Raw genomic sequence first — 57,377 nt, forward strand, 5'->3', positions numbered from 1 at the left:
GAAGCCGTCGACCGTGACCGGGTCGAGCGCTTTTATCAGGCGCTGGCCCAGGCGGGTAAAGAACTCCTGATTGTCCAGCGCGCGCTTCACACCTTGGGTTTCGCCGCCTTCAGGGAAGGCGAAGATCAGGTCGATGTCCGATGACAGGTTCAGCTCCACCGCGCCCAGCTTGCCCATGCCCAGCACCACCATGTGCTGGGCCTCGCCGCTGCGCGCGCCGACAGGCGTGCCGAATTGCTGGCAGTGGCGTGGGTACAGCCATTGGTAGGCTTGGTCGATGCAGGCGTCGGCCAGATCCGACAGGTCGCGGCAGGTTTCCTTGAGCTCGGCCTGGCGGGTCAAGTCGCGCCAGACGATGCGCACCTGCTGGCGGTTGCGCTCGCGGCGCAGCTGCCGCGCCAGTTCCTCTTCGCTGGCGGCGGCAGCGGCCGTCGCCGCGATGCGCGCGCGCAGCTCGCCCGGCGCCAGCGCCCGCTCCAGTTCGCCGCTGCCCAACAGCTCGCAGAATATCGCCGGCTCGCGCACCACCTGCTCCATGACGAAGTCGCTGGCCGCCGTGACCTGCTCGAACTGGCGACGCTGCATGGCGCTCCAGGTCGTAGGGTCGAGTGGCGGGTGGCTGGCGACGGCGTCCTGCAGAGCGTGTCGATTGCGGGCGACGACCGGTTGGAAGACAACGGGCAGATCGGGCGGCAAAGGCTGGCGCATGGGCTATCCTTGATCGGCGTTTGGCGGAGGGGCGTCTGCGGCCGTGAACAAGGCCTGACGAGAAGAAATTGTATACAAAAGCTTTAAATAGCTAATAAATGCTTAATGGCAGCAGAAATCATCAAATTACTGCCCTTCATCCTGCATATTTCACGCGCAGAAACGATTTTTCCTACACGCCAAGGTGCGACCGAATGTCGCTTATCTGTAGTTTTGCGACTACCCGTTCGCTGCAAAAGCATGAAATCAAAATGCATTTGTAGTAAAACTACACGCCGCCGGATCAGACCCCCGGCAATCCAAGAATTCACGACGTCTGCCCATAAGGCCAGTCGCAAACTCAGGCTCCCGATTCTGGTTGCCTTTCCGCCCTGGAGCAAGCCATGCAAGACCTCGATCCAATCGAAACCCAGGAATGGCTGGATGCCCTGGAGTCGGTCCTCGACAAAGAAGGCGAAGACCGCGCTCATTACCTGATGACCCGTATGGGCGAGCTGGCCACCCGTAGTGGCTCGCAGCTGCCGTATGCCATCACCACGCCGTACCGCAACACCATTCCCGTGACTCACGAAGCACGCATGCCTGGCGACCTGTTCATGGAACGCCGCATTCGCTCGCTGGTTCGCTGGAATGCGCTGGCCATGGTCGTGCGCACCAACCTGAAAGACTCGGACCTGGGCGGACACATCTCGAGCTTCGCCTCCAGCGCGACGCTGTACGACATCGGCTTCAACTACTTCTTCCAGGCCCCGACCGAAGAGCACGGCGGCGACCTGATCTTCTACCAAGGCCACGCCTCGCCTGGCGTCTACGCCCGCGCCTTCCTGGAAGGCCGCATCAGCGAAGACCAGATGAACAACTTCCGCCAGGAAGTCGATGGCAATGGTCTGTCGTCCTATCCGCACCCGTGGTTGATGCCGGACTTCTGGCAGTTCCCGACCGTGTCGATGGGTCTGGGCCCGATCCAGGCCATCTACCAGGCACGCTTCATGAAGTACCTGGAAGCGCGCGGCTACATCCCGGCCGGCAAGCAGAAGGTCTGGTGCTTCATGGGCGACGGCGAGTGCGACGAGCCCGAATCCCTGGGCGCAATCTCCCTGGCCGGCCGCGAGAAGCTGGACAACCTGATCTTCGTCATCAACTGCAACCTGCAGCGCCTCGACGGCCCGGTTCGCGGCAACGGCAAGATCATCCAGGAACTCGAAGGCGTGTTCCGCGGCGGTGGCTGGAACGTCAACAAAGTCGTGTGGGGCCGCTTCTGGGACCCACTGCTGGCCAAGGACACCGACGGTATCCTGCAGCGCCGCATGGACGAAGTCATCGACGGCGAGTACCAGAACTACAAGGCCAAAGACGGCGCCTTCGTGCGTGAGCACTTCTTCAATTCGCCAGAACTCAAGGCCATGGTCGAGCACCTGTCCGACGACGAGATCTGGAAGCTCAACCGTGGCGGCCACGACCCGTACAAGGTCTATGCGGCCTACCACCAGGCGGTGAACCACAAGGAACAGCCGACCGTCATCCTGGCCAAGACCATCAAGGGTTATGGCACCGGTGCCGGCGAAGCGAAGAACACCGCGCACAACACCAAGAAGGTCGACGTCGACAGCCTGCGCCACTTCCGCGACCGCTTCGACATCCCGGTCAAGGACGAAGAGCTGGAGAACCTGCCGTTCTTCAAACCCGAACCCGACAGCGCCGAAGCCAAGTACCTGGCCAAGCGCCGCCAAGCCCTGGGCGGCAGCGTGCCACAGCGCCGCGCCAAGAGCTTCAGCGTCCCGACGCCTTCCCTGGATACCCTCAAGGCTATCCTGGACGGTTCGGGCGACCGCGAAATCTCCACCACCATGGCTTTCGTGCGCATTCTGGCGCAGCTGGTCAAGGACAAGGAAATCGGCCCGCGCATCGTACCGATCATCCCGGACGAAGCCCGTACCTTCGGTATGGAAGGCATGTTCCGCCAGCTGGGCATCTACTCGTCGGTCGGCCAGCTCTACGAGCCCGTCGACAAAGACCAGGTGATGTTCTACCGCGAGGACAAGAAGGGCCAGATCCTCGAGGAAGGCATCAACGAAGCCGGCGCCATGTCGTCGTTCATCGCCGCCGGTACCTCGTACTCGAACCACAACCAGCCGATGTTGCCGTTCTACATCTTCTATTCGATGTTCGGCTTCCAGCGTATCGGCGACCTGGCCTGGGCCGCTGGCGACAGCCGTACCCGTGGTTTCCTGATCGGCGGTACCGCCGGCCGTACCACCCTGAACGGTGAAGGTCTGCAGCACGAAGACGGTCACAGCCACCTGCTGGCCGGGACCATCCCGAACTGCCGCACCTACGATCCGACCTACGGCTACGAGCTGGCGGTGATCATCCAGGACGGCATGAAGAAGATGACCGAAGAGCAACAGGACATCTTCTACTACATCACCGTGATGAACGAGTCGTACCAGCAGCCTGCCATGCCGGCCGGCGCCGAGGAAGGCATCGTCAAGGGCATGTACCTGCTCGAGGAAGACACTCGTGAAGCCGCGCACCACGTGCAGCTGATGGGTTCGGGCACCATCCTGCGCGAAGTTCGCGAAGCGGCGAAGATCCTGCGCGAGGACTACAACGTCGGCGCCGACGTGTGGAGCGTCACCAGCTTCAACGAACTGCGTCGCGACGGCCTGGCCGTGGAACGCGCCAACCGCCTCAAGCCTGGCCAGAAGCCACAGCAGACCTACGTCGAGCAGTGCCTGAGCGGTCGCAAAGGCCCGGTGGTGGCGTCTACCGACTACATGAAGATCTTTGCCGAGCAAATCCGTCAGTGGGTGCCGAGCAAGGAGTTCAAGGTCCTGGGTACCGATGGCTTCGGTCGCAGCGACAGCCGCAAGAAGCTGCGTCACTTCTTCGAAGTCGACCGCCACTTCGTGGTGCTGGCTGCCCTGGAAGCCCTGGCTGACCGTGGCGAGATCGAACCCAAAGTGGTGGCCGATGCCATCACCAAGTTCGGCATCGACCCGGACAAGCGCAACCCACTGGACTGCTGAGGAGTATCTATAAGTGAGCGAACTCATTCGCGTACCTGACATCGGCAGCGGTGAAGGTGAAATCATCGAGCTGTTCGTCAAGGTCGGCGACCGCATCGAGGCCGACCAGAGCCTGCTGACCCTGGAGTCCGACAAGGCCTCCATGGAGATCCCCGCGCCCAAGGCAGGTGTGGTCAAGGAGCTGAAGGTCAAGCTGGGCGACCGCCTGAAAGAAGGCGACGAACTGCTGGTGCTGGAAGCCGAGGGTGCCGATTCGGCGCCCGAGGCTGCGGCTGAAAAACCGGCTGCCGCCGAGAAACCGGCTGAGCAATCGGCTGAAAAGCCTGCGGAAAAAGCCGCCGAGCAAGCAGCCCCTGCCGCTGCCAGCGTGCAGGACATCCACGTGCCGGACATCGGCTCGTCGGGCAAGGCCAAGATCATCGAAGTGCTGGTCAAGGCCGGCGACACCGTCGAAGCCGACCAGTCGCTGATCACCCTGGAGTCCGACAAGGCCTCCATGGAGATTCCGTCGCCTGCCGCTGGTGTGGTCAAGGAAGTGATCTGCAAGCTGGACGACGAAGTCGGTACCGGCGATCTGATCCTCAAGCTGGAAGTGGCCGGCGCAGCGCCTGCCGCCGCGCCTGAAAAAGCTGCCAGCGAACCGGCCAAGGCCCAGGCTCCAGCCAAGGCCGACGGCGCCGCCGAGGCCAAGGCCCCTGCCGCCGAAGCGCCTGCCGCCACTGCCCCGGCAGCCGGCAGCAACGCCAAGGTCCACGCCGGCCCGGCCGTGCGCCAGCTGGCTCGCGAGTTCGGTGTCGACCTGGGCGCGGTCAGCGCCAGCGGCCCGCACGGTCGCATCCTCAAGGAAGACGTGCAGGTCTACGTCAAGGCCATGATGCAGAAGGCCAAGGAAGCGCCGGCCGCTGCCGCTGGCGCTACCGGCGGCGCAGGCATTCCGCCGATTCCGGCCGTGGACTTCAGCAAGTTCGGTGAAGTCGAGGAAGTCGCCCTCACCCGCCTGATGCAGGTCGGCGCCGCCAACCTGCACCGCAGCTGGCTGAACGTGCCGCACGTGACCCAGTTCGACTCGGCCGACATCACCGAGTTGGAAGCCTTCCGTGTGGCGCAGAAAGCCGTCGCCGAGAAAGCCGGCGTCAAGCTCACCGTGTTGCCGCTGCTGCTCAAGGCCTGCGCCTTCCTGCTCAAGGAAATGCCGGACTTCAACAGCTCGCTGGCACCAAGCGGCAAAGCGATCATCCGCAAGAAGTACGTCAACGTCGGTTTCGCCGTGGACACCCCGGATGGCCTGCTGGTCCCTGTGATCAAGAACGTCGACCAGAAGAGCTTGCTGCAACTGGCTGCCGAGGCTGCGGCCCTGGCCGAGAAAGCCCGCACCAAGAAGCTGTCGGCCGACGACATGCAGGGCGCGTGCTTCACCATCTCCAGCCTCGGCCATATTGGCGGCACCGGCTTCACGCCGATCGTCAACGCACCGGAAGTGGCGATCCTCGGCGTGTCCAAGGCCACCATGCAACCGGTCTGGGATGGCAAGGCCTTCCAGCCCAAGCTGATGCTGCCGCTGTCGCTGTCCTACGACCACCGTGTGATCAACGGTGCCGCCGCCGCCCGCTTCACCAAGCGTCTGGGCGACGTGCTGACCGACATCCGCACGCTGCTGCTGTAACGCTGCAACAGGGCGGCTGCCGGGACTTGCCCGACAGCTGCCCGAATCGCTTCATCGAGCTGCCACGCTCGTACCTCAACCCCGCCTCTTGGCGGGGATTTTTTTGTCGGCCGCCTCCCCTAGGCAATGGCGTACCACATGCCGACAGACAGCACGCCAAGCGACACCTGGCTGCTTGCCAGCTCATGGCACTATGATGCAACCTTGCCACATGCCCTGCCGCCAAGGCGTACCCTCCTGAAGTGAGTCTTCGATGAAAAGCCAACCCGATGCCGCCAGCCGTACGGTGGCCGAGGTCGTCACGCCACTGCCCGTGCCCTCGCGGCTGGGCATGCTGCGTTTCGAACGGCTCAACGAAGCGAACTGGGCCATGCTCTATCTGGACCCCGCCTGTGAACGCCTGCTGGGCCTGGTCGATGGCGAACTCGGCAGCATGATCGGCTCACCCTTCGCCAGCTTCATGGAGCCCGAAGCCCGCTACCGCCTGCATGACGAAATCCAGCTGCAACTGAGCAGCCGCGCCTACTACCGTGTGCGCTATACCCTGCACGGCCAGCCAGGGCCGTTGCGCGTGCTGGAGGTGGGCGAAGCGTTCAAGCAGCGCAACCGCCAGCTGCTGCGCGGTTACCTGACCGTGCTCGACGACCTGCAGGACGATGCCGATCTCGATGCCCAGGCGCTGGAAACGCGCAACAACCGTCTGCAATTGGCCCTGCAACTGAACCAGAGAGCGCAACAGGAACAGCTCGAACAGCTCGATCGGGTGCGTGCCCAACAAGACCTCATCCTGCGCCTGTCACGCCAGCGCTACAGCGTCGGCAACTCCCAGCTGGAGGCGGCCGAGCTGATCACCCGCAGCGCCTGCGAGATCTACCAGGTCGACTCGGCGAGCATCTGGTACCTCAACGAGCAACGCCTGGAGCCGATCAGCGCCTGGCATCAGGCCGAGGCGCAACACCGCGTGCTGGCACCCATCGACGCCAGCCGCTTCCCCGATTACCTCGACGCCTTGCACACTAGCCGCGCCATCGACGCGCACAATGCCAGCCACGACCCCCGCACCCGCGATCTGGTCGATACGCTGTACAGCGACAACAACGCCATGCTCGACGCCAGCATTCGCGTCGACGGGCAGGTGGTCGGTGTGCTGTGCCTGGAGCAGACCGGCAAGCCCAGGGTCTGGCAGGCCGACGAAATCGCCTTTGCCGGGGAGTTGGCCGACCAGTTCGCGCAGGTCATCACCAACCACAACCGGCGCACCGCCGCCAATGCCCTGCACCTGTTCCAGCGCGCCGTCGAGCAGAGCGCCAGCGCCTTCCTGCTGGTCAATCGCGAGGGCGTGGTGGAGTACGTCAACCCCAGCTTCACCGCCATCACCCAATACACCACCGAAGAAGTGCAGGGGCGCCATGTCAGCGAGCTGCCGGCCCTGGAGAACCTCAACGAGATCCTCTTCGCCTCGCCATCGAGCCTTGAGCTGGGCAACAGCTGGCAGGGCGAGTTCAGAAGCCGGCGCAAGAGCCTGGAACCCTACTGGGGGCAACTGTCGATCTCCAAGGTGTATGGCGACCACCGCGAGCTGACCCACTACATCGGCATCTACGAAGACATCACCGAGAGCAAGCTGGCGCAGCAACGCATCGAACGCCTGGCCTATACCGACAACCTCACCAGCCTGGGCAACCGTGCGGCCTTCATCCGCAGCCTGGAGCAGCGCCTGTCGCGCCAGGACGCCAGCCCCATCTGCCTGCTGCTGGTGGACATCGACAACTTCAAGCGCATCAACGACAGCCTCGGCCACCACACCGGCGACAAACTGCTGGTGAGCCTGGCACGGCGCCTGCGCAACAGCCTCGACGGCGCCAGCAGCCTGGCGCGCCTGGCCAGCAACGAGTTCGCCGTGCTGCTCGACGACACCAGCATCGCCGACGGGCAGAACCTGGCCCAGCGCCTGCTGCATACCCTCGACAAGCCGATGTTCGTCGACAACCAGCTGATCAACATCACCGCCTCCGTGGGCCTGGCCTGCGCGCCGCTGCACGGCAGCGACCCGCAGACCCTGATGAAGAACGCGGGCCTGGCGCTGCACAAGGCCAAGGCGGCCGGCAAGCACCAGTTGCAGGTGTTCACCGAGGTGCTCAACGCCGAGGCCAGCTACAAGCTGTTCGTCGAGAACAACCTGCGCCGCGCCTTGGCGCAGAACGAGTTGGAGGTGTTCTACCAGCCCAAGCTGTGCCTGCGCAGCGGGCGCCTGTTGGGGCTGGAGGCGCTGCTGCGCTGGAACCACCCGGAACGCGGTATGATCCGCCCCGACCAGTTCATCAGCGTGGCCGAAGAGACCGGGCTGATCATTCCCATCGGCAAATGGGTACTGCGCGAAGCCTGCCGCCTGACGCGCCATTTGCAAGGCGCGGGCCTGGGCGCCTTGCAGGTGGCGATCAACCTGTCGCCCAAGCAGTTCTCCGACCCGGAACTGGTCGCTTCAGTCGCCAGCATCCTCGAACAGGAAGCGGTACCGGCGCAGTTGCTGGAACTGGAGCTCACCGAGGGCCTGCTGCTCGAAGCCACCGAAGACACCCGCCGCCAGCTCGACGAGCTCAAACGGCTGGGCCTGACCCTGGCCATGGACGACTTCGGCACCGGCTACTCGTCGCTCAGCTACCTGAAGAAGTTTCCCATCGACATCCTCAAGATCGATCGCAGCTTCATCAACGACATTCCGGGCAACCAGGACGACATGGAAATCACCTCGGCGGTGATCGCCATGGCCCACAACCTCAAGCTCAAGGTGGTCGCCGAAGGCATCGAGACGCCTGAGCAACTGGCCTTCCTGCGCCGGCACCGCTGCGATGTCGGCCAGGGTTACCTGTTCGACCGGCCGATCCCCGGCCGCGAGCTCGAAGCGCGCCTCAAGCGCTACCCGCGCGGCCCGGTGACCTGACAGCGGCCCATCGACTGGGGCACACTCACGCAAACGCTTTTCGCCTGCACAGTGGCACGCTGCTGCGCTGCGGCCGACGAGCCTTTCCTTCCAGCACAACTTTCCAGAGGTATATCCATGGTCCTGCGTTCGGAAATCCTGGTGAACAAAAACGTCCTGCCCACCGCCGAGCAAGCCCTGCCAGGGCGCGAAACGCCGATGGCGCTGCCCGAGAAGCACTTCGTCTTCGAAGACACCCCGCTGCTCGGCCCCTTCTTCGACGATGTCGACTTCGCCATCTTCGGCCTGGGCTGCTTCTGGGGCGCCGAGCGGCGCTTCTGGCAGCGTGACGGCGTGGTCAGCACCGTAGTCGGCTATGCCGGCGGTATCACCCCCAACCCCACCTACGAAGAAGTCTGCTCCGGCCTGACCGGCCACACCGAAGTGGTGCTGGTGGTGTTCGACAAGGCCAAGGTCAGCTACCGCGAACTGCTGGCAATGTTCTGGGAGCTGCACAACCCGACCCAGGGCATGCGCCAGGGCAACGATGTCGGCACCCAGTACCGCTCGGCCATCTTCTGCACCAGCCCCGAACAACTGGAGCAGGCCCAGGCCAGCAAGGCGGCGTATCAGGCCGAGCTGGACAAAGCCGGCTTCGGCGCCATCACCACCGAGATCGAGCAGGCGCCGACCGTCTACTTCGCCGAGGCCTACCACCAGCAGTACCTGGCCAAGAACCCACAGGGCTATTGCGGCATCGGCGGCACCGGCGTGTGCCTGCCGCCCAGCCTGCAAGGCAACTGAGCCATGGCCGGCATGACGCTGTTCCACTCGCCGCTCTCGCCTTTCGTGCGCAAGGTCATGGTGGTGCTGCACGAAACCGGCCAGCTCGACCGCGTGACCTTGCACGGGGTGAACATCAGCCCCGTGCAGGGCGACCCGCAGCTCGAACAGGGCAACCCCATCGGCAAGATCCCGGCCCTGCGCCTGGCCGACGGCACGGTGCTGCATGACAGCCGGGTGATCTGCGAATACCTCGACCAGCAGCACGTCGGCCAGCCGCTGTTGCCCCGCGAGGGCTCGGCACGCTGGCGGCGCCTGACCTTGGCGTCGCAAGCCGACGCCATTCTCGATGCCGCCGTATCGAGCCGCTATGAGGTAGCCGTGCGCCCCGAAGACAAGTGCTGGGACGGTTGGCTCGACGCGCAAAGCGAGAAGATCCGCCGCAGCCTGGACAACCTGGAGCGCGAGCATCTCGCAGAGTTGGCCTCAGGCTTCGACCTGGCGGCCATCGGCCTGGCGTGCGCCCTGGGCTACCTCGACCTGCGCCAACCCGAGTTCGGCTGGCGCGAACGGCAACCGGGCCTGGCCGCCTGGTATGCCGAAGTCGCCCAGCGGCCTTCGATGCTGGCCACCGTGCCCCTGTAGGAGCGGCCCGTCTACAAGTGCTCACAGACCAGCAGCCGGCTCGGCTCTCCAATGCAGCTCACCTGTAGGAGCGGCTTTAGCAGCGATGGCCGGCAATGCCGGCCCAATGGCTGCAACGCCTTCACCTGATAGTCACGCATCGGCTGGATCAGGGCTGCTACGCAGCCCATCGCGGCTGAAGCCGCTCCCGCACGGAGGGATGAGCATTACTCGTTAAAGCGGCCGGTTCGGCGCTCCGATCGGCTGCGATGGTCGGCAACGCCGCGTTGGGGTCAGCAACATCGCCACCTTCACCGCCAACCATCGCCCTATCGCCCTGTCCTCCCTCATGCCGCCCTCCCCACCCGCGACCAGTCCAGCCGGCGAGTCAGCACCATGAACACGCCCAGCAGCGCGAAGCACAGGAGCGAGCCCATCAGCAGCGCGTAGTCTTCCGCGCCCAGCAGCCCGTACAGCAGCGCATACAGCAAGGCCAGCCCCGCCGCGAAGCCCACCCCGCGCCACAGGCTGCGCAGCACATGACTCAGGTAGAAGCCGATCAGCAGCACGCAGCCGCTGGCCGACAAGCCATAGGCGGCAGTGAAGCCCAGGTGCTCGGACAACGACAGCAACAGCAGGTAGAAGAACGCCAGCGCCACCCCGACCAGCGCGTACTGCATCGGGTGCACGCTCAGTTGCTTGAGCACTTCGAAAAGGAAGAAGGCGGCGAAGGTCAGGCCGATGAACAGCACCGCGTATTTGATCGCCCGCTCGCTCTTCATGTACTGGTCCACCGGGTCGATGAAGCTCACACCGAAGGTGCGGCCTTCGAAGCCGGCGCATTCCTGTTGCGCGGTGCAGCGGCGCAGCACGTCTTCCAGGTTGGTGGCGAAGAACGAGGTCTGCCACTGGGCGGTGAAGCCGTCGGCGCCCACCTCGCGGTGATTGGGCAGGTAGCTGCCGATGAAGCTCGGGTGCGGCCAGTCGGCCTGCATGGCGACCGTGCTGCTGCGCCCGACCGGCACCACCTGCAATTGGCCGGTGCCTTGCAGCGCCAGGTCCAAAGCGTAGTCGAACTCCCCACCGTGCTCGACGTCCACCGCCGGCAGCGGCGCGTGAATGCCCCCTTGCAACCAGTCCAACCCCGTACCGGCCTCGAACGGCACGCTGCGCTCGCCCACGCGCAGCACGGGCAGGTTGGCGATGCCACGGATGTCGCTGACTCCGACCACCAAGAACGGCGTGTCGAAGCGATAGTCGTCGCGGTCACCTTCCACGCCCCAGTTGGCCGGCAGCTTGAAGCGGCCGCTAAGCGTGCCTTTGGCATGGAACAGTCGCGCTTGATAGATGCCCCGCGAACGCAGCTCGGTGTCGACCTTCAGCGTGCTGTCGAAGGTTTCCGGCAACACGTACAACTGGCCGCTGACGGTCTGCACGTCGGGCACGCGCTGGCCGTCCTTCTCCACCCAGCGCCGTTCCAGCTTGCGGTAAGGCACCACGATCATGGGCCCGGCGACCTGCTGCTCGAAGCTGGCGCTCTGGGCGATGTCGCGCAATACGTTGTCGCGTCGGTCCTGCCGCTCGCCGATCAGACCGCCGATCATCAGTAGCGGGATCAGCAGCAACAGCATCAACAAGGCAATGGTGCCGAGTTTGAATCCTAGGGTCTTGGTCATGGCAATGGCTCAGAGAGAGGGCGATGAGCGCAGCATGCGTCGCCCGTGTGGAGCCTTTGCGCAAGGTGTGTGGAGACTGCGTGGAGATTGTGCGCGCCAACGCTTCAGCTCACCCGGCGCAGCGGCAGGCACAGACTCACCCGCACTCCCTCGGCGACGTTCTCGACCCGCAGCTCGCCGCCGTGCAGTTGCATCACTTCGGCCACGAAGTTCAAGCCCAGGCCTGTGCTCTTGCGCCCGCTCGCCGGGCGCGGCAAGGAGTAGAAGCGCTCGCTGACCCGGCCCAGGGCGTAGTCGGGGATGGCCGGCCCGTGGTTGAACAGGCTCAAGGCGGCGCGTTGGCCGTCGCGGCCGAGTGCGAACACCAAGCCGCCGCCTGCGGGGGTGAAATCCAGGGCGTTGTCCAGCAGATTGCTCAGCGCTTGGCGCAGCAGGAAGCCATCGCCCCACACCCGCACGTCGGCCGGCACCTGCTGATGCACCTGCACACCGGCCGAGGCGATGCGTGGCCCATGGGCCAACAGCAGCTCGTCGAGTACTGCGCTCACAGCCACCTGCTGCTCGTCTTCCAGGCGCTGCATCTGCTCGACCCGGGCCAGGTCCAGCAAACGCTCGATCATCTGCTGCAAACGCTCGCTTTCGCCTTCGATGTTGCTGGCAAAGCGCGCGCGCTGCGCAGCCGGCATGTCGCCCTGCAACAGCTCGGCCGCGCCGCGGATCGCCGCCAGCGGGCTTTTCAGTTCGTGGGTCAAGGTGTGGACGTAACGCTCCACATAGGCCTTGCCTTCGAGTTCGGTGCGCATGCGCTCCACGGCGTGGGCCAATTGCGCCAGCTCGCCGCCCTTGTAGTACGGCAGCTCGGCGCGTTCGCCGGCGCTGACGGTCTGCGCATAGTGGGTGAGCCTGCGCAGCGAGCGCGCCAGCCACCATGACAGCGCCGCACCGACCAGCAGACCCAGTACGATCAACGCCAACCCCAGGGTGAAAAGGTGGCGCTCGGAGCGGTCGATGTAGGGTTGCAGCGAGCTGTTGGGCTTGGCCACCGTGACCACGCCGATGATCTGCCCTTCGTCGACAATGGGCGCGGCTACGTGCATCACCGAACTGCTCTCGTCGCGCTCGTCGCTGCGCGTGGAGCGCGCGCCATACTGCCCGCGCAGGGTCAGGTACACATCGTTCCAGCGCGAATAGTCCTTGCCCACCGCCTCGCCACTGGAATCGAGCAGCACCACGCCGTGGGCGTCGGTGACATAGATGCGGTGGCTGACCTGGTGCTTGCCCAGCCCCCAGATCTGCGCTTCGGGGCTGCGCAGGCCATAGGCTTTGAGCACCTCGGGCAAACGGCCTTGGCCCAGGGTGCCGGCCTTGAGGTCGTCGTGGAGGATTTCGGCCAGCAGGTTGGCGGTGTCGACCAGGGTCTCTTCCGACGACTGCCGCACCACCGGACGAATCTGCTCGCGCACGGTGCTGAGCAGAAAGTAACCGGCCAACCCGACGAACAGGAAATACACCAGGAAGATGCGTATCCCCAGGCGCATTCAGGCCTGCTCCGGGCTGTAGCTGTAGCCCAGGCCGCGATGGGTCTGGATCGCTTCGCCGGCTTCGGCCACCTGGCGCAGCTTGGCGCGCAGGCTCTTGATATGGCTGTCGATGGTGCGCTCGTACCCTACATCGGCGGCGACGCCCAGCGCATCGAGCAGCTGCTCGCGGCTGAATACCCGCTGCGGCTGTTCGATCAGGCATTGCAGCAGGCGAAACTCGTGGCGGGTCAGGGTCAGGGGCTGGCCGTGGTAGCTGATCTGCATGCGCAGGGTGTCGAGGTGCAGCGGCGCGGTCTTGGTCGTTTCGACGGCGGCATCTGCCCGCGGCGCCATGCGCTTGAGGATGGCCCGCACCCGCGCCGCCACCTCGCGCGGGCTGAAGGGCTTGACCACGTAGTCGTCGGCACCGATCTCCAGGCCCACCACGCGGTCGATCTCGTCGTTACGGGCGGTGAGAAACATCACCGGCGCCTCGGTGAAGCGGCGCAGTTGCCGGCAGGTGTCGAAGCCGGTGATGTCGGGCAGGCCGATGTCGAGGATGATCAGGTCCGCCGGCTGCGCGCGCTGGCGCTCGACGGCGGCGCTGCCCAGGGTCACCCACTCGGTGCTGTGGCCGTCGGCTTGCAAGGCGTAGACGAGGGTGTCGGCGATGGCGGCTTCGTCTTCGACGATGAGAATGTGGGGCATGTCAGGTGTCTATCGGGGGCGCTGCACGTCGCAGCGGATCGCATGCTTTACCACGAATCCGCCGGCACGTGCAGCTCGGTAGGGTCAGCAGCTCGGCTTGCCGGCGGTGTATTTCTCGGCCGGGTTGATCGCCGCCTTGAACTCGCGCAAAGCCTTGGCCCCGATCAGCAACGGATAGTTGAAGCTGCTGCGGTCGACCAGGTTGACCTCGACCGTGCGCTTCACATCGCCCAGGCACAGCTCCAGGTCGACCACCGGGCGGCTCGACGTCTCGGGCGAATCGCCTTCGCTGTCTTCTTCGGCGCGGTTCTTGATCTTGCTGATGCGCGCGACCTTATGCTCGTAGACCTTGCCGTCGGCATCCTCGGTGGCCAGACGGAAGCGCACCCATTGCTCGCCATCGCGGGTGAAACGCTCGATATCTTTGGCCGACAGGGACGCGGTGTAGGCGCCGGTGTCCATCTTGGCTTTGAAGGTCTGGCCGATGTCCGACACGGTGATGTTCTCGTAGCGGCCGTACAGGGTGGGGTCGGCGGCGAACGCTGGCAGGGCCACCAGCGACAACAGGGCGAGCAGTGGTTTCACGGGGCAGGCTTCCTTGAAGGGTTGCAGGCTTAGAGTGCCGAGACCTTAGAGGTTCGGCACGTCCTTGGCAAAAACATAGTCTGAAATATTTGCTGACCATGACCCTCGCTGCGCATTTGGCGGATGGCACAGCGCTGCTTATCATTGCGCACTGCCACTTTCCTACAACAAGGTTCACTTATGCGTCGCCTGCTGACCGGCACCTGTGTCGCCCTTCTGCTGCTGCTCAACACCGTTGTGATGATCGTACCGCTGCTGATCTGCGCGCTGATCAAGCTGGTGCTCAAGGGCCGCTATCGCGATTACGCCTCCGCTGGCGTGATGTGGGTGGCCGAGACCTGGGCCGAGATCGACAAGCGCATCTTTGCGGCCTGCGTGCCTACCCAGTGGGACATCCGCGGCGCGGAAAACCTGCGGCGCGATACGTCGTATCTGACCATCAGCAATCACCAGAGCTGGGTGGACATTCCGGCGCTGATGGAAACGCTGAATCGGCGCACGCCGTTTTTCAAGTTCTTCCTGAAGAAAGAGCTGATCTGGGTGCCGTTGTTGGGGTTGGCTTGGTGGGGGTTGGACTATCCGTTCATGAAGCGGTACAGCAAGGCGTTTTTGGAAAAACACCCGGAGCTGAGGGGCAAGGACTTGGAAATCACCAAGGCGGCGTGCGCGTTGTACAAGCGTCAGTCGGTGAACGTGGTGAATTATCTGGAAGGGACGCGGTTTACGGCGGCCAAGCATGCGGAGCAAGGCTCGCCTTATCGGTACTTGCTTAAGCCCAAGGCGGGGGGCGTGGCGTTCGTGTTGGCGGCAATGGGAAAGCAGCTGGATGCGTTGTTGGATGTGACGATCGTGTATCCAGAGGGGAAGGCGCCTGGATTTTGGGATCTGCTGAGCGGCAACATCGCGCAGGTGATCGTGGACATTCAAGTGCGGTCCCTCGAGCCGGCGTTGTGGTCGGGGGACTATGAAGGCGATCCTGTTTTTCGTCGGCAGATACAGGCGTGGGTAAACCAGTTGTGGCAAGAAAAAGACGCGCGCATTGGCAGGCTGCGGGATGAGCTCAAATGAGAGAGGGCTCTGACGACCTAGGAAAGACCTGGTAATTATGTCAGTTGCCAGGCGGGTAAAATGTTCATAACCTTTTTCCAGAAAGCGCCAGTCGTGGTGTAAAGGGGATAACGTCAGGCGCCCTCCCAATAAGGCAGGACATTGTTCATATTCAAATCGGCAATAATCCTTCCAAACAGCGACAAACGCGTCAGCGGTATGAAATTGTTTGAGTATTGCAGCATGTGAGCAAGCCTCAGCAATCATCGACAATGCAAAGAAATAGCGATTCAAGACTTACTGGGGGTGCCTCTATCGAGTTGGATATTGGTTCGGTTCAAGTACTAGGAATTACCCGGACTCACCTGGCTCAACGGCAGAAGCACTCTATGATGACGGACCTCGCATGTCCGGTGCGCAGGTGTTTGTGATTACAATTAACCATTTGAAGCCAATGGCTATATTGGACCGTTTGCTCCTTGTCGTGACCCGCCCAAGCGAGGCCATGAGCTCTGCGACGGATCGACAGCTATGTTAGAACGCCTCAACATCAGGATACCCTCATGAACTCAAACCGCATTTTCTGTCGCAATGGTCGAATCACAACGATTAAAGATGATTCACAAGGCCGGTCGATATTTGAATACAGCCGAGCGCCACTCGCCGAAGTCCTAACAGGCATAGAAAACGCTAGCCACCTACTGGCAACGGACTCCGCAGGCTCTGTAACTGTTGCGAAGGACGACGTGGCCGACGAAAAGCATAATTATTCGCCCTATGGCAACGCTTGCACGCTTCCCTCGTCCAATACGCTTTTTGGCTTTAATCGCGAATGGATGGACTTGCACGGCTTATACTCATTAGGCAACTATCGTTTCTACTCGCCTGCGTTGATGCGTTTTTGTTCACCTGATAGTTGGTCGCCCTTTGGCAAGGGTGGTATCAGCACGTATGCCTATTGCGCAGGTGACCCCATCAATCGCAGCGATCCCACTGGCCACATGTCGGGCCGTCGATTCAAAAAAAAGGGTGAGATGTCTAACTCTAAAAGAATGGAATTTCTTGAGCCTGTGGCTCAGCCTATGGCTCAGCTTGTGGCTCAGCCTGTGGCTGAGTCGTTTGATGCAGGTCTAGGTGACTTTAGCAGGGGAAAGATGACCTATCCTATGGAAAAAATAATGGAATATCTGAAACCCCGAGACATCACCGCACTTTCTCTTACATCGCGTTCTATGAACCAATTCGCACAAAGCACCTCCGAAAGCCTTGCCATCAAAAGAATAGAAAAATTTAGGTTGATAATCCATCGCCGTGCGGATCCCAGCCTAAGACTGGCCAACTCCCTTCCTGGCGTATCCATGCGCGTATTTAACTATGTAGAAGCAAGGGTGATCAAGCCTGGCTACCTCTATAATACCTCCCCTCCAAAAGAACCAATTCGGAAATTGGACGCAGCTCTACTTAGAGCAGGCTACCCTGTCTTCAGTCGACCCTAAAACTCTGATTAAGCCTAGCATTTTAAAATCCATTCCAAATCAGCAGCAGCTCATTGGAGCGTTTGGAGTATGAAGCCACTAAGCGCAACGCTATCTCATCCACTACAGGCGCCGTGATTTCTGTGGTCCCTTGCCCACTTCCTACCTTGAGCACTTCGCATGAAAAGCCATTTTAAGAAGCCATTGCAAAGTTTGCGTGTACAGCCGCGAACGGTTAGGCGGTGGGCGCCACCGAGGAAGAATTGGGCATAGTCGATGTCGCTGGCATTGCAACCGGACAGTAGTAAGCGAAGAGGAATGCAGTTGGCTTTGCACAGCGTACGATCTTGACCATGAAGCTCGACCCTTGCGATCCACATCCAGGACAGACCTCCAAAAAAAGCCCCTCGCTACGAGGGGCTTTTCGCTACATCACGGTATCAAGCCGCGCCCCACATCTTGTGCGGATCGATCACGAATTTCTTCGGTACGCCTGCATCGAACTCGCCATACCCTTGCGGCGCCTGGTCCAGGTTGATGACCTGCACGCCGACCACCTCGGCGATATTGATGCGATCCCACATGATCGCCTGCATCAGCTGGCGGTTGTACTTCATGGTCGGGGTCTGGCCGGTGTGGAAGCTGTGCGACTTGGCCCAGCCCAGACCGAAACGGATGCTCAAGGCACCGATCTTGGCGGCGGCATCTGACGCGCCTGGGTCTTCGGTCACGTACAGGCCCGGGATACCGATGCTGCCAGCAACGCGAGTCACCTGCATCAGCGAGTTGAGCACGGTGGCCGGCGCTTCGTGCTTAGCGCCCTCGTGGCCGTGGCCACGGGCTTCGAAGCCAACGGCATCGACCGCGCAATCCACTTCAGGCTCGCCGAGGATGTCGACGATCTGCTCGTGCAGTGGGGTGTCCTTGGACAGGTCGACCACTTCGAAGCCTTGCGACTTGGCGTGCGCCAGACGTGCCTGGTTGAGGTCACCAACGATGACGCAGGCGGCACCCAATAGGCGTGCCGAAGCGGCAGCAGCCAGGCCGACCGGGCCGGCACCGGCTACGTAGACGGTGCTGCCTGGGCCGACACCTGCAGTGACAGCGCCGTGGTAGCCGGTCGGCAGGATGTCGGACAGGCAGGTCAGGTCACGGATCTTTTCCATGGCCTTGTCGCGGTTCGGCAGTTTCAAAAGGTTGAAGTCGGCATAGGGCACCAGTACGTACTCGGCCTGGCCACCGGTCCAGTCGCCCATGTCGACGTAACCATAGGCACCACCTGGGCGCGCCGGGTTGACGGTCAGGCAGACGCCGGTGTGCTGTTCCTTGCACGAGCGGCAGCGGCCGCAGGCGACGTTGAACGGCACCGACACCAGATCGCCGATCTGCAGACGCTCGACGTCGCTGCCCTTCTCGATCACTTCACCGGTGATTTCATGGCCCAGCACCAGGCCGAGCTGTGCGGTCGTACGGCCGCGCACCATGTGCTGGTCGGAGCCGCAGATATTGGTGGAGACCACCTTGAGGATTACGCCGTGGTTGATCTTTCTGCCACGGGGATCTTGCATCTTGGGGTAGTCGATCGTCCGTACTTCGACCTTGCCAGGCTCGATGTACACCACTCCGCGGTTACCAGACATGCTCATACCTCGCTTGATTTGTACTTATGTCGCGTTGGGTAGCGCCGCCATTCATGGACGGCAGGTGTCGCTGGAACGACAGGGCCAGGCAGCCCTTTGAACTGGCAATGATTGTGGTCTTGTCGGAACGCTGTGCCCTGACTGGAAGCGACGAAGAGATGTCTTTTAGCGGCAGGCCCTTTTTGCGCGCTCTCAGTTTTGCCAGTAGCAAGATCAACGTGGCTATTCAAAATGGAGGGTGAAAACCCCATTCATGCAAAGCGCAGAGCACGAATCATGACGACAGCGAGCCATTTGCTTTATTTTTACCGCGCCACCGAGCTTGTCACGGTCAAGCATGGCAACGACGAGCGCGCAATCTTACGGGCTGCAGGCGTACTTCTGGCTGAACGAAGCTCCGCTCAGCCGACAGCAGGTCTGCTGGCCGTCGATGGCAAGAGCACGGTATTGCGAACCCTGCGTGATGGCCGCAACGAGACTTACGCATATTTGCCTTATGGCTATGACACGAAACTACCGTCCGCCATGCCGCCCTTGGGTTTCAATGGCGAAACGTTGCTTGCCCAGCACCTTGGATACGCGCTGGGTCAAGGCCATCGCTTGTTCAATCCGGCGAGGATGCGATTCAACACGCCCGACCGCTTGAGCCCATTCGCGGCAGGTGGGTTGAACGTGTATTGCTACTGCGAGGGGGACCCTGTCAATTACGTCGATCCCACTGGAAGGATGAAACGTATGGTGCTTCCAGATGGGCAAACCTTCATGTTCAACGCAAATATGGCAAGGGAAATAAAGCCTAAGCCAGCGTCTGCCTCACCTATTGGCATGATGCCGTCGGGCACGTCATCGAGAGGAAATGGGCAAGGTTCTACGCAAGTGACTTCATTATTAAAGCCCTTGAAACGAAGCCTCTCAGATTCCGCATTGCTTTCATCTAGTGCTCGCCTCGAACAACCTGGCGCACGGTCGCCTCTCTCGAACACCAAATCGCTCGCGTCCTTGGCTGGACTTGAACAGGAATACACGGCTTCCCGCAATACGTTCCGCTCGGTGCCTGTACCGAAACAAGAGCAGTCTCAGTTAGTCTCGGACCTGCATTCCGAGCCCACAAGTAGAGACTCGACGCCCCCCACAAGTCCAACAGGCAGTCCTGCTACGGTGCGCCGGCCCGAACATTTCGTGCAAGCTGCGCTGGGCGTTCGCGGCAGTGGCTTTTACAGCCGCAAACATAGCCCGACCGAGTACAGATCCACCCTGCGTCCGCAGAGACCTTCTTGAAAACCAGCACCGTCGAAGTACCGCTCCGAGCGGAACCCGGGTCGACCTTGAGGGAGAGACCGCCATAGGCAGCTAGAGCACCACCGTCCGATTGGCATTCAAGAACACCCGCCGCTCGATGTGATACCCCACGGCCCGGGCCAAGGTCTGGCACTCGATGTCGCGCCCTTTGGCGATCAAATCTTCGGGGTAGTGCGTGTGGTCCACCACCTCCACGCCCTGGGTGATGATCGGCCCTTCGTCCAGGTCGTTATTGATGTAGTGCGCCGTGGCGCCGACCATCTTCACGCCTTTGTTGTAGGCCTGGTGATACGGCTTGGCCCCCTTGAAGCCGGGCAGCAGCGAGTGGTGGATGTTGATCGCCCAACCGTCCAGCCGTCGGCACAGCTCGGGCGACAGCACCTGCATGTAGCGCGCGAGCACCACCAGCTCGGCGCCGGTCTCTTCGATCACCTGCAGCACCTTGCGCTCTTGCCCGGGTTTGTCCTTGGGGTCGAGGGCGAAGTGGTGGTAGGGAATCTTGTGCCACTGCGCCAGGTGTTCGAGGTCGGGGTGGTTGGACACCACCGCGACGATGTCCATGCCCAATTGGCCGATGCGCTGGCGATACAGCAGGTCGTTCAGGCAGTGGTCGGCCTTGGACACCATGATCACCACCTTGGGGCGGTGGTCGGGCGCCGTCAGCTCGAAGGCCATGCCGAAGCCTTCGCTACGCTCGGCCAGGCCTGCGCGGAATGCCGCTTCGTCGAAGCCGTCCGGCTGGCGGAATTCGACGCGGATGAAGAAGCGCCCCGACAGCCGATCGTCGAAGGAATGGTGCTCGGTCACGTAACAACGTTGCTCGAACAGGTGACGGGTGACGACATCGACGGTGCCGAGCATGCTCGGGCAGTCGGCGGTGAGGATCCAGGTGTCCGGTGCCCGACTCATGCGCGTTCCCCTTAGGCTTCGATGGCCAGACCGTACTCGGACGAGGCGTCTTGCAGCCACATCCACCAGTAGTCGGCGAAGCTGCGACGGATCACCAGTTCCCAGCTCTCCTCGCCGGTGCGGCGGATCACCAGTTGCGACTTGGCGAACACGGTGCCCACACCCTTGCCGACCGGGAAGTTGTTCGGGTGCACGTCGTAGCTGGTCGATTTCTTCAACACGTCGCGCACGTTCGGGCCGTGCAGTTCCAGCAGGCTCTGCCCGCCGCTGACGTTGACCACCTGGATGTGCAGGCCGGCGGCGGCGTCGCGCAGCTTCTGTTCGAAGGCCACTTCCTCGCCTTGCGGCACGATCAGCAGCCACTCGTCCGGGCCCATCCATTGCAGCGACGTGTCGCCGCTGGAGACCACTTTCAAAGGGCCGGGCAGCTCGAGGCCGACGGCCGTCTGCACGGCGCTGGCGAAGGCGGCGTCATGGCCGTCGCCGCGAAGGGTCAGGTGACCGAGGAACTTGCGTTCACGCAGGGTCACGCCGGCGTTCTGCCGGCCCTTGCCGACCAGGCTGCGCAGGTCGGCGTGATGCAGCGGCGACTCGGCCTTGGCGGAGCCGCTGGGGTTTTGCTCGAAAACGTTGATGGCGCTCATGGGTTACCTGCCTTGAATTCTGGGGTGCGCTTGCGATGCGGGAGCCGACCTCTACTACCCCTGTGGGAGCGGCCGGCCGGCGTACCGGTTCAGCCGCGAAGAGCTTCGCGGCTAAAGCCGCTCCTACAGGGCGGTGTGTCAGGTCCGCACAACCTACGATCCGGGGCTTAGACGTTCTGCTGTTCACCCTTCGGATCGAAGAACACCGAAGACACGATTTCCGCCTCGATCACGCTGCCATCGGCCTGCGGGGAGTAGACCCGCTCGCCCATGCGCTTGAGACCGCCCTTGACCACACCCATGGCGAACGAATAGCCCAGGGAGTTGAACGCATAGCTGGAGGTCACGTGGCCGACCATGTCCATCGGGATCGGTTGGTTCGGGTCGTTGACCAGCTGAGCGCCTTCGGGCAGCCAGACCTTCGGGTCCACCGGCTTGAGGCCCACCAGCTGCTTGCGGTCTTCGCGCAGGCAGTCTTCGCGGTTCATGCCGCGCAGACCGATCCAGGGGAACGGCTTGTTGCGGCCCACGCACCAGCTCATGTTGAGGTCGTCCGGGTTCATCGAACCGTCGGTGTCCTGACCGACGATGATGAAGCCCTTCTCGGCGCGCAGCACGTGCATGGTCTCGGTGCCGTACGGGGTCAGGTTGTACTTCTTGCCCGCCTCGACGATCTGCTCCAACACGCCCATGGCGTAGTTGGCCTGCACGTTGACTTCGTACGACAGCTCGCCGGTGAACGAGATGCGGAACACCCGCGCCGGTACGCCGCCGACGTTGCCTTCCTTCCAGGTCATGAACGGGAAGGCGTCCTTGTCCAGGTCGATGTCGGTCAGTTCGGCCAGCAGCTTGCGGCTGTTGGGGCCGGACAGCGTCATGGTGGCCCAGTGGTCGGTCACGGAGGTGAAGTACACCTTCAGGTCCGGCCATTCGGTCTGGTGGTACAGCTCCAGCCACTGCAGCACACGGGCGGCGCCGCCGGTGGTGGTGGTCATGATGAAGTGGTTGTCGGCGACGCAGGCGGTGACGCCGTCGTCGAAGACCATGCCGTCTTCCTTGCACATCAGGCCGTAGCGGGCCTTGCCCACGTCGAGCTTGGTCCAGGCGTTGGTGTACACGCGGTTGAGGAACTCGCGGGCGTCCGGGCCCTGGATGTCGATCTTGCCCAGGGTCGAGGCGTCGAGCAGGCCGACGCTGGCGCGCACCGCCTTGCACTCGCGCTCCACGGCGCGGTGCAGGTCTTCGCCCGGCTTGGGGAAGTACCACGGACGCTTCCACTGGCCGACGTCTTCGAACTCGGCGTTGTTCTTCACATGCCAGGCGTGCAGCGCGGTGAAGCGCACCGGCTCGAAGATGTGCCCACAGTGGCGGCCCGCCACCGCGCCGAAGGTCACCGGCGTGTAGTTGGGGCGGAACATGGTGGTGCCCATCTGCGGGATGGTCACACCGATCGAACGGGCGGCGATGGCCAGGCCGTTGACGTTGCCCAACTTGCCCTGGTCGGTGCCGAAGCCCAGCGCGGTGTAGCGCTTGACGTGCTCGACCGACTCGAAGCCTTCGCGGGTGGCCAGCTCGATGGCGGCGGCGGTGACGTCGTTCTGCTGGTCGACGAACTGCTTGGGCGCACGGGCGGTGGTCTTGTCGTGGGGCACCTGGAACAGGGCCACGCCGGCCTCTTCGGTGCGCGTCACGGTGTTCGGCAGGCTGCCGGTGGTGGGCTGGAAGCCGGCTTCGCTGGCCGCGCGCACGCCGCCTTCGAAGCCGTCGGCCAGGGCGTCGCCCAGCGGGTACACGCCGTTGATGCCGCCGACGCACACACGCTTTTGCGGCGCGTCGCCCGGCACGAAGCCAAGGATGTCTTCACGCCACACCGGGCGGCCGCCCAGGTGCGAGGCCAGGTGGACCACCGGGCTGTAGCCGCCGGAAGTGCCGATCAGGTCGCATTCGAGCCATTCGCCTGGGCTGGTCACTTTGTAGCCCGCCACATCGATGGCGGCGACACGCGCACCGGTGACGTGCTTGGTGCCCTTGGCCTCGATGATGGCGCTGGAGGTGAGGATGCGGATGCCCTTGGCGCGCGCTTCCTCGACCAGCGAACCGCGTGGGTTGTGGCGCGCATCGGCGATGGCCACCACTTGCAGGCCGGCGTCGTGCCAATCCAGCGCGGCGCGGTAGGCGTAGTCGTTGGTGGTCGACAGCACCAGCTTGCGGCCGGGCGCCACGCCGTAACGGCGCACGTAGACCGAGATGGCGCCGGCGAGCATGTTGCCCGGCACATCGTTGTTGCCGTAGACCAGCGGACGCTCGTGGGCGCCGGTGGCGAGCACCACGCGCTTGGCACGCACGCGATGGACGCGCTGGCGCACCTGACCGATCGGCGCGCGGTCGCCGAGGTGGTCGGTCAGACGCTCATGGATGGTCAGGAAGTTGTGGTCGTGGTAGCCGTTAACCGTGGCGCGTGGCAGCAAGGTGACGTCGGGCAGGCCTTGCAGCTCGGCGACGACGCTGGCGACCCATTCGCTGGCAGGCTTGCCGTCGAGGGTCTCGCGGCTGTCGAGCAGGCTGCCGCCGAATTCTTCCTGCTCGTCGGCGAGGATCACCCGGGCACCGCTGCGCGCGGCGGCCAGGGCGGCGGCCAGGCCAGCCGGGCCGGCGCCGACGATCAGCACGTCGCAATGCTGGTTCATGTAGTCGTAGCTGTCCGGGTCGTTCTGCAATGGCGAACGGCCCAGGCCCGCGGCCTTGCGGATGTACTTCTCGTAGGTCATCCAGAAGGATTTGGGGTACATGAAGGTTTTGTAGTAGAAGCCCGGCGGCATCATGCTGCCGCCGACCTTGCCCAGAATGCCCATCATGTCGTTGTTGACGTTCGGCCAGCCGTTGGTGCTGGTGGCGACCAGGCCCGCGTACAGCGCCTGTTGCGTGGCGCGCACGTTGGGCACCTGGGTGGCTTCGCTCGAACCCAGTTGCAGGATGGCGTTCGGCTCTTCGGTGCCGGCGGCGATGATGCCGCGCGGACGCGAGTACTTGAAGCTGCGGCCGACGATGTCGACGCCGTTGGCCAGCAGCGCGGCGGCCAGGCTGTCGCCGGCGTAGCCCTGGTAGCTCTTGCCGTTGAAGGTGAAGTTCAGCACCTTGCTGCGGTCGACGCGGCCACCGCTGGAGAGGCGATAGGTCTGGCTCATGCGTTTTCTCCCCGTTCGTTGACGGCCGCCGATTTCGCGGGTGTGTGTTCGCGCGCGGTCACCTTGGGCTGTTCGCCGATCTTGTAGGTTTCCAGGATCTCGTAGGTCTCGGTGTCGCGGGTCATGTTGAAGTACTGGCGACAGCCCGCGACGTGGTCCCACAGTTCATGGTGGATGCCGCGGAAGTTGTCGCGGAAGAACATGTAGGTGCCCCACTCCTCGTCGGTGCAGGCGTTGGGGTCGAGCGGGCGGGCGATGTGCGCCTGGCCGGCCGGGTGGAACTCTTCCTCGGAGCGCAGCTCGCCGCAATGGGGACAGAAAATGTGCAACATGAAGGTTGTCTCCGAATTAGTGGGCGACGGCCGCAGCGCCGTGTTCGTCGATCAGCGCGCCGTTGTAGAAACGGTCGATGGAGAACGGCTTGGCCAGCGGGTGCATCTCGCCTTTGGCCAGGCTCGCGGCGAAGACGTTGCCCGAGCCGGGGGTCGCCTTGAAGCCGCCGGTGCCCCAACCGCAGTTGAAGAACAGGTTCTTGACCGGGGTCTTGGAGATGATCGGGCAGGCGTCCGGGCAGGTGTCGACGATGCCGCCCCACTGCCGGTTCATGCGCACGCGCGAGAGGATCGGGAACATCTCCACGATCGCCTGCATGGTGTGTTCGATCACCGGATACGACCCGCGCTGGCCGTAGCCGACCCAGCTGTCGATACCGGCACCGATCACCAGGTCGCCCTTGTCGGACTGGCTGATGTAGCCATGCACGGCGTTGGACATGATCACGCTGTCGATGATGGGCTTGATCGGCTCGGAGACCAGCGCTTGCAGCGGGTGCGATTCGAGCGGCAGGCGGAAGCCGGCCAGCTTGGCCATGTGCCCGGAGTTACCGGCGGTAACCACGCCGACGCGCTTGGCGCCGATGAAGCCTTTGTTGGTTTCCACGCCGATCACCGCGCCGTTCTCCTTGCGGAAGCCGATCACTTCGGTCTGCTGGATCAGGTCGACGCCCAGGGCGTCGGCGGCGCGGGCATAGCCCCAGGCGACGGCGTCGTGACGGGCCACGCCGCCACGGCGCTGGATGGTCGCGCCGAGGATCGGGTAACGGGTGTTCTTCGAGCAGTCCAGGTACGGAATCTCGGCCGCGACCTGTTCGGTGTTGAGCAGCTCGCCGTCCACGCCGTTGAGGCGGTTGGCGTTGACCCGGCGCTCGGAATCGCGGATGTCCTGCAGGGTGTGGCACAGGTTGTAGACGCCGCGCTGGGAGAACATCACGTTGTAGTTGATGTCCTGCGACAGGCCTTCCCACAGCTTCATGGCGTGTTCGTAGAGCTTGGCCGATTCGTCCCAGAGGTAGTTGGAGCGCACGATGGTGGTGTTACGGGCGGTGTTGCCGCCGCCCAGGTAGCCCTTCTCGATCACCGCCACGTTGGTGATGCCGTGTTCCTTGGCCAGGTAGTAGGCGGTCGCCAGGCCGTGCCCGCCACCGCCGACGATGACCACGTCGTAGACCTTTTTAGGGGTCGGCGTGCGCCACATGCGCTGCCAGTTTTCGTGGTGGCTGAGGGAGTGCTTGAAGAGGCCGAAGCCTGAGTAACGTTTCATGGTGTCTTGCTCCCTCAGCGGTAGACCGGGAAATCGGCGCACAGGTCGGAGACGCGCTTGGCCACGTCGGCTTCGATGTCTGCGTCCCCCAGGTGGTCGAGGATGTCGCAGATCCAGCCGGCCAGGCGCACGCATTCGGCGACCTTGAAGCCACGTGTGGTGACGGCCGGGGTGCCGATGCGCAGGCCCGAGGTCACGAACGGCGATTGCGGATCGTTGGGTACGGCGTTCTTGTTGACGGTGATGTGGGCGCGGCCCAGGGCGGCGTCGGCGTCTTTGCCGGTCAGGCCCTGACGGATCAGGCTGACCAGGAACAGGTGGTTGTCGGTGCCGCCGGAGACCACGTCGTAGCCACGCTCGACGAACACCTTGGCCATGGCCTGGGCGTTGTCGATCACTTGCTGCTGGTAAGCCTTGAAGCCTGGCTCCAGCGCTTCCTTGAAACACACCGCCTTGCCGGCGATGACGTGCATCAGCGGGCCGCCCTGGGCGCCCGGGAATACGGCGGCGTTGAGCTTCTTCTCGATCTCTTCGTTGGCCTTGGCCAGGATCAGGCCGCCACGTGGACCGCGCAAGGTCTTGTGGGTGGTGGTGGTGACCACGTCGGCGAACGGAATCGGGTTGGGGTACAGGCCTGCGGCGACCAAGCCGGCCACGTGGGCCATGTCGACGAACAGCAGCGCACCGACCTTGTCGGCGATGGCGCGGAAGCGTGGGAAGTCGAGGGTTTTCGAATAGGCCGAGAAGCCGGCGACGATCATCTTCGGCTTGTGCTCGACGGCCAGGCGCTCGACTTCGTCGTAGTCGATCAGGCCGGTGGTGGTGTCGATGCCGTACTGCACGGCGTTGTACAGCTTGCCCGAGGACGAGACCTTGGCGCCGTGGGTCAGGTGGCCGCCGTGGGCCAGGCTCATGCCCAGGATGGTGTCGCCGGCCTGCAACAGGGCCAGGTACACGGCGCTGTTGGCCGAAGAACCCGAATGCGGTTGGACGTTGGCGTAGTCGGCGCCGAACAGCTGCTTGGCGCGCTCGATGGCCAGCGCCTCGACCTTGTCGACGTGCTCGCAACCGCCGTAGTAGCGCTTGCCCGGATAGCCTTCGGCGTACTTGTTGGTCAGACCGCTGCCCTGGGCCTGCATCACGCGTTTGCTGGTGTAGTTTTCCGAGGCGATCAGCTCGATATGGTCTTCCTGACGCTGCTCCTCGGCATCCATCGCCGCCAGCAGCGCATCGTCGTAACCCTGGATCTGGTCTTGCTTGCTGAACATCGTGTATCTCCCGGCAGCGATCGTTTTTTGTCTTGTGGGTTCAATGACCCTTTGTGGCGATGGTAGGGCCGGGCGGGGGGAATCAGATGCCTGCGCACGCCTTGCAATGGCGCGTTTACGACATTGCCGAGCGGAACCTTTTTTGAAGGGCCTGCGCGTGCGCGTGCTACGGATGGTTTAGAGTGCTGGCTGCCTCGCTCACAGGACAAGGCCATGCCAGACAACAGCCAACAATTTGCCAGCGACAACTATTCGGGCATTTGCCCAGAAGCCTGGGCCGCCATGGACCGGGCCAACCAGGGTCACGAACGCGCCTACGGCGACGACCAGTGGACGCAACAGGCCGCCGACCACTTCCGCCGCCTGTTCGAAACCGACTGCGAAGTGTTCTTCGCCTTCAACGGCACCGCTGCCAACTCCCTGGCCCTGGCCTCGTTGTGCCAGAGCTTCCACAGCGTGATCTGCTCGGAAACCGCCCACGTCGAGACCGACGAATGCGGCGCGCCGGAGTTCTTCTCCAACGGCTCCAAGCTGCTCACCGCACGCACGGTGGCCGGCAAGCTGACGCCCGAGGCGATCCGCGAAGTCGCGCTCAAGCGTCAGGACATCCACTACCCCAAACCGCGCGTGGTCACCCTCACCCAGGCTACCGAAGTGGGCACCGTCTACCGCCCCGACGAACTGGCGGCGATCAGCGCCACCTGCAAGGAACTGGGCCTGCACCTGCACATGGACGGTGCGCGCTTCACCAACGCCTGCGCCTTCCTCGACTGCTCGCCGGCCGAATTGACTTGGAAGGCCGGGATCGACGTGCTGTGTTTCGGCGGCACCAAGAACGGCATGGCGGTGGGCGAGGCGATCCTGTTCTTCGACCACGAGCTGGCGCGGGATTTCGACTACCGCTGCAAACAGGCCGGGCAGCTGGCCTCGAAGATGCGTTATCTGTCCGCGCCTTGGGTGGGCATCCTGGAAGACGGCGCCTGGCTGCGCCATGGCACCCACGCCAACCACTGCGCGCAGCTGCTCGCCTCGCTGGTCAGCGACTTGCCGGGTGTGGAGCTGATGTTCCCGGTGGAGGCCAACGGCGTGTTCCTGCAAATGCCGGAAGCGGCGCTGGAGCGGCTGCGCGAGCGGGGCTGGCGTTTTTATACCTTCATCGGTAGCGGCGGCGCGCGCTTCATGTGCTCGTGGGATACGCGGGAAGAGCGCGTGCGGGAGCTGGCGGCGGACATCCACGCGATCGTCGCGGGCTGAAACGCTGCCGGGAGCGGTCCGCGATGGGCTGCGCGGCAGGCGTGTGCATTGGGATGGCCTGAACGACTCAGGCTCAATCCCTATTGACAGTGCGAACTGCGCTTACTGATCGGCGATGGTGCGGCTGATGGCATTGACCGTGGCGTCGATTTGCGCCTGAGTCCGCGCTAGCGTCTGCTGATGCGTCTGTTGCAATTCGATCTGCTTGGAGCACAGGTTCAATGCCGCCAGCACCAGCAGCTTGTCGCCGATCAACGTCGGGTATTGGCGCTTGGTGTCGTGCAAGGCGGTGTTGAGCATGCGCACCGCCTGGCTGAGGGTCTCTTCCTGGCCATCGGGCGCCTTGATCGAATAATCGACGCCGAGGATCGACACCACGTTCACTGGCTGCTCCTGCCGCGAGTAATAGCTCATGCGCCGACGGTGCCGGCACCTGCGCGCTCGAGCAATGCTTGCAGGCGCGAAGTGGTGGCACCCTGCTTCTCTTCCTGCTCCATCAGCGACAGCTGCAGGGTTTCGTTCTCTTCCTTGACCTGGGCCAGTTCCTGACCGAGCACGGCGTTCTGCTCGGTCAGTTGGGTGTTCTTGTGCAGCAGGTCGTTGACCAGTTGCTCGATCTGATTAAGGGAGGCTTCCAACATGGCTCTATCTCAGGGTTGTTGCAAAGGGCGCCCACGATAAAGAAAAGTGCGCGCCCTCGCCAATTAATATCGGTACGACGGGCTCAAGCGGCCCATTGACCTGATATCGCGCAACATGTTCCCGAAAAATCCGCCGCCGATCCGAAGGCCCCGCCTTGCTCGCAAGGCCGCCAAACGAAAACAGGCCCGTCATGGGCCTGCTTCTGTCTGGGACTTTGCGCTGCGCTCAATAATCGATGCGCACATCGCCCTTGGGGATGCTGCAGCACGACAGGATATAGCCCTCGGCCTCATCGTCCTCAGTGATACCGCCGTTGTGCTCCATCTCCACCTCGCCGCCCAGCTTGAGTACCTTGCAGGTGCCGCAGATGCCCATGCCGCAGGCCTTGGGGATCATCAGGCCGACTTTCGCCGCCGCCGCATGCACGGTTTCGCCGGGCGCGATGCGAATGCTCTTCTCGCTGCCGATGAACTCCACCAGGTTGAGGTCGGATTCGTCCACCTCCGGGGCATCGGCGGCCTGCTCGGCCTGCTCGACGGCATTGGCCTTGTCCTCGGCCGGCGTGGCGCCGAAGGATTCCTCGTGGTAGCGGCTCATGTCGAAACCGACGCCTTCGAGCATGCGCTTGACCGCGGTCATGTACGGCGTCGGGCCGCAGCAGAACACTTCGCGCTCCATGTAGTCGGGCGCCATCAGCTCCAGCAGGCGCTGGTTCAGGTAGCCGCGGTAACCGGCCCATGGCTCGCCCAGGCCGTGCTTCTCGCAGATGATGTGCAGCCCGAAGTTGGGGATGCGCGAGGCCATCTGTTCGAGTTCGCGGTGGTAGATGATGTCTTTGGGCGTACGCGCGCTGTGCACGAAAACCATGTCGACGTTGGCATTGGTGTCGTAGAACCAGCGCGCCATGGACATCACCGGGGTGATGCCGACGCCGCCGGAGAGGTACAGCACCTTGTTGGCCGGGAAGTCGATGGCGTTGAACAACCCCACCGGGCCGTGCACGGCCAGCTCCTGGCCTTCGTGCAGGGTGTCATGCAGGTGGTTGGAGACATGCCCGCCCGGTACCCGCTTGACGGTGATGGAGAAACTGTAGGGCACCGACGGCGAACTGGAGATGGTGTAAGAACGCATCACCTGCTTACCGTCGATTTCCAGTTCCAGGGTTACGAACTGTCCGGGTTTGAAGAAGAACATGATCGGCGCGTCGGCCATGAAGCAGAACGTGCGCACGTCCCACGTCTCTTGGATGACCTTGACGCAGCGCACGGTGTGGCGGCCGTTGACCCAGGTCTGCGTGGTGACCGGATTGAGAAAGGTTTCGGACATGATCATCTCCAGCGGCCGACTACCGGCCTTTTTATGGTTGCGATGATGCTCAAGCCCGAAGGGTCGCACTTTCCCATCTGCGACATCGGCGTGCTTATCGCGACCAGCCCCGTCGGGCAAGGCCTGGCGCGTCGGAATCAGATTGGGCCATGTCGTCCATGGATACGGTTCGCGCCCACAGTAACCGCACACTCCACCGCAAATGCACCGGCTGCTTCTGCATGAATGACAGCCGGGCCAACGGCACCGCAGCACCATAATGATTAGCCACCTTTCGCCGGCCGTATCGGGCCATGAGGAACCACATGATGGACGTCACCGCAACCCTGAGCCTGGGCGATCCACTCGAACCTGCACGCAAGGCCACCGCCGAGATGCTGCAGAACCGCGAGCGTACCTATTCGCTGCCCCAGCCTTTCTACACCGACGAGCGTCTGTTCCAGATCGACATGCAGGAGATCTTTCACAAGGAGTGGCTGATCGCCGGTATGACCTGCGAAATTCCGGCGAAGGGCAACTACCTCACCCTCGAGATCGGCAAGAACCCGATCATCGTGGTGCGCGGCACCGAAGGTAAGGTGCACGCCTTCCACAACGTCTGCCGCCACCGCGGTTCGCGCCTGTGCGTGCACGACAAGGGCAAGGTGGCCAAGCTGGTGTGCCCGTACCACCAGTGGACCTACGAGCTCGACGGCCGCCTGCTGTTCGCCGGCACCGAGATGGGCGTGGACTTCGACATGAAGGAATACGGCCTCAAGCCGGTCAACGTGAAGACCGCCGGCGGCTACATCTTCATCAGCCTGGCGGAGAACCCGCCCGCGATCGACGAGTTCCTGGCCACTCTGGACCATTACATGGAACCGTACGACATGGAGAACACCAAGGTCGCGGTGCAGACGCAACTGTTCGAAAAGGCCAACTGGAAGCTGGTGCTGGAAAACAACCGCGAGTGCTACCACTGCAACGGCTCGCACCCCGAGTTGCTGCAGACCCTGCTGGAGTTCGACGACACCAACGACCCGCGCGCCAGCCAGGAATTCAAGGACCAGGTCGCCGCCTGCTCGGCCGCCTGGGAAGCCGAAAAGATCCCGTACCTGCACAAGAGCCACGGCCTGCGTAACCGCATCGTGCGCATGCCGCTGCTCAAGGGCACCGTATCGATGACCATGGACGGCAAGGCGGCGTGCAAGAAGCTGATGGGTCGCATCCAGAACCCGGACATGGGCTCGATGCGCATCCTGCACCTGCCGCACGCCTGGAACCACTGCATGGGCGACCACATGATCGTCTTCACCGTGTGGCCGATCAGCGCCCAGGAATCGATGGTCACCACCAAGTGGCTGGTGCACAAGGACGCCGTGGAAGGCGTCGACTACGACCCGGCCAACATGCGCAAGGTGTGGGACGCCACCAACGACCAGGACCGTCGCCTGGCCGAAGAGAACCAGCGTGGGATCAATTCCACCGCTTACCAGCCGGGGCCGTATTCCAAGACCTACGAGTTCGGTGTGGTGAACTTCATCGACTGGTACAGCCAGCGGGTGTTGAACAACCTGGGGGCCGAGCCTGCGCCCTATTTGAAAGAGATCAAGGCGCAGTAAGCGTTCCAACGGGTGGTCGTTCATGGCCACCCGGCTTTATCCCAGAGGGCTTGCCCTGGCCCTTACACAGGCAAGCGATCACCGCTTGTGATTTGCGACCCTCGGCGCATGGTGCGCATCGCCATGCGCATGACCATGGCGGTCATATGCTTTGCCTGGTCCAACCCGGCGGCACTGCTCGCCCCTCGAAGCGTCAGGGAGGCGAACGCACCCACGCTTGGTGCGTTATGCCATAACCGCTGAAGGCGCTCAGGCACATCGGCATACCCAATCACACCTGAAGCGCCAGTCGCAAAGACCAGTCGCGCACCACCCGTCATCGAACTCGCTGACTGTATGGCGCCTGGAAGCTCCATCAAGCTGCCAACGAAGCTCAGACCGGCATTCCAAGTGCTGGCTACTGCCACCATCCTCTCGCGAAACGAGAGCTGGCGACCTTGCTGGAGCACTTCCATTGCGGTTACCACGTTATCCAGCACTGCAGCGGCATCGCTTGTAGCCAATAATGCCTGCCCAACGGACTGGACACTCAATCGCGACTCGACATGCCCATACTCGAACGCTATGGAAGGTACGTCAGTGATACGCGCGGGGGGGCCTCGCCTCGTAGGCGCGGCGCCGGATGGATCGCGGTTGTTGATCGGATCTGCTGAACAATATGCGTAGGCATTCATACCGCCGTCGCCAAATGGGCTCAGGCGATCAGCACTCCGAAAGCGCATCAGCGAAGGACTATAAGCCCGATAACCATTGCCCAGCAGATAACTGCCGCTGAACGGATCGTGATACGCCCCTACAAATGCCGCCAATCCTTCGATCACGCCCTGCGCCTGGCCGTAAGGCGTGTAATTGCGCGCGGTACGTATCGATCTTGGTCGGTTCGGTTGTGACATCAGCTGATTCACTCAAGTCGATTCATGGAAGAACGCTGGCCCTATACGGATGTCTCTCTCACATTCACGCGTTGCAGTTGGACGTTATAGCGCCTCTCCACATGCGATGTGGCGATCGTGTAAAGCTCATGCCCAGACATTACCGTAGCGAGCGCTCCGAAAGCGAAATCTGTCCACATCAGGGCGGCCGAATCCGCTGTGACCAAACGCGCCATCGACGTCCCAATGCTCACCGCTGCCGTGGTAGCGCCAATGGTCGTCAGTGCGGTGTCTCTAGTGCGCCACCGGGATACTGAATTCTCCGATGCGATGCTAGGCACCACTCCACCGCGAGTCCCCGCGTATCCCGTGTTGAGATCAAAGTCCTGCGATTGCACGAATCCTCTATAGGCTTTCACAAAACTGATCCCCAGGTTCAGGACGCCACCAATGAGGTTTCGTACGGACGAGAGCCAAGCCGGGATGCACCCGGACGGATCATGGCGATTGATGGGATCGTTCAGGCAGTACGCATAGGCATTGATCCCCCCCTTGCCGAAAGGGCTCAGCCGGTCACTCGATGCAAACCGCATCAGCACGGGCTTGTACATTCGATGGCCATTGCCCAGATGGTACCCTGCCGCTTGGCAATCGCGTCTTTGGCCAGCGAAACCCAACAGCAGACCAGCACATTGTGATTGCGCGCCATAGGGGCCATAGGCGGCACGTACACGATCATTGCCGCTCAAGGCAGAGCGATGCACGGTGATGTGGAGGGTGTCTGTACCAGTCATGGAAGCCAGTTTCTCGCTCGTCGGAAACTCCACGCTATCAAATAGGGGTCGAACGGATAACTGTCAGAAATATCAGGTGTCTCGCGAACGCTGGAGAACAAAAACGCCGATTCATGATGGGTGTTCGTGCGATCAAACACATCCATGAACCGGCGCTCTTGAGCACGACGTCAGACGTCTCCGTCGTTTTCTTGCTCAGCGCAAGACACCCTCTTCCACCAGCAACTTCAGAATCGCCTCGGCCCCTTCCTGCGCCGTCACGCCTTTCAAGACCTTGCCGCTACCCCCGCTGGCCTTGGCCGTGGCCGCTTTCATCCGGTCCGCGCCGCTTTTGGCCTTGATCACCTTCAAACGCTTGGGCCGTGGGCGAGCCGGTTGCAGTTGTGCATCGGCGAGCAGGTCGTCTTCGACCACCTCCACCTCCCGCGCCGCCAGCACACCACGGCGCGCCGGGCCGAAGGCGCTCTGCCGTGGCGTCGGTGCGGCGTTGTCGACGGTCGCCAGCAATGGCAGGCGCACCTTCAGGCGACGCCGCTGCCCGCGTGGCAAGGCTTGCAGCACCTGGGCGGTACCGTTGTCGATGGATTCGACGGCTGCCAGGCCGACGATCAAGGGCCAGCCCAGTTTCTCGGCCAGCAGGAACGGCAGCATCCCGGAACCTTCGCCGGTTTCCGCCTGGCTGCCGGTCAGCACCAGTTGGGCGCCAGCATCGCGCAGGTAGTCGCCGAGCACGCCGACGACATCGGCGCCGGCCGGCTGCTCCAGCACATCGAGGTGGTCCAGCCCCATGCCCAGGTAGGCGCGCAGGGCTTCTTCGTGGGGATCGCCGGCGTGCACCACTTGCAGATGCTCGCCGGCCAGTTGCAGGCCCAGCTCAACCGCGCGCGCATCCTGATCGGCGCGGCGCGTACGCCCGGAGCCGGGATGCGCGCCGATGGAAACCAGGCTGATGACTTTCGTACCCATGCTCATGCCCTCAAGCCGCGTCGCGCTGGCCGCCGCTGCGGAAGTGTTCCACCGCCTCGATCAAGGCCTGGAGAATCGCCGTGCTGTCGCCAATGATCGACAGGTCGGCGCGTTTGATCATGTCGCAGGCCGGGTCCATGTTCACCGCCACCACCTTGTCGCAGGCGCCGATGCCCTGCAGGTGCTGGACGGCGCCGGAGATGCCGACGGCCACATAGACCCGCGCGGTGACCCAGGTGCCGGTCGCACCGACCTGGCGGTTGCGCGGCATGAACCCGTCGTCCACCGCCACCCGCGAAGCGCCTTCGGTGGCGCCGAGCACGGCAGTGGCACGGTGGTACAGGTCCCAATCCTTGATGCCGCTGCCGCCCGAGACGATGAACTCGGCTTCGGCCATGGCGATGGCGGCCGGGTCTACCGCCACCGAGCCCAGGTCTTCGATGCGCGACAGGCTGCGCGCTACCGAGGCCGACAGCTCCACTGGCAAGGCTTCGTGACGGGTGTCGCTGACCGGGTCCGAGCATTCCGACGAGGCCAGGATGATCCGTGCGATGCCGCGTTGCAGGTCTTGCTGGCCGGCACCGGCACGGCCGATGCATTCGCCGTCCTTGACCTGCCACACGCGGGTGGCCGGGCGTTCGCCCATGGCCGCGGCCAGGCGCCGGCCCAGCTCGCCGCCGCCGTTACGGGTGTCGGGCAGCAGCCAGTGGCGCGGTTTGAACTGCGTGTCCACGGCGCGCAGGCCCTGCACCAGCTGCTCGGGGGCATAACCCTTGTAGGCATCGCCGTCGAGCACCAGCAGGCGGTCCACGCCAGCGGTGTCGAAGGCGGTTTCCTTGTGCTCGCCGAAGACGACGGCCAGCACCGCGCCGTCCTGGCCGGCCAGGCTGTGGGCCAGGCCCAGCAGGTCGCGGTCGTGCGGACCGAGGCGGCCGCCGACCATGTCCGGCACCACGGCGATGTAGAAGGCGGGTTCGAGCACCTGATGCAGCGGCAGTTGCACCTCGGCGGCGGCGCTGCGCCGGCCTCCTGTAGCCGTACCCTGTTGGGCGCCGCTGCGGTCGATGCGCTTGAGGCCGTTGGGCCCCATGAAGCCGGCGGCGATGGCGTGGGTGTTCTTGCGCATCAGCCCATTGGGGCCCATCCACGAGGTCTGTTGCGTCTGCATCGCCGCGTGCAGCGGATGCAGACGGTTACGGGCGATCCACTCTGCACGAGGGTCGCGGCGGATGAGGTCGCTCATCAATGCACCTCCGCAAGTTCGCGTTTGGCCGCTTGCGGCTTGGCCGCGGCGGCAGGTTCTTCCAGCAGCACGTCGGCCACCAGTTCCGCCAGGTCCTTGATCAGGGGGCGTGGCTCGACCACCCCTTCGAGCATGGCCGTGCACTGCGGACAACCCACGGCGACCACTTCGGCTTCGGTGCTGCGGATGTCGTCCATGCGCATGTCGGGAATCCGCTGCTTGCCGGGGATGTCGGTGATCGGCGCACCGCCGCCACCGCCGCAGCAGCGGGAGCGGAAGCCCGAACGCTCCATCTCGCGCACTTCGATGCCCAGCGCCCTGAGCACCTCGCGCGGGGCTTCGTACTCGCCGTTGTAGCGGCCTAGATAGCACGGATCGTGATAAGTGACGCTGCCTCCCTTGTGCTGGCCGAGGTTGAGCCTGTTCTGCGCGATCAGTTCGGCGATGTATGTGCTGTGGTGCTGCACCTGGTACTCGCCGCCCAGCGCGCCGTACTCGTTCTTCAGCACGTGGAAGCTGTGCGGGTCGCAGGTGACGATGCGCTTGAAGCGGTATTTGTCCAGGGTCTGGATGTTGCGCTTGGCCAGCAGCTGGAACGTGGCTTCGTCGCCCAGGCGGCGGGCCACGTCGCCACTGTCGCGCTCCTCCAGACCGAGCACGGCGAAGTCCACGCCCGAGGCCTTGAGCACCTTGACGAAGGCGCGCAGGGTGCGCTGGTTGCGCATGTCGAAGGCGCCGTCGCCGACCCAGAACAGCACCTCGGTGCTCTGCACGTCGGCCAGCAGCGTCAGGTTGAGGTCGGCCGCCCAGTTCATCCGCCCACCGGGGTTGAAACCGCCGGGGTTGTCGGTGGCGATCAGATTGTCCAGCACCTCGGCGCCCTTGTTCGGCGTGGCGCCTTTTTCCAGGGTCAGGTGGCGGCGCATGTCGACGATGGCATCGACGTGCTCGATCATCATCGGGCATTCCTCGACACAGGCGCGGCAAGTGGTGCACGACCACAGCGTTTCGGCATCGACCAGGCCGTTTACGATCGGTTGATGGGGGTGGCCGCCGTGCTCGCCGATCGGCTTGCCGGGATACGGACTGCCGGCGAACTTGGCGTCGGTGCCGCCGGCCAGGCCCACGACCATGTCCTGGATCAGTTTTTTCGGGTTCAGCGGCTGGCCGGCGGCGAAGGCCGGGCACATGGCCTCGCACTTGCCGCACTGCACGCAGGCGTCGAAGCCCAGCAGTTGGTTCCAGGTGAAATCGGCCGGTTTTTCCACACCCAGGAGCGCGTTCGGGTCTTCCAGGTCGAGTGGCTTGAGACCGGTCGAACGGCCACCGCCGAAGCGCTCGCTACGGCGGTGCCAGGCCAGGTGCAGGGCACCGGCGAAGGCATGCTTCATCGGCCCGCCCCAGGTCATGCCGAAGAACAGTTCCGACACGCCCCACAGCACGCCCAGGCCGAGCACAGCGACCATGATCCAGCCGCCGGTGTTGGCCGGCAGGATGCCCGCGACCGGCAGCGTGGCGATGAAGAAGCTCGCCGCGAACACCAGCAGGCTTTTCGGCAGGCGCATCCACGGGCCCTTGGACAGGCGCGCGGGCGGATCGATGCGGCGGCGGTAGACGAAGACGGCACCGGTGAACATGACCAGTGTGGCCACCAGCAGCGCGTAGCCGAGAATCCGGTTCTGCAGGCCGAAGCCGTGCACCAGGATCGCCAGCGCCGCCGACAGCACGAAGCCGCCAGCGGTGGCGACGTGGGTATTGGAGATGTACTTGTCGCGCCCGACCACATGGTGCAGGTCGACCAGGTAGCGGCGCGGCATGGCCAGCAGGCCGCCGATCAGGTTGACCGGCGAAGGCCTGCCGCGGCGCCACATGCGCACCCGGCGCACGGCGCCGAGCACGGCCAGGGCGAGCGCCGCGAACAGCAGGATGGGTATCAGGGTGTTCAACATGGGTGACTCCCATAACAGCTGGTTGCTTGCGCCGCCCTAACGTGCGGCGCGGATCCTGTGGGAGCGGCCGGCCGGCGCTCCGGTTTAGCCGCGAAAGCGCCAGATCGGACAACAGTGTTTTCAGTGCTGACGCTTTCGCGGCTGAAGCCGCTCCTACAGGGGGCCAGTTCCACCAGTGATGGCGGCGTTCATGCATGCCCGTATGGGAACCAGCTCACCTGGGAAGGCGGTTTCCATGCGGGTTTCCATCAGGGCCGGGGCCGCCAGCGACGGCGGCTTTCGAGCAGGCCCGATCAGAAGTCCTTGCACAGGCGCAGCGCGTCGTAGATCGCCGCATGCACGTTACGCTGGGCCACGCAGTCGCCGATGCGATACAGCAGGTAGCCCTCGCCCGGCTGGCTGAGGATCGGCTGCGGCTGGATCGCGAACAGAGCTTCGACGTCGATCTGGCCCTTGTTGCGCGAGCCTTCCTTGAGCGCGTAGTACAGCTGCTCGTCGGGACGTACGCCGTTCTCGATCACTACCTGGTCCACCACCCGCTCTTCGCGGCCGCCGGTGTACTCGTTCTCCAGTACTGCCACCAACTTGTCGCCCTCGCGGTAGACCTTTTCCAGCATCATGTCGCCGGTCATGATCACTTCCTTGGGGTACATGCTGCGGTAGTAGGTCGGGAAGGTCGTACCGCCCATGGCCACGCCTGGCTTGATGTCGTCGGTGACGATCTCGACCTGGCTGCCGTTGCCTGCGATGAAGTCGGCCACCGACATGCCGGTGAATTCGCAGATGGTGTCGTAGACCAGCACGTTCTTGCCCGGCGCGACCTTGCCGTCGAGCACGTCCCAGCTGCTCACCACCAAGCCTTCGGCGGCGCCCCAGTGCTCGTTCTGCTCGACGAACGGATGGCCGCCGTTGGCCAGCACGATGATGTCCGGGCGCAGGTCCTGGATGGTCGCCACGTCGGCGGCCGTGCCCAGGCGCAGATCGATCTTCAGGCGCGCGAACTCCAGCTGGTACCAGCGGGTGATGCCGGCGATCTGGTCGCGCTGCGGCGCCTTCGAGGCGGTGATGATCTGCCCGCCGATCTGTTCCTTCTTCTCGAACACGGTCACGTCGTGGCCGCGCTCGGCCGCCACGCGAGCGGCTTCCATGCCGGCGGGGCCGCAACCGACCACCACCACCTTGCGCTTGGCGCCGGTGCTCTTCTCGATGATGTGCGGCACGCCCATGTATTCGCGGGAGGTCGCGGCGTTCTGGATGCACAGCACGTCCAGGCCCTGGTACTGGCGGTCGATGCAGTAGTTGGCGCCGACGCACTGCTTGATCTGGTCCACCTGGCCCATCTTGATCTTGGCGATCAGGTGCGGGTCGGCCATGTGCGCGCGGGTCATGCCGACCATGTCGACGTAGCCGCCTTCGAGGATGCGCTGGGCCTGGTTCGGGTCCTTGATGTTCTGCGCATGCAGCACCGGAACCTTGACCACTTCCTTGATGCCGGCCGCCAGGTGCAGGAACGGCTCGGGCGGGTAGCTCATGTTGGGGATGACGTTGGCCAGGGTGTTGTGGGTGTCGCACCCCGAGCCGATCACGCCGAAGAAGTCGACCATGCCGGTGGCGTCGTAGTACGCGGCGATCTGCTTCATGTCTTCGTGGCTGAGGCCGTCGGGGTGGAATTCGTCGCCACAGATGCGCATGCCCACGCAGAAGTCGTCGCCAACCTCGGCGCGCACGGCCTTGAGCACTTCCATGCCGAACTTCATGCGGCCTTCGAAGCTGCCGCCCCATTCGTCGGTGCGCTTGTTGACCCGCGGGCTCCAGAACTGGTCGATCATGTGCTGGTGCACGGCCGACAGTTCGACGCCGTCCAGGCCGCCTTCCTTGGCCCGGCGCGCGGCCTGGGCGTAGTTGCCGATCACCCGCCAGATCTCTTCCGGCTCGATGGTCTTGCAGGTGGCGCGGTGCACCGGCTCGCGCACGCCGGACGGCGACATCAGGGTCGGCCAGTTGAAGCCGTCCCAACGCGAGCGACGGCCCATGTGGGTAATCTGGATCATGATCTTGGCGCCATGCTTGTGCATGGCGTCGGCGAGGTTCTGGAAGTGCGGGATGATGCGGTCGGTCGACAGGTTGACCGAAGCCCACCATTCCTGCGGGCTGTCGATGGCCACGACGGACGAGCCGCCGCAGATCGCCATGCCGATGCCGCCCTTGGCCTTCTCTTCGTAATACTTGACGTAACGGTCGGTGGTCATCCCGCCGTCGGTGGCGTACACCTCGGCGTGGGCGGTGCTGAGCACGCGGTTACGGATGGTCAGTTTGCCGATCTGGATCGGCTGGAACATTGCTTCGAAGGCCATGACGGTTTCTCCGGCTTACAACGGCTTTGTAACGAACAGGCCATCTTCGTGGCCTTCTTCGGACCCGCCATAGACCTGTTCGGCCACGGTGCGGATATTGCTGCCACGGGCAGCGAGGATCTGGTCCATGGCGCCGGCGAACCAGCCGGTGAACATGTAGTCGACCTTGCGGCCGCACTTGCCGTACACGTACACGAACGCCGAGTGCTTGAGCTTGACTTCGCAGGTGCCCTTGTCGAGGTCGATGGACTGGATCTCGAACAGGCCCCAGCCGCGCTGGCTCAGGCGTTTCATGTAATGCTCGAATACCGCTACGCCTTCCAGGCCATGGCATTCGGCTTCTTTCTCGCACCAGTGCCAGGCGGACTTGTAGCCGGCCTTGTAGAGGATTTCGGCGTACTTGTCGGCGCCCAGGACTTCTTCGATACCCATGTGGTTGTTGACGAAGAAATGCCGCGGCACGTACAGCATCGGCAAGGCGTCGCTGGTCCAGACACCGGTCTCGCTGTCGACTTCGATTGGCAATTGCGGGGCGATCTTGGCCATGGAAACTCAACTCCAGAAATTTTTATTGGGAGGCAAAAGCCGCAGTGGCTCTTGTTTCGAATCGTTGTCGGGGAGGGTTCGGAGGGGGATGTCGAGGTGGCTGGATCGGGGCCGCTGCGCAGCCCCGGAGGTGCCTCACTCGCCCCACACGTCCTTGAGCACGTTCACCCAGTTCTCGCCCATGATCTTGCGCACCACGCGCTCGGAATGGCCGCGTTTGAGCAGGGTTTCGGTCAGGTTGGGGAACTCGCCCACGGTGCGGATGCCCAGGGGGTTGATGATCTTGCCGAAGCTGGTCAGGCGGCGGGCGTAGCCTTTGTCGTGGGTCAGGTATTCGAAGAATTCCTTGCCATGGCCCTGGGTGAAGTCGGTACCGATGCCGATGGCGTCTTCGCCGACGATGTTCATGGTGTACTCGATGGCCTCGGCGTAGTCGTCGATGGTCGAGTCGATGCCTTTGGCCAGGAAGGGCGCGAACATGGTCACGCCGACGAAACCGCCGTGGTCGGCGATGAACTTCAGTTCTTCGTCGGACTTGTTGCGCGGGTGCTCCTTGAGCCCCGACGGCAGGCAGTGCGAATAGCAGACCGGCTTCTTGGATTCGAGGATGACTTCCTCGCTGGTCTTGGAGCCGACATGGGACAGATCGCACATGATGCCGACGCGGTTCATCTCGGCGACGATCTCGCGACCGAAGCCCGACAGCCCGCCATCGCGCTCGTAGCAGCCGGTGCCGATCAGGTTCTGGGTGTTGTAGCACATCTGCACGATGCCCACGCCCAGCTGCTTGAAGATCTCCACATAGGCGATCTGGTCTTCGAATGCATGGGCGTTCTGGAAGCCGAAGAGGATGCCGGTCTTGCCCTGTTCCTTGACTTTGCGGATGTCGGCGGTGGTGCGCACCGGCATCACCAGGTCACTGTTTTCGCGGATGAGTTTCTGACTGGCCGCGATGCTGTCGACGGTCGCCTTGAAGCCTTCCCAGACCGATACCGTGCAGTTGGCGGCGGTCAGGCCGCCCTTGCGCATGTCTTCGAACAGTTCGCGATCCCACTTGGCGATGATCAGGCCGTCGATGACGATGCTGTCGGCGTGAAGTTCGGCTGGGCTCATCAGGCTGTCCCCTTTTATCGAATGTTGGCGCCAAGGCTTGTGCCGGCGCTTTGGGGGCAGCATATGCCTGTCACTTGCGACGCCCCGATGCAAAAACGACAGGGGGTTTGCCGAAAGCGTCAAGGCCCGACGAAGAGCGCTCTGGCGCGGGCCACGGCGATGAGAGCCAGTCTCGATAACGCCGTCGGAGGTCGTTTTCGATGAAGATTGGCCGCGCCGTCTACCGGCCTTGCCGACCCTCTGCGAGAATCGCTCGACCGCTCACCGATGGACCTGGAGAAACCCGATGAAAGCGATGGCATGGCTGGTCCTGATGGGCGTGATGATGGGCGCCCAGGCCGGCGAGGAAGACAGCACGCCGTGCGACACCGTCGACACCGAGCAGCAGGCCCAGGCCTGCGCCGCGTTCAACCGGCAAACGGCCGAGCGTGAATTGAAGGCGGCGTTCGACGAGTTGCTGCAGCGCATTGCCGAACAAGCGGGCGCGCAAAGCCCACAGGCCCGCGAGCAGACCACCCGCCTGCAAGCAGCGCAGACCCTGTGGACTCAGCTGCGCGATGCCGACTGCAAGGTCGAGACCTACGCCGAGACGCCGGGCAGCAAGGCCTTCGAGGCGGCATGGAACACCTGCCTGGCGCAGCGCAGCGACGACCGTTCCGAATACCTGCAATCGCTCGGGCAGCAGTAGGCAATCCGGCCTCGCGAGGAAAGACTTGGCGCTTATGGCGCCGGTCGTTTCCCATCAAGGTGCGCTCCCGGCATTTCGCCCGAAGTGCCCTACTACTTGATCGGGAACCAGAACATGACAGCAAGCCTCAGCAAAACCGATATGGACAGCGCCATCGCCGCCTTGAAGAAAGAAGGCGAAGCGCGCGCTGTGATGGTCGCCAACACCGTGTGCATCTTCGCCCCTGACGTACCGGCCAGCGTGGCCGAAGACGTGCTCGACGGCATGCGCCTGATGAACCTGTCGGCGAACAAGAAGTTCGACAAAGAGACCCAGCAACGCGAGTGGTACAACTTCTACAACGATGGCCTGGGCAAGTTCGGCTGGACCTTGACCGGTGCCGCCCATGTCGAAGAAGCGTTGGACAAGGACACCCACACTCTGGCGACGCTGCTGCCGCAGATCGTCACGGTGCAGATGGGCACCTCGCATCGCCTGTGCGGCAGCGTGCGGCGTTCGTTCGAAGTGATCGTGCAAACGCCCAAGGCCCAGCAACTGCTCGAACAAAGCAGCCTGAGCCTGTCGGGCAAGTCCAGCACCGTGCAGATCTCGGCGTGCGAGATGAGCCCGCAGGGCCTGCCGATCATGCACATGACCAGCGTCCAACTGAGCTATGAGAAGGCCGAAAAAGACGGTGACCTCGCCGGCCGCATCATCGACACGTCCAACACCCGCGTCTACCGCGCGTCCCAACAGGGCTCGTTCAGCGTCCGTCATTTCGACGCCATGCGCGACGCCGTGCGTCAGAAGCTGGCCAGCCAGGCTGTGGATATCCTGGCACTGGACATCTAAGCCTCTTGCCTGGCGCTTTCCGGGGCGCCAGACACCTCCTCGCATGAAGACACCAGCCCCCTTATGCCGCCGTCAACGTTCTCCGAACACTACGAGGGCCTGCACAGCTGCCTGCGCCTGGCGCAATTGACGGCCAGCCAGGCCTGTGACCGGCAGCTGGACGGCAAGGCCTGGTTCGAGCGTTACCTGCGCACGTTGGAAGACAACGAAGTCACGTTGTTCGAGCGAACCGTGCGCAGCATTCCCTTCGTCCCTACCGATCCCGTGTTCGAAGATGTCTTCGCCGGCCTGATTCCGGCGCCGCAGCCGAACAACCTGGCCTTCGTGCGGGTCGCCAGCGACCTCATGGCAGGCTTGCACCAGGCTGACCTGGCGCTGCTCCATAGCCAGGCAGCCAGTTCGCGGTTCAGTATCGACTTCGACATGCACAGCGACCTGACGCCTGTGGCGATCCTCTTCCACCTGCACTGCAAGACGGACGTCGAGCGCCCTCGCACACGGCTGATCGTCGAGCTGGAACACCTAGGTGCAAAACTCGAAACGTCCACTTTCGAAGCTTGGCGCGACCGGCTCGAAGCACGTCTTCAGGCGCTATCGTGCCTCGACGGGCTTTGAGCGCACGGTAACGCTCAAGCCTGTCTGCCGCTCGGCGCGCGGGCAGTGTCCGAACCGTCGCTTGTAACAACGCGTGAAGTACGACGGCAGTTCGAAACCGCAGGCCAGGCTGACCTGGGTCACGCTCATCGGCGTCTGCGCCAGCAGCAGCCGCGCCTTGTCCAGCCGCAGGCCAAGGTAGAAGCCGCTGGGCGTATCGTTCAGGTGCAGGCGGAACAGGCGTTCCAACTGGCGCCTAGTGATCGACGCGTTGGCGGCCAGTTGCAGCGTGTCCAGCGGCGTCTCGAGGTGTCTTTCCATTTCGCCGACCACCTGCACCAGCTTGCGGTTGCCGATGCCGTAGCGAGCGGCGATCTCCATGCGCTGGTGGTCCTGCCGGGGACGGATACGGCCGAGTACGAACTGCTCCGACACCTGCACCGCCAGAGCGCTGCCGTGGACCTGGGCGATGAGGTCGAGCATCAGGTCGATCGACGCCGTACCGCCGGCGCAGGTGATGCGCCGACGGTCGATTTCGAACAGCTCCTGGGTGGCCTGCAAGCGCGGGTAGCGCTCGCGGAAAGCCTCAAGCGCTTCCCAGTGCAAGGTCGCGCGATGGCCGTCGAGCAGGCCTGCTTCGGCCAGCACCATCGCCCCGGTGTCGATACCGCCAAGCACTACGCCGGCACGGTCACGCTTGCGCAGCGCCTGTTGCAATGCCGGCCCGAAGTGGCGCAGCGGATCGAAACCGGCGATCACCAACAGTAGCCGCCCCGCCTCGCCCTCTTCCAAGGCCTGGTCGGCGTTCACCGACATGCCGTTGCTGGCCTCGACCGCGCCACCGTCCAGGCTCAGCACCCGCCATTGATACAGCGCACCGCGAAAGCGATTGGCCACGCGCAGCGGCTCGATGGCGCTGATGAAGCCCATGGCCGAAAAACCGGGTAACAACAGCAAGTCGATGGTGTCGGGCATCTGATCCTCGATCGGATACGGTGGGTGCGGGCTGGGGACGCTTGCCAGTCAGTACGTCGCCATAGTGCAAATCCTCGTCGCCAGCGTGCGCTTGCCCGGCGAGTCGCCAGCGTAGCGTGTATTCACGGTCCGCAGAGACCGGTCGCACAAAAATGCCCTGCCGATGGAGAGCCACCATGCACCGCTCGATCCGCCGTCTTTCGCTACCCCTCGTTCTGGGCAGCCTGCTGTCCGCCCCGCTGTACGCCGCCGAGCCCGCCGTCTGCAAGGACGTGCGCCTGGGCGTGGTCAACTGGACCGACGTCATCGCCACCAGCGCCATGGCCCAGGTGCTGTTCGACGACCTGGGCTACCGCACCAAGCAGACCAGCGCTTCGCAACAGATCATCTTCGCCGGCATCCGCGACCAGCGCCTGGACCTGTTCCTGGGCTACTGGAACCCGATCATGACCAAGACCATCACGCCCTTCGTCGATGCCGGCCAGGTGAAGGTGCTCGACAAACCCAACCTCGACGATGCCCGCGCCACCCTCGCCGTGCCGCAGTACCTGGCCGACAAGGGCCTGAAGCGCTTCGCCGACATCCAGAAGTTCAAGCAGGAACTGGGCGGCAAGCTCTACGGCATCGAGCCAGGCTCGGGGGCCAACACGCAGATCAAGGCGATGATCGACAAGAACCAGTTCGGCTTGGGCGGCTTCACCTTGGTCGAGTCCAGCGAGGCCGGCATGCTCGCGGCGGTGGACCGTGCGGTTCGGCGCCAGGAGGCGGTGGTGTTCTTCGGCTGGAAGCCGCACCCGATGAACGTCAACGTCAAGGGCGGCATGGTCTACCTGGCTGACAGCGAAGGCGCCATGGGGCCTGACGAAGGCCGCGCCACGGTGTGGACCGTCACCGCGCCGGACTACGCCGAACGTTGCCCCAACGCCTATCGCCTGCTGAGCAACCTGACCTTCAGCGCCGAAGACGAGAGCCGCATGATGCAGCCGCTGCTCGACCGCAAGAACCCGCTCGACTCGGCCCGCCAATGGCTCAAGGACCATCCGCAGGACAAGACCCGCTGGCTCGAAGGCGTGACCACCTTCGACGGCAAACCGGCGCTGTAGCTCGCCGCTCCAGAGGCCGCACTCAACAGCCAGCAACACCCCACCTGTGGGAGCGGCTTCAGCCGCGATGGCCGGCAACACCCCACCTGTGGGAGCGGCTTCAGCCGCGATGGCCGGCAACGCTCCACCTGTGGGAGCGGCTTTAGCCGCGATGGCCGGCAACGCCGGCCCAGTTCAAGTAGTGCATTTCTTCAGATCGATCGCAGTGGCCGAGGGTAGGCCGGCGTTGCCGGCCATCGCGGCCAATCGGAGCGCCGAACCGGCCGCTCCTACAAAGTTTTGAGGTACTTCACCGATGGCAGATTGAAACCCACCGCCGCACTTCGGCCACCTCCCCCAACGCACCCGAACGAACCACCACAACCTTTCCCCCGGACACGCGTCCGACCGCGCCAAGGAACCCACCCATGAACCACGACATCATCATCACCTGCGCCCTCACCGGCGCCGGCGACACCGCCAGCAAGAGCCACCTGGTGCCCGTCACCCCGCAACAGATCGCCGCCGCCGCCGTGGAAGCGGCCAAGGCCGGCGCCACCGTGGTGCACTGCCACGTGCGCGATCCGCACACCGGCCGCTTCAGCCGCGACGTGGCGCTGTACCGCGAAGTCATGGAACGCATCCGCGAAGCCGACGTGGACATCATCGTCAACCTCACCGCCGGCATGGGCGGCGACCTGGAGATCGGCCCGGGCGAGTCGCCCATGGACTTCGGCAGCGGCACCGACCTGATCGGCCCGCTGGAGCGGTTGGCCCATGTGGAGGCGCTGCTGCCGGACATCTGCACCCTCGACTGCGGCACCCTCAACTTCGGCGACGGCAACTCGATCTATGTCTCGACCCCGGCGCAGCTGCGCGCTGGAGCCAAGCGCATCACGGAATTGGGGGTCAAGGCCGAGCTGGAGATCTTCGACACCGGCCACCTGTGGTTCGCCAAGCAGATGATCAAGGAAGGCCTGCTCGACGACCCGCTGTTCCAGCTGTGCCTGGGCATCCCCTGGGGTGCGCCGGCCGACACCGCGACCATGAAGGCGATGGTCGACAACCTGCCGGCCGGCGCCACCTGGGCAGGCTTCGGCATCGGCCGCATGCAGATGCCGATGGCGGCCCAGGCCGTGCTGCTCGGCGGTAACGTGCGGGTGGGTTTGGAAGACAATCTGTATCTGGACCGCGGCGTATTGGCCAGCAACGGCCAGCTGGTCGAGCGCGCCGTAGAGATCGTCTCGCGCCTGGGCGCCCGCGTGCTCAGCCCTGCCGAAGGCCGGGAAAAGATGCGCCTCAAGCGCCGCTGAACGCCACTCGCCCCTATCGACCGACGAACCTGCCGCACGAGCGGGCCCGCGCCCGCTCGGCCGGCCTTCGTCCCTGCTACCGCTTCGCTAGAGGATTCGCCATGCCTTTCATCTCCACGATCAATACCTTCGCCGCCCTGGGTAGCGGCGTCATCGGCAGCGGCTGGGTCGCCCGTGCCCTGGCTCACGGCCTGGACGTAGTGGCCTGGGACCCAGCCCCTGGCGCCGAACGGGCCTTGCGCCAGCGCGTCGCCAACGCCTGGCCGGCGCTGGAGAAACAAGGTCTGACCCCCGGCGCCGCGCAAAGCCGACTGACCTTCGTGGACACCATCGAAGCCTGCGTACGCGACGCCGATTTCATCCAGGAAAGCGCTCCCGAACGCCTGGAGCTCAAGCTCGACCTGCACGCCCGCATCAGCGCCGCGGCCAAACCCGACGCGATCATCGCCTCCAGCACTTCGGGGTTGTTGCCCAGCGAGTTCTACGAATCGGCCACCCACCCCGAGCGCTGCGTGGTCGGCCACCCGTTCAACCCGGTGTACCTGCTGCCGCTGGTGGAAGTGGTCGGCGGCCGGCACACCGCACCCGAAGCCATCGAAGCCGCCAAGACGGTCTACACCGCACTCGGCATGCGCCCGCTGCACGTCCGCAAGGAGGTGCCCGGCTTCATCGCCGACCGCCTGCTCGAAGCGCTCTGGCGCGAGGCCTTGCACCTGGTCAACGACGGTGTGGCCAGCACCGGCGAGATCGACGACGCGATCCGCTTCGGCGCCGGCCTGCGCTGGTCGTTCATGGGCACTTTCCTGACCTACACCCTGGCCGGCGGCGATGCTGGCATGCGCCACTTCATGCAGCAGTTCGGCCCGGCCTTGCAGTTGCCCTGGACCTACCTGCCGGCGCCCGAACTCACCGAGCGCCTGATCGACGACGTGGTGGACGGCACTTGCGCGCAACTGGGCGAGCGTAGCATCGCCGCGCTGGAGCGCTACCGCGACGACACCCTGCTGGCCGTACTGGACGCCGTGAAAACCAGCAAGGCCAAGCACGGCCTGGCCTTCGACGAGTGAGGAACGCGACATGAGCGCAGCGATCACCTACCGCACCGCCATCCTCGAAGACTGGGTCGACTACAACGGCCACTTGCGCGACGCCTACTACCTGCTGATCTTCAGCTACGCCACCGATGCGCTGATGGAGCGTATCGGCCTGGATGCCGACAGCCGAGGGCAAAGTGGCCACTCGCTGTTCACGCTCGAGGCGCATGTGAATTACCTGCATGAGGTCAAGCTGGGCGCGCAGGTCTGGGTGCAGACCCACATCGTCGAGTTCGACCACAAGCGCCTGCTGGTCTACCACACGCTGCACCGCGAAGGTTTCGACGACGTGCTCGCAGCCAGTGAACAGATGCTGCTGCACGTGGACCTGGCCGGACCGAAATCGGCGCCGTTCGGCGAGCACAGCCTTCAAGCCCTGCGCGCGCTGGCGGCGCAGCAGCGTGAACGAGCTGCGCTCCCATGGCGTGCCCGGGCGTTGAGCCTTTCACGCTGAGCATGTCTATAGCCGGGGACGGCGGGCGGCTGTGCGGGGCTGGACCGGCGCAGCATCGTCCAACGCAGTGCCGCGCAAAAAAACGGCCCCGGAAAGCCGTGAGCATCCGGGGCCAAGCGCGAGCATCCACTGTGCGTGAGGGCGGGTGACCAAACCTGCCGGGGACCGTGAATGGGTCCAGTGTGGCCGATTTACGGAGCCCTCGATTTAGCCGGAAGCGACCTGTGCTTAGCCAAAGCGGCCATGCGCCGCCGCAACCCTTGCGGGCCTGTCGCAGCCGACACAGAATCGGTCGCGAACCCCATAACAAGGAACCACGACCATGATGCATGCGGACTTGATCGATCAGGACGACCTGGCAGGCTTCCTCCGGGCACGCGGCTTCGACGTGCCGGCCGGCGCCAGCGCCGAGCAGGCCTGCAACGCCGCTGTGCGCGGGCTGAACGCACCCAACGCCAGGTCGCTCAAGAGCATGGTCGAGGAGATGTACACCGGCAGCGCGACGATCCTGCCGGCCGTGCGCCAGGCCATCGACAAGCAACTGTTGCCTGCGCTGGCGCAGTTCAAGCCGCAACAGGCCTGAACGACGACGCTTGGCCCGGCGCCCGCAGCGAACACCGCGGCCGGGCCTCCAGGGTCTACAGACGAACGCTGGCGAAGGTCGACTCGTTGCGCGCCTGGCTCAGGGCTGCCATCGGGCCGCTGTGCGGCGAGAGCACCATGGCCTGCGGAATCGGCATCATCGCCACCTGCTGGGTGGTGTTGGAGCCGACACGCTCGTCGCGCGGCGGAATGCCGAAGTATTCGCGGTAGCACTTGGAGAAGTGCGGCGTGGAGACGAAGCCGCACACCGAAGCCACTTCGATGATCGACATCGGCGTCTGCTTGAGCAGCTGCCGCGCGCGGATCAAACGCAGCTTGAGGTAGTAGCGCGACGGCGAGCAGTGCAAGTATTTCTGGAACAGGCGTTCGAGCTGACGGCGCGAGACGGCGACGTACACGGCCAGTTCGTCGAGGTCGATCGGCTCTTCCAGATTGGCCTCCATCAGCGCGACGATCTCCTGCAGCTTCGGCTGGTTGGTGCCGAGCATGTGCTTGAGCGGCACGCGTTGGTGGTCCTGTTCGTTGCGGATGCGCTCGTAGACGAACATCTCCGAGATCGCCGCCGACAGTTCGCGGCCGTGGTCGCGGCTGATCAGGTGCAGCATCATGTCCAGCGGTGCGGTGCCGCCGGAGCTGGTGAAGCGGTTGCGGTCGAGGGTGAACAGGCGCGTGCTCATGTTCACCCGCGGGAAGGCTTCCTGCATCGAGGCCAGACATTCCCAGTGCACGCTGCAATCGAAGCCGTCGAGCAGGCCGGCGCAGGCCAGCGCCCAACTGCCGGTGCACACCGCGCCCAGACGGCGCGACTGACGGGCCTGGGTCTGCAACCAGGTGACGTGTTCACGGGTCACGGTGCGCTGGATGCCCACCCCGCCGCAGACGATCACGGTGTCCATGGTCGGCGCGGCGTGCATGGCCGCGTCGGGGGTGATCTGCAGGCCGTCGCTGGCCCATACCTGCCCGCCGTCGAGGGTCAGGGTGTGCCAGCGGTACAGCTCGCGACCCGACAGCTGGTTGGCCATGCGCAGCGGCTCGACCGCCGAGGCCAGGGAAATGAGAGTGAAGTTGTCCAGCAGGAGAAACCCGATGGATTGCGGCGTTGTGCGGTTCTGGGATTGAGGCCCGGAGGTGGACGATGTCATCGTGATTTCTCCTCACACAAATGCAGGGATGTGCTTCAGGCGAGCACTGGTTCTTGTAATGGCCCCGATTCGTTGGCGGAGCTTTTGCCAATTACAACGCAATTGGCATGCCTGAATTGGTCGAGCGTTCAACAAAGTCGAAAAACGACCTCCAAGTCAGTGGATTAGGTGCTTTCCTAAGAGCTTGTAGGAAATCGGAAAGCACTGAGTTAGCGCGTTTGCTTATAGGTACTGAGCATTTCGGTATCACTGCTGGCAGACGTGTCCAGAAACGACATCCCGACTGTCACCGGTACCCGTGTCGAGTGCGGTAACGAATACCGCTCGGCGCGTGCCGGATATGTGCCAAAAAGGGGCAATTCACAGGGGTGCGGACCCGTTACCGGGCATCAACACTCGATGGCGCTGACGGCCAGGCCGCCGCGAGAGGTTTCTTTGTACTTGTCGTGCATGTCGGCACCGGTGTCGCGCATGGTGCGGATCACCTGGTCGAGGGAAATGAAGTGCTCGCCGTCGCCGCGCAAGGCCATCTGCACGGCGTTGATCGCCTTGACCGCCGCGATGGCGTTGCGCTCGATGCACGGCACCTGGACCAGGCCGCCGACCGGGTCGCAGGTCAGTCCGAGGTTGTGTTCGAGGGCGATTTCCGCAGCGTTCTCCACCTGCGCCGGGGTGCCGCCGAGGATGTCGGCCAGGCCCGCGGCGGCCATGGCACAGGCCGAGCCGACCTCGCCCTGGCAACCCACTTCGGCGCCGGAGATCGAAGCGTTCTTCTTGCACAGGATGCCCACCGCCGCCGCCGCCAGCAGGTAGTCGACCACGTTGCCTTCGTCGACCACATCCGAGAAGCGCACGTAGTAGTGCAGCACCGCCGGGATGATGCCGGCCGCACCGTTGGTGGGTGCGGTGACCATGCGCCCGCCGGCGGCGTTCTCTTCGTTGACCGCCAGGGCGAACAGGTTGACCCACTCCATGGCGCTCATGGTCGAGCCGATGACATTGGGCTTGCCGATTTCCTGAAGGTTGCGGTGCAGCTTGGCGGCGCGGCGGCGCACGTTGAGGCCTCCGGGCAGCGTGCCTTCGTACTTCAGGCCGTTGCTCACGCATTCCTGCATGGCGTGCCAGAGCTTGAGCAGGCCCGCGCGGATGTCGGCTTCGCTGCGCCAGGTCAGCTCGTTGGCCATCATCAATTGCGACACACGCATGTCGTTTTGCTTGCACAGCGCCAGCAGCTCGGCGGCGCTGTTGAAATCGTACGGCAGCACGGTCTGGTCGGCGTCGAGCACACCGCTGGCGGCCTGGGCGGCATCGACCACGAAGCCGCCGCCGACCGAGTAATAGGTGTCCTGGTGAAGCTCACCCTGCTCGTCGTAGGCGATCAGGGTCATGGCATTGGGGTGGTACGGCAGGTTCTCGTCGAGCAACAGCATGTCGCGCGCCCAAACGAACCCGATCGGCAGACGCCCATCGAGCTGCAAGATGTCGGTTTCGCGCAGCGCGGCGATGCGCGGGCCGATCTGGGTAGGGTCGATCTGATCGGGCCATTCGCCCATCAGGCCCATGACCGTGGCGTTGTCGGTGCCGTGTCCCACGCCTGTGGCCGACAGCGAACCGTACAGACGCACTTCGATGCGCCGCACCCGTTCCACCTGCTGCCGCTCACGCAGCCCCTGCACGAACAAGGCGCCGGCGCGCATGGGGCCGACGGTGTGGGAGCTGGAAGGCCCGACACCGATCTTGAACAGGTCGAACACGCTGATGGCCATTGTCGGATCACCTCTTGATGGGCTTGTCGGTACGCGTCGTGCGCGGCGCGGCACCCCCGTCAGGCTCGGCGGGGGACCGCTGTAGAGGCGTGCATCATCAAGCTTTTACCCGCCTGCTCGCCGTCTGCAACGGACGTAGTTTTGTCCACCAGCGCCCTCTACGGCGCACTGCGCACAGGCCTGCAACGGCCGTTTTCAAGGCGCTCGGCGGCGCAAAACAACCACCGAGGCGGTGGAAAAATCTCTAAGCGACATTGCGCGTACTGGATGCGACCTATGCTGCACTGGTTGCGACCCTGGCAGTAGGCGAATGCCCAACGCTGGTGGATTATCGAAACCGACTCGTATTGCACGGCCCCGCACCCTGCACCCGGCAGGCCCGGACGACCGGCGCCCGACAGAAGGCGCGGCGATCCACGCGAACCCGAAGAAAAAACTACAGGAGTCCACCCATGAAAGCCTCACCCTCGCTGTTGCTGGCCGCCGTGCTGTGCGCACCGCTGCTGGCCCAGGCCGCCGAACCCGAGCAGTGCCACACGGTGCGCTTCTCGGACGTCGGATGGACCGACATTACCGTAACCACTGCGGTGACCAGTGCCGTGCTCGAAGCCCTTGGCTACCAGACCAAGACCACCATGATCTCCGTCCCCATCACCTACAAGTCGCTCGCCAAGGGCAAGGACCTGGACGTCTTCCTCGGCAACTGGATGCCGACCATGGAGAACGACATCAAGCCCTACCGCGAAGCCGGCACCGTCGACACCGTGCGCGCCAACCTGGAAAACGCCAAGTACACCCTCGCCGTGCCCCAGGCACTGTACGACAAGGGCCTGAAGGATTTCGCCGACATCGCCAAGTTCAAGCAGGAGCTGGACGGCAAGATCTACGGGATCGAGCCAGGCAACGACGGCAACCGCACCATCCAGAGCATGATCGACAAGAACGCCTTCGGCCTCAAGGACGCCGGTTTCAAACTCGTGCAGTCGAGCGAGGCGGCCATGCTCGCGGCCGTCGACCGTGCCGGCAAGCGCGGCGAGGACGTGGTCTTCCTCGGCTGGGAACCGCACCCGATGAACAACCGCTTCAAGATGCAGTACCTCACCGGCGGCGACGACTTCTTCGGCCCCGACTACGGCAAGGCGACCGTCTACACCAACACCCGCAAGGGCTACGCGCAGGAATGCAGCAACGTTGGCCAGTTGCTGAAGAACCTGGCGTTCACCCTGCCGATGGAAAGCACCCTGATGGGCAATGTCCTGGACGACAAGATGAAAGCCGACGCGGCCGCCAAGGCCTGGCTGAAGAACAATCCGGACGTGCTCGACACCTGGCTGGCCGGGGTGACGACCGTCGATGGCAAACCGGGGCTGGAGGCGGCCAAGGCCAAGCTCGCGCAATAACGACCTACGCAATAGCAGGCGGCCGCCCAGGCCGCCAGGCACTACCGCGGGGTGGGACCGTGCCCGCCCCGGACTGATTTCAATCTTCGCAGGTGGAAGCTCGCTATCATGCTCATCGATCAGAAAATACCGCTAGGCCAGTACATGGCGTCGTTCGTGGAGTGGCTGACGCAAGTCGGCGCCAACTATTTCGACGCCATCGCCAAGGGCCTTGAGTTCATGATTTTCGGGGTCACCAACGCCCTGACCTGGTTCAACCCGCTGGTGCTCATCGCCCTGTTCGCGGCGCTGGCGCACCTGATCCAGCGCCGCATCGGCCTGACCCTCTTCGTCGCCCTGTCGTTTCTGCTGATCCTCAACCTGGGGTATTGGCAGGAAACCATGGAAACCCTCGCGCAAGTCACCTTCGCCACTGTGGTCTGCGTGGCCATCGGCGTGCCGCTGGGCATCCTCGCCGCGCACAAGCCGATGTTCTACACCGCCATGCGCCCGGTGCTGGACCTGATGCAGACCGTACCCACCTTCGTCTACCTGATTCCGACCCTGACCCTGTTCGGCCTGGGCGTGGTGCCCGGCCTGATCTCGACGGTGGTGTTCGCCATCGCCGCGCCCATCCGCCTGACCTACCTGGGCATCTGCGACGTGCCGCAAGAGCTGATGGACGCCGGCAAGGCCTTCGGTTGCTCGCGCCGCCAACTGCTGACTCGCATCGAACTGCCGCACGCCATGCCGAGCATCGCCGCCGGGGTGACGCAATGCATCATGCTGTCGCTGTCGATGGTGGTGATCGCCGCACTGGTCGGCGCCGACGGCCTGGGCAAGCCGGTGGTCAACGCGCTGAACACCGCCGACATTTCCCTGGGCTTCGAAGCGGGCCTGGCCATCGTCCTGCTGGCGATCATGCTCGACCGTATCTGCAAGCAACCCGAGCTGCCGGCAAGGAGTGAAGCATGAGCATCATCCGATTCGAAGACGTCGACGTCATCTTCACCAACAAGCCGCGCGAAGCCCTGAGCCTGCTCGACGAAGGCAAGACCCGCGAACAGATCCTCAAGCAGACGGGCTTGGTGGTCGGTGTGGAAAAGGCCAACCTGGACATCAACAAAGGCGAGATCTGCGTGCTGATGGGCCTGTCCGGCTCGGGCAAGTCGAGCCTCTTGCGCTGCATCAATGGCCTCAACACCGTGAGCCGCGGCAAGCTGTTCGTCGAGCACGAAGGCAACCACATCGACATCGCCCATTGCTCGGCGGCCGAACTGAAGATGATGCGTACCAAGCGCATCGCCATGGTGTTCCAGAAGTTCGCCCTGATGCCCTGGCTGACCGTGCGCGAGAACATCAGCTTCGGCCTGGAAATGCAGGGCCGCCCCGAAAAGGAACGGCGCAAGCTGGTGGACGAGAAGCTCGAACTGGTGGGCCTGACCCAGTGGCGCAACAAACGCCCCGACGAGCTTTCCGGTGGCATGCAGCAGCGCGTGGGCCTGGCCCGGGCGCTGGCCATGGATGCCGACATCCTGCTGATGGACGAACCCTTCTCGGCGCTCGACCCGCTGATCCGCCAGGGATTGCAGGACGAGCTGCTGGAGCTGCAACGCAAGCTGAGCAAGACCATCGTGTTCGTCAGTCATGACCTGGACGAGGCGCTCAAGCTCGGTACACGCATCGCCATCATGAAAGACGGGCGGATCATCCAGTACAGCAAACCCGAAGAGATCGTGTTGAACCCGGCCGACGAATACGTGCGTACCTTCGTCGCCCACACCAATCCGCTCAACGTGCTGTGTGGGCGCAGCCTGATGCGCACCCTCGACCAGTGCAAGCGCATCAACGGTTCGGTGTGCCTGGACCCAGGCGACGATGCCTGGCTGGACCTGGGCGCAAGCGGTTCGCTACAACGTGCGCGCCAGGGCCAGAACGGCCTGGACATGCAGCACTGGGCGCCGGGGCAGGCGGTCGAAGCGCTGGGTCGCCGGCCGACGCTGGTGCACGCCGACATCGGCATGCGCGAGGCGCTGCAGATCCGCTACCACACCGGCAACAAGCTGGTGCTGCAAGATAACGACCAGGTGGTGGGGATTCTGGGGGACACCGAGCTGTACCACGCCTTGCTCGGCAAGAACCACGGGTAAGGCCCGCTTTGGGGCCGCATTGCGGCCCATCGCGGCTAAAAGCCGCTCCCACAGGGTTCAGCGTACGACAATGCCGCGTGCGGCCATGTAGGCCTTGGCTTCCGGTACGGTGTATTCGCCGAAGTGGAAGATGCTCGCCGCCAGCACAGCGCTGGCATGGCCTTCGGTGATGCCGTCGGCCAGGTGCTGCAGGTTGCCGACGCCGCCCGAGGCGATCACCGGGATACCCAGCGCGTCGCTGATGGCGCGGGTCACGCCCAGGTCGAAGCCGTTTTTCATGCCGTCCTGGTCCATGCTGGTCAGCAGGATCTCCCCCGCCCCCAACGCTTCCATCTTCTTCGCCCATTCCACGGCATCGAGCCCGGTCGGCTTGCGCCCGCCGTGGGTGAAGATTTCCCAGCGCGGCGTCTCACCCGGTGCGGAAACCTTCTTCGCGTCGATGGCCACCACGATGCACTGCGAACCGAAGCGCTCGGCGGCTTCGCCGACGAACTCGGGGTTGAACACCGCCGCCGTGTTGATCGAAACCTTGTCGGCGCCAGCGTTGAGCAGGTTGCGGATGTCCTGCACGCTGCGCACGCCGCCGCCCACGGTCAGCGGGATGAACACCTGGCTGGCCATGCGTTCGACGGTGTGCAGCGTGGTGTCACGGCCATCGACGCTGGCGGTGATGTCGAGGAAGGTGATTTCGTCGGCGCCCTGCTCGTTGTAGCGGCGGGCGATTTCCACCGGATCGCCGGCGTCGCGGATGTTCTCGAACTTGACGCCCTTGACCACCCGGCCGTTGTCCACGTCCAGGCAAGGGATGATGCGCTTGGCCAGTGCCATGGTTCGCTCCTCAGCCTTTATAGGCGTCGCAGAAGGCCTGGGCCTCGGCGACGTCCAGGGTGCCTTCGTAGATCGCCCGGCCGGTGATGGCGCCGACGATGCCGGGCGCTTTGGCCTGCAGCAGGGCCTCGATGTCGCCCAGGTTGTGGATGCCGCCCGAGGCGATCACCGGAATGCGCGTGGCTTCGGCCAAGGCCTTGGTGAAGGGCACGTTGCAGCCCTGCATCATGCCGTCCTTGGCGATGTCGGTGTAGACGATCGCCGACACGCCATCGGCCTCGAAGCGCTTGGCCAGGTCGATCACCTGCACGCTGCTGACTTCGGCCCAGCCGTCGGTGGCGACGAAGCCGTCCTTGGCGTCCAGGCCGACGATGACCTTACCCGGGAAGGCCTTGCACGCTTCGGTGACGAACTCGGGCTGCTTGACCGCCTTGGTGCCGATGATCACGTAGCTGACGCCGGCCTTGACGTAATGTTCGATGGTTTCCAGCGAGCGGATGCCGCCGCCGATCTGGATCGGCAGCTGCGGGTAGCGC

At 63.8% G+C, this 57,377-nt stretch carries 49 protein-coding genes (2 of these 49 cut by a window edge); 21 read left to right on the top strand and 28 right to left on the bottom strand.

Translation table 11 applies throughout. The features are described 5' to 3' along the window. On the bottom strand, positions 1–708 hold the start of the coding sequence (glnE, locus tag ACSMEV_RS01640; protein WP_459206983.1) for a bifunctional [glutamate--ammonia ligase]-adenylyl-L-tyrosine phosphorylase/[glutamate--ammonia-ligase] adenylyltransferase. It extends 2,226 nt beyond the left edge of the window; the window shows 708 of its 2,934 coding nt (coding positions 1–708); the start codon lies at positions 706–708; the stop codon falls past the left edge of the window. Positions 709–1,091: 383 nt separating this feature from the next. Between glnE and aceE the strand changes: the two genes are divergently transcribed. From aceE to ACSMEV_RS01665, 5 genes are all read left to right on the top strand, one after another. Continuing rightward, complete coding sequence (gene aceE, locus ACSMEV_RS01645) at positions 1,092–3,737, top strand: pyruvate dehydrogenase (acetyl-transferring), homodimeric type (RefSeq protein WP_296266363.1); 2,646 nt, start codon at positions 1,092–1,094, stop codon at positions 3,735–3,737. 13 nt (positions 3,738–3,750) lie between these two features. Beyond that, positions 3,751–5,400: a dihydrolipoyllysine-residue acetyltransferase gene (aceF, locus tag ACSMEV_RS01650; RefSeq protein ID WP_459206984.1), complete on the top strand. Its 1,650-nt coding sequence runs from the start codon at positions 3,751–3,753 to the stop codon at positions 5,398–5,400. 253 nt (positions 5,401–5,653) lie between these two features. Then, a complete protein-coding gene (locus ACSMEV_RS01655; RefSeq protein WP_459206985.1) occupies positions 5,654–8,341 on the top strand; it encodes a putative bifunctional diguanylate cyclase/phosphodiesterase in 2,688 nt (895 codons plus the stop codon). Positions 8,342–8,458: 117 nt separating this feature from the next. Further along, entirely contained in the window at positions 8,459–9,124 is a 666-nt protein-coding gene (gene msrA / locus ACSMEV_RS01660) for a peptide-methionine (S)-S-oxide reductase MsrA (RefSeq protein ID WP_459206986.1), read from the top strand. 3 nt (positions 9,125–9,127) lie between these two features. Then, positions 9,128–9,748, top strand: a complete 621-nt coding sequence (locus tag ACSMEV_RS01665) for a glutathione S-transferase (RefSeq protein ID WP_459206987.1) — start codon at positions 9,128–9,130, stop codon at positions 9,746–9,748. Between the two features lie 326 nt (positions 9,749–10,074). Here ACSMEV_RS01665 and creD read toward each other — a convergent pair whose 3' ends face one another. From creD to rloA2, 4 genes are all read right to left on the bottom strand, one after another. After that, the gene (creD, locus tag ACSMEV_RS01670; RefSeq protein ID WP_459206988.1) at positions 10,075–11,403 is read right to left on the bottom strand and encodes a cell envelope integrity protein CreD; all 1,329 of its coding nucleotides are present in this window, start codon (positions 11,401–11,403) and stop codon (positions 10,075–10,077) included. Between the two features lie 104 nt (positions 11,404–11,507). Next, positions 11,508–12,941 carry a two-component system sensor histidine kinase CreC gene (gene creC / locus ACSMEV_RS01675; protein ID WP_459206989.1) on the bottom strand — a complete coding sequence of 478 codons (1,434 nt, stop codon included), beginning with the start codon at positions 12,939–12,941 and terminating at the stop codon, positions 11,508–11,510. Then, complete coding sequence (gene creB / locus ACSMEV_RS01680) at positions 12,942–13,631, bottom strand: two-component system response regulator CreB (protein WP_459206990.1); 690 nt, start codon at positions 13,629–13,631, stop codon at positions 12,942–12,944. A gap of 84 nt (positions 13,632–13,715) precedes the next feature. After that, a complete protein-coding gene (gene rloA2 / locus ACSMEV_RS01685; RefSeq protein ID WP_459206991.1) occupies positions 13,716–14,216 on the bottom strand; it encodes a retropepsin-like aspartic peptidase RloA2 in 501 nt (166 codons plus the stop codon). Between the two features lie 180 nt (positions 14,217–14,396). Here rloA2 and ACSMEV_RS01690 point away from each other — a divergent pair, with 180 nt between their 5' ends. Next, entirely contained in the window at positions 14,397–15,284 is an 888-nt protein-coding gene (locus ACSMEV_RS01690) for an acyltransferase (protein WP_459206992.1), read from the top strand. 542 nt (positions 15,285–15,826) lie between these two features. Further along, on the top strand, positions 15,827–16,759 hold the full coding sequence (locus ACSMEV_RS01695; protein WP_459206993.1) for an RHS repeat-associated core domain-containing protein: 933 nt from the start codon (positions 15,827–15,829) through the stop codon (positions 16,757–16,759). A gap of 419 nt (positions 16,760–17,178) precedes the next feature. Here the strand turns inward: ACSMEV_RS01695 and fdhA are convergent, their stop codons facing one another. After that, entirely contained in the window at positions 17,179–18,378 is a 1,200-nt protein-coding gene (gene fdhA / locus ACSMEV_RS01700) for a formaldehyde dehydrogenase, glutathione-independent (protein WP_459206994.1), read from the bottom strand. A gap of 276 nt (positions 18,379–18,654) precedes the next feature. Between fdhA and ACSMEV_RS01705 the strand changes: the two genes are divergently transcribed. After that, a complete protein-coding gene (locus tag ACSMEV_RS01705) occupies positions 18,655–19,656 on the top strand; it encodes an RHS repeat-associated core domain-containing protein (RefSeq protein ID WP_459206995.1) in 1,002 nt (333 codons plus the stop codon). Between the two features lie 72 nt (positions 19,657–19,728). Here the strand turns inward: ACSMEV_RS01705 and purU are convergent, their stop codons facing one another. From purU to ACSMEV_RS01735, 6 genes are all read right to left on the bottom strand, one after another. Then, positions 19,729–20,586, bottom strand: coding sequence for a formyltetrahydrofolate deformylase (purU, locus tag ACSMEV_RS01710; RefSeq protein ID WP_459206996.1), 858 nt, complete (start codon positions 20,584–20,586; stop codon positions 19,729–19,731). A gap of 11 nt (positions 20,587–20,597) precedes the next feature. Then, entirely contained in the window at positions 20,598–21,230 is a 633-nt protein-coding gene (locus ACSMEV_RS01715) for a sarcosine oxidase subunit gamma (RefSeq protein WP_459206997.1), read from the bottom strand. A gap of 167 nt (positions 21,231–21,397) precedes the next feature. After that, the gene (locus tag ACSMEV_RS01720) at positions 21,398–24,415 is read right to left on the bottom strand and encodes a sarcosine oxidase subunit alpha (protein WP_459206998.1); all 3,018 of its coding nucleotides are present in this window, start codon (positions 24,413–24,415) and stop codon (positions 21,398–21,400) included. Next, positions 24,412–24,747, bottom strand: coding sequence for a sarcosine oxidase subunit delta (locus ACSMEV_RS01725; protein ID WP_459206999.1), 336 nt, complete (start codon positions 24,745–24,747; stop codon positions 24,412–24,414). The genes ACSMEV_RS01720 and ACSMEV_RS01725 overlap by 4 nt, the downstream gene beginning before the upstream one ends. Positions 24,748–24,763: 16 nt before the next feature. Continuing rightward, positions 24,764–26,014, bottom strand: a complete 1,251-nt coding sequence (locus tag ACSMEV_RS01730) for a sarcosine oxidase subunit beta family protein (RefSeq protein ID WP_296266392.1) — start codon at positions 26,012–26,014, stop codon at positions 24,764–24,766. Positions 26,015–26,028: 14 nt separating this feature from the next. Beyond that, positions 26,029–27,282, bottom strand: a complete 1,254-nt coding sequence (locus ACSMEV_RS01735; RefSeq protein ID WP_459207000.1) for a serine hydroxymethyltransferase — start codon at positions 27,280–27,282, stop codon at positions 26,029–26,031. 213 nt (positions 27,283–27,495) lie between these two features. Here ACSMEV_RS01735 and ACSMEV_RS01740 point away from each other — a divergent pair, with 213 nt between their 5' ends. After that, positions 27,496–28,536 carry a threonine aldolase family protein gene (locus ACSMEV_RS01740; protein ID WP_459207001.1) on the top strand — a complete coding sequence of 347 codons (1,041 nt, stop codon included), beginning with the start codon at positions 27,496–27,498 and terminating at the stop codon, positions 28,534–28,536. Positions 28,537–28,638: 102 nt separating this feature from the next. Here the strand turns inward: ACSMEV_RS01740 and ACSMEV_RS01745 are convergent, their stop codons facing one another. From ACSMEV_RS01745 to gbcB, 3 genes are all read right to left on the bottom strand, one after another. Further along, a complete protein-coding gene (locus ACSMEV_RS01745) occupies positions 28,639–28,950 on the bottom strand; it encodes a cell division protein ZapA (RefSeq protein WP_459207002.1) in 312 nt (103 codons plus the stop codon). Then, positions 28,947–29,177: a hypothetical protein gene (locus ACSMEV_RS01750; protein ID WP_459207003.1), complete on the bottom strand. Its 231-nt coding sequence runs from the start codon at positions 29,175–29,177 to the stop codon at positions 28,947–28,949. The genes ACSMEV_RS01745 and ACSMEV_RS01750 overlap by 4 nt, the downstream gene beginning before the upstream one ends. Before the next feature lie 226 nt (positions 29,178–29,403). Further along, the gene (gene gbcB / locus ACSMEV_RS01755) at positions 29,404–30,504 is read right to left on the bottom strand and encodes a glycine-betaine demethylase subunit GbcB (RefSeq protein ID WP_459207004.1); all 1,101 of its coding nucleotides are present in this window, start codon (positions 30,502–30,504) and stop codon (positions 29,404–29,406) included. A gap of 308 nt (positions 30,505–30,812) precedes the next feature. Between gbcB and gbcA the strand changes: the two genes are divergently transcribed. Beyond that, on the top strand, positions 30,813–32,105 hold the full coding sequence (gene gbcA / locus ACSMEV_RS01760; protein ID WP_313739644.1) for a glycine-betaine demethylase subunit GbcA: 1,293 nt from the start codon (positions 30,813–30,815) through the stop codon (positions 32,103–32,105). Between the two features lie 62 nt (positions 32,106–32,167). Here gbcA and ACSMEV_RS01765 read toward each other — a convergent pair whose 3' ends face one another. The 8 genes from ACSMEV_RS01765 to ACSMEV_RS01800 form a co-directional block, all read right to left on the bottom strand. Next, positions 32,168–33,010, bottom strand: a complete 843-nt coding sequence (locus ACSMEV_RS01765; protein ID WP_459207005.1) for an RHS repeat-associated core domain-containing protein — start codon at positions 33,008–33,010, stop codon at positions 32,168–32,170. Between the two features lie 29 nt (positions 33,011–33,039). Further along, complete coding sequence (locus ACSMEV_RS01770) at positions 33,040–33,771, bottom strand: RHS repeat-associated core domain-containing protein (RefSeq protein WP_459207006.1); 732 nt, start codon at positions 33,769–33,771, stop codon at positions 33,040–33,042. Between the two features lie 195 nt (positions 33,772–33,966). Next, on the bottom strand, positions 33,967–34,737 hold the full coding sequence (gene etfB, locus ACSMEV_RS01775) for an electron transfer flavoprotein subunit beta (protein ID WP_459207007.1): 771 nt from the start codon (positions 34,735–34,737) through the stop codon (positions 33,967–33,969). A gap of 10 nt (positions 34,738–34,747) precedes the next feature. Then, positions 34,748–35,980, bottom strand: coding sequence for an electron transfer flavoprotein subunit alpha (gene etfA, locus ACSMEV_RS01780; protein ID WP_459207008.1), 1,233 nt, complete (start codon positions 35,978–35,980; stop codon positions 34,748–34,750). Further along, positions 35,980–37,929 (bottom strand): dimethylglycine demethylation protein DgcB, encoded by a 1,950-nt coding sequence (gene dgcB, locus ACSMEV_RS01785; RefSeq protein WP_459207009.1) that lies wholly within the window; start codon positions 37,927–37,929, stop codon positions 35,980–35,982. The genes etfA and dgcB overlap by 1 nt, the downstream gene beginning before the upstream one ends. A 293-nt stretch (positions 37,930–38,222) precedes the next feature. Next, the gene (dgcA, locus tag ACSMEV_RS01790; protein WP_459207010.1) at positions 38,223–40,283 is read right to left on the bottom strand and encodes a dimethylglycine demethylation protein DgcA; all 2,061 of its coding nucleotides are present in this window, start codon (positions 40,281–40,283) and stop codon (positions 38,223–38,225) included. 15 nt (positions 40,284–40,298) lie between these two features. Next, positions 40,299–40,829 (bottom strand): DUF5943 domain-containing protein, encoded by a 531-nt coding sequence (locus tag ACSMEV_RS01795; RefSeq protein ID WP_459207011.1) that lies wholly within the window; start codon positions 40,827–40,829, stop codon positions 40,299–40,301. Between the two features lie 135 nt (positions 40,830–40,964). Next, the gene (locus ACSMEV_RS01800) at positions 40,965–41,942 is read right to left on the bottom strand and encodes a dipeptidase (protein ID WP_459207012.1); all 978 of its coding nucleotides are present in this window, start codon (positions 41,940–41,942) and stop codon (positions 40,965–40,967) included. A 286-nt stretch (positions 41,943–42,228) separates the two neighbouring features. Between ACSMEV_RS01800 and ACSMEV_RS01805 the strand changes: the two genes are divergently transcribed. The 3 genes from ACSMEV_RS01805 to ACSMEV_RS01815 all read left to right on the top strand — a co-directional run bounded on the left by ACSMEV_RS01805 (position 42,229) and on the right by ACSMEV_RS01815 (position 44,076). Further along, positions 42,229–42,630 (top strand): lysozyme inhibitor LprI family protein, encoded by a 402-nt coding sequence (locus ACSMEV_RS01805; RefSeq protein WP_459207013.1) that lies wholly within the window; start codon positions 42,229–42,231, stop codon positions 42,628–42,630. 114 nt (positions 42,631–42,744) lie between these two features. Next, positions 42,745–43,461, top strand: a complete 717-nt coding sequence (locus ACSMEV_RS01810) for a hypothetical protein (protein ID WP_459207014.1) — start codon at positions 42,745–42,747, stop codon at positions 43,459–43,461. 63 nt (positions 43,462–43,524) lie between these two features. Continuing rightward, on the top strand, positions 43,525–44,076 hold the full coding sequence (locus ACSMEV_RS01815) for a hypothetical protein (protein WP_459207015.1): 552 nt from the start codon (positions 43,525–43,527) through the stop codon (positions 44,074–44,076). Here ACSMEV_RS01815 and ACSMEV_RS01820 read toward each other — a convergent pair. After that, positions 44,053–45,030: a GlxA family transcriptional regulator gene (locus tag ACSMEV_RS01820; RefSeq protein WP_459207016.1), complete on the bottom strand. Its 978-nt coding sequence runs from the start codon at positions 45,028–45,030 to the stop codon at positions 44,053–44,055. The genes ACSMEV_RS01815 and ACSMEV_RS01820 overlap by 24 nt on opposite strands. A 176-nt stretch (positions 45,031–45,206) precedes the next feature. Between ACSMEV_RS01820 and choX the strand changes: the two genes are divergently transcribed. From choX to ACSMEV_RS01845, 5 genes are all read left to right on the top strand, one after another. Continuing rightward, complete coding sequence (gene choX, locus ACSMEV_RS01825) at positions 45,207–46,133, top strand: choline ABC transporter substrate-binding protein (protein ID WP_459207017.1); 927 nt, start codon at positions 45,207–45,209, stop codon at positions 46,131–46,133. A gap of 407 nt (positions 46,134–46,540) precedes the next feature. Further along, positions 46,541–47,425, top strand: coding sequence for a beta-keto acid cleavage family enzyme (locus tag ACSMEV_RS01830; RefSeq protein ID WP_296266425.1), 885 nt, complete (start codon positions 46,541–46,543; stop codon positions 47,423–47,425). Positions 47,426–47,526: 101 nt separating this feature from the next. Next, entirely contained in the window at positions 47,527–48,492 is a 966-nt protein-coding gene (locus ACSMEV_RS01835) for an L-carnitine dehydrogenase (RefSeq protein ID WP_459207018.1), read from the top strand. Positions 48,493–48,502: 10 nt separating this feature from the next. Beyond that, entirely contained in the window at positions 48,503–48,973 is a 471-nt protein-coding gene (locus ACSMEV_RS01840; RefSeq protein ID WP_459207019.1) for a thioesterase family protein, read from the top strand. Positions 48,974–49,295: 322 nt separating this feature from the next. After that, a complete protein-coding gene (locus ACSMEV_RS01845; RefSeq protein ID WP_314493353.1) occupies positions 49,296–49,556 on the top strand; it encodes a hypothetical protein in 261 nt (86 codons plus the stop codon). A gap of 55 nt (positions 49,557–49,611) precedes the next feature. Here ACSMEV_RS01845 and gbdR read toward each other — a convergent pair whose 3' ends face one another. Beyond that, complete coding sequence (gbdR, locus tag ACSMEV_RS01850) at positions 49,612–50,718, bottom strand: choline metabolism transcriptional regulator GbdR (RefSeq protein WP_459207020.1); 1,107 nt, start codon at positions 50,716–50,718, stop codon at positions 49,612–49,614. 389 nt (positions 50,719–51,107) lie between these two features. Continuing rightward, positions 51,108–52,484 carry an L-serine ammonia-lyase gene (locus ACSMEV_RS01855; RefSeq protein WP_459207021.1) on the bottom strand — a complete coding sequence of 459 codons (1,377 nt, stop codon included), beginning with the start codon at positions 52,482–52,484 and terminating at the stop codon, positions 51,108–51,110. A gap of 452 nt (positions 52,485–52,936) precedes the next feature. On the opposite strand from ACSMEV_RS01855, the gene ACSMEV_RS01860 reads away from it, so the two are divergent. From ACSMEV_RS01860 to choV, 3 genes are all read left to right on the top strand, one after another. Then, complete coding sequence (locus ACSMEV_RS01860) at positions 52,937–53,884, top strand: choline ABC transporter substrate-binding protein (protein WP_459207022.1); 948 nt, start codon at positions 52,937–52,939, stop codon at positions 53,882–53,884. Between the two features lie 105 nt (positions 53,885–53,989). Beyond that, entirely contained in the window at positions 53,990–54,838 is an 849-nt protein-coding gene (gene choW, locus ACSMEV_RS01865) for a choline ABC transporter permease subunit (RefSeq protein WP_296267299.1), read from the top strand. Beyond that, the gene (gene choV, locus ACSMEV_RS01870) at positions 54,835–56,013 is read left to right on the top strand and encodes a choline ABC transporter ATP-binding protein (RefSeq protein ID WP_459207023.1); all 1,179 of its coding nucleotides are present in this window, start codon (positions 54,835–54,837) and stop codon (positions 56,011–56,013) included. The genes choW and choV overlap by 4 nt, the downstream gene beginning before the upstream one ends. A gap of 57 nt (positions 56,014–56,070) precedes the next feature. Here the strand turns inward: choV and hisF are convergent, their stop codons facing one another. Together hisF and hisA are read right to left on the bottom strand one after the other, a co-directional pair. Continuing rightward, positions 56,071–56,841, bottom strand: coding sequence for an imidazole glycerol phosphate synthase subunit HisF (hisF, locus tag ACSMEV_RS01875; RefSeq protein WP_459207024.1), 771 nt, complete (start codon positions 56,839–56,841; stop codon positions 56,071–56,073). A gap of 10 nt (positions 56,842–56,851) precedes the next feature. Beyond that, positions 56,852–57,377 carry the 3' portion of a 1-(5-phosphoribosyl)-5-[(5-phosphoribosylamino)methylideneamino]imidazole-4-carboxamide isomerase gene (hisA, locus tag ACSMEV_RS01880; protein ID WP_459207025.1) on the bottom strand. 212 nt of this gene lie beyond the right edge of the window, so only the last 526 of its 738 coding nucleotides appear in the window; its start codon lies off the right edge, out of view; its stop codon occupies positions 56,852–56,854.

This window comes from Pseudomonas sp. MLB6B, from assembly GCF_054508135.1.

Excerpts from the sequence above, each read along its gene's own strand:
- ACSMEV_RS01855 (WP_459207021.1), bottom strand. The coding sequence starts at position 52,484 with ATGGCCATCAGCGTGTTCGACCTGTTCAAGATCGGTGTCGGGCCTTCC.
- ACSMEV_RS01725 (WP_459206999.1), bottom strand. The coding sequence starts at position 24,747 with ATGTTGCACATTTTCTGTCCCCATTGCGGCGAGCTGCGCTCCGAGGAA.
- ACSMEV_RS01740 (WP_459207001.1), top strand. The coding sequence starts at position 27,496 with ATGCCAGACAACAGCCAACAATTTGCCAGCGACAACTATTCGGGCATT.
- gbcA (WP_313739644.1), top strand. The coding sequence starts at position 30,813 with ATGGACGTCACCGCAACCCTGAGCCTGGGCGATCCACTCGAACCTGCA.
- ACSMEV_RS01720 (WP_459206998.1), bottom strand. The coding sequence starts at position 24,415 with ATGAGCCAGACCTATCGCCTCTCCAGCGGTGGCCGCGTCGACCGCAGC.
- creB (WP_459206990.1), bottom strand. The coding sequence starts at position 13,631 with ATGCCCCACATTCTCATCGTCGAAGACGAAGCCGCCATCGCCGACACC.
- creD (WP_459206988.1), bottom strand. The coding sequence starts at position 11,403 with ATGACCAAGACCCTAGGATTCAAACTCGGCACCATTGCCTTGTTGATG.
- ACSMEV_RS01695 (WP_459206993.1), top strand. The coding sequence starts at position 15,827 with ATGAACTCAAACCGCATTTTCTGTCGCAATGGTCGAATCACAACGATT.
- ACSMEV_RS01815 (WP_459207015.1), top strand. The coding sequence starts at position 43,525 with ATGCCGCCGTCAACGTTCTCCGAACACTACGAGGGCCTGCACAGCTGC.
- purU (WP_459206996.1), bottom strand. The coding sequence starts at position 20,586 with ATGAGTCGGGCACCGGACACCTGGATCCTCACCGCCGACTGCCCGAGC.
- fdhA (WP_459206994.1), bottom strand. The coding sequence starts at position 18,378 with ATGTCTGGTAACCGCGGAGTGGTGTACATCGAGCCTGGCAAGGTCGAA.
- ACSMEV_RS01835 (WP_459207018.1), top strand. The coding sequence starts at position 47,527 with ATGCCTTTCATCTCCACGATCAATACCTTCGCCGCCCTGGGTAGCGGC.
- ACSMEV_RS01810 (WP_459207014.1), top strand. The coding sequence starts at position 42,745 with ATGACAGCAAGCCTCAGCAAAACCGATATGGACAGCGCCATCGCCGCC.
- ACSMEV_RS01820 (WP_459207016.1), bottom strand. The coding sequence starts at position 45,030 with ATGCCCGACACCATCGACTTGCTGTTGTTACCCGGTTTTTCGGCCATG.
- ACSMEV_RS01750 (WP_459207003.1), bottom strand. The coding sequence starts at position 29,177 with ATGTTGGAAGCCTCCCTTAATCAGATCGAGCAACTGGTCAACGACCTG.
- ACSMEV_RS01690 (WP_459206992.1), top strand. The coding sequence starts at position 14,397 with ATGCGTCGCCTGCTGACCGGCACCTGTGTCGCCCTTCTGCTGCTGCTC.
- ACSMEV_RS01735 (WP_459207000.1), bottom strand. The coding sequence starts at position 27,282 with ATGTTCAGCAAGCAAGACCAGATCCAGGGTTACGACGATGCGCTGCTG.
- etfB (WP_459207007.1), bottom strand. The coding sequence starts at position 34,737 with ATGGGTACGAAAGTCATCAGCCTGGTTTCCATCGGCGCGCATCCCGGC.
- ACSMEV_RS01715 (WP_459206997.1), bottom strand. The coding sequence starts at position 21,230 with ATGAGCGCCATCAACGTTTTCGAGCAAAACCCCAGCGGCTCCGCCAAG.
- ACSMEV_RS01665 (WP_459206987.1), top strand. The coding sequence starts at position 9,128 with ATGGCCGGCATGACGCTGTTCCACTCGCCGCTCTCGCCTTTCGTGCGC.
- msrA (WP_459206986.1), top strand. The coding sequence starts at position 8,459 with ATGGTCCTGCGTTCGGAAATCCTGGTGAACAAAAACGTCCTGCCCACC.
- dgcB (WP_459207009.1), bottom strand. The coding sequence starts at position 37,929 with ATGTTGAACACCCTGATACCCATCCTGCTGTTCGCGGCGCTCGCCCTG.
- gbcB (WP_459207004.1), bottom strand. The coding sequence starts at position 30,504 with ATGTCCGAAACCTTTCTCAATCCGGTCACCACGCAGACCTGGGTCAAC.
- ACSMEV_RS01845 (WP_314493353.1), top strand. The coding sequence starts at position 49,296 with ATGATGCATGCGGACTTGATCGATCAGGACGACCTGGCAGGCTTCCTC.
- aceE (WP_296266363.1), top strand. The coding sequence starts at position 1,092 with ATGCAAGACCTCGATCCAATCGAAACCCAGGAATGGCTGGATGCCCTG.
- hisF (WP_459207024.1), bottom strand. The coding sequence starts at position 56,841 with ATGGCACTGGCCAAGCGCATCATCCCTTGCCTGGACGTGGACAACGGC.
- ACSMEV_RS01840 (WP_459207019.1), top strand. The coding sequence starts at position 48,503 with ATGAGCGCAGCGATCACCTACCGCACCGCCATCCTCGAAGACTGGGTC.
- ACSMEV_RS01770 (WP_459207006.1), bottom strand. The coding sequence starts at position 33,771 with ATGACTGGTACAGACACCCTCCACATCACCGTGCATCGCTCTGCCTTG.
- ACSMEV_RS01795 (WP_459207011.1), bottom strand. The coding sequence starts at position 40,829 with ATGGCCAAGATCGCCCCGCAATTGCCAATCGAAGTCGACAGCGAGACC.
- ACSMEV_RS01730 (WP_296266392.1), bottom strand. The coding sequence starts at position 26,014 with ATGAAACGTTACTCAGGCTTCGGCCTCTTCAAGCACTCCCTCAGCCAC.
- ACSMEV_RS01705 (WP_459206995.1), top strand. The coding sequence starts at position 18,655 with ATGACGACAGCGAGCCATTTGCTTTATTTTTACCGCGCCACCGAGCTT.
- ACSMEV_RS01800 (WP_459207012.1), bottom strand. The coding sequence starts at position 41,942 with ATGAGCCCAGCCGAACTTCACGCCGACAGCATCGTCATCGACGGCCTG.
- ACSMEV_RS01745 (WP_459207002.1), bottom strand. The coding sequence starts at position 28,950 with ATGAGCTATTACTCGCGGCAGGAGCAGCCAGTGAACGTGGTGTCGATC.
- ACSMEV_RS01860 (WP_459207022.1), top strand. The coding sequence starts at position 52,937 with ATGAAAGCCTCACCCTCGCTGTTGCTGGCCGCCGTGCTGTGCGCACCG.
- ACSMEV_RS01830 (WP_296266425.1), top strand. The coding sequence starts at position 46,541 with ATGAACCACGACATCATCATCACCTGCGCCCTCACCGGCGCCGGCGAC.
- choX (WP_459207017.1), top strand. The coding sequence starts at position 45,207 with ATGCACCGCTCGATCCGCCGTCTTTCGCTACCCCTCGTTCTGGGCAGC.
- etfA (WP_459207008.1), bottom strand. The coding sequence starts at position 35,980 with ATGAGCGACCTCATCCGCCGCGACCCTCGTGCAGAGTGGATCGCCCGT.
- creC (WP_459206989.1), bottom strand. The coding sequence starts at position 12,941 with ATGCGCCTGGGGATACGCATCTTCCTGGTGTATTTCCTGTTCGTCGGG.
- dgcA (WP_459207010.1), bottom strand. The coding sequence starts at position 40,283 with ATGGCCTTCGAAGCAATGTTCCAGCCGATCCAGATCGGCAAACTGACC.
- ACSMEV_RS01655 (WP_459206985.1), top strand. The coding sequence starts at position 5,654 with ATGAAAAGCCAACCCGATGCCGCCAGCCGTACGGTGGCCGAGGTCGTC.
- gbdR (WP_459207020.1), bottom strand. The coding sequence starts at position 50,718 with ATGACATCGTCCACCTCCGGGCCTCAATCCCAGAACCGCACAACGCCG.
- ACSMEV_RS01805 (WP_459207013.1), top strand. The coding sequence starts at position 42,229 with ATGAAAGCGATGGCATGGCTGGTCCTGATGGGCGTGATGATGGGCGCC.
- choV (WP_459207023.1), top strand. The coding sequence starts at position 54,835 with ATGAGCATCATCCGATTCGAAGACGTCGACGTCATCTTCACCAACAAG.